This is a genomic window from Pseudonocardia sp. ICBG1142 (assembly GCF_020496255.1).
In the GTDB taxonomy this organism is placed as follows: domain Bacteria; phylum Actinomycetota; class Actinomycetes; order Mycobacteriales; family Pseudonocardiaceae; genus Pseudonocardia.
On the sequence record NZ_JAHLJC010000003.1, the window covers coordinates 340986 to 398656 of the forward strand.

At 74.8% G+C, this 57671-nt stretch carries 45 protein-coding genes and 3 pseudogenes (2 of these 48 cut by a window edge); 24 read left to right on the forward strand and 24 right to left on the reverse strand.

The genetic code is table 11. The features are described 5' to 3' along the window. The 4 genes and pseudogenes from KPL59_RS01805 to KPL59_RS01820 all read right to left on the reverse strand — a co-directional run. On the reverse strand, positions 1-211 hold the 5' portion of the coding sequence (locus KPL59_RS01805) for an IclR family transcriptional regulator (RefSeq protein WP_226351669.1). Its footprint begins 542 nt before the window's first position; only the first 211 of its 753 coding nucleotides appear in the window; the start codon lies at positions 209-211; its stop codon lies off the left edge, out of view. Positions 212-226: 15 nt separating this feature from the next. Beyond that, positions 227-1432, reverse strand: a complete 1206-nt coding sequence (locus tag KPL59_RS01810) for a cytochrome P450 (RefSeq protein WP_226359697.1) — start codon at positions 1430-1432, stop codon at positions 227-229. Between the two features lie 46 nt (positions 1433-1478). Beyond that, positions 1479-2459 carry a 2Fe-2S iron-sulfur cluster-binding protein gene (locus KPL59_RS01815; protein ID WP_374111581.1) on the reverse strand — a complete coding sequence of 327 codons (981 nt, stop codon included), beginning with the start codon at positions 2457-2459 and terminating at the stop codon, positions 1479-1481. A 54-nt stretch (positions 2460-2513) separates the two neighbouring features. Beyond that, positions 2514-4183: pseudogene (locus tag KPL59_RS01820) on the reverse strand (FAD-binding dehydrogenase). A 215-nt stretch (positions 4184-4398) separates the two neighbouring features. Here KPL59_RS01820 and KPL59_RS36655 point away from each other — a divergent pair. Together KPL59_RS36655 and KPL59_RS01830 are read left to right on the forward strand one after the other, a co-directional pair. Next, entirely contained in the window at positions 4399-5364 is a 966-nt protein-coding gene (locus KPL59_RS36655; protein ID WP_226359699.1) for a serine protease, read from the forward strand. A gap of 71 nt (positions 5365-5435) precedes the next feature. Continuing rightward, positions 5436-6329 (forward strand): arsenic resistance protein, encoded by an 894-nt coding sequence (locus tag KPL59_RS01830; protein WP_308187818.1) that lies wholly within the window; start codon positions 5436-5438, stop codon positions 6327-6329. A gap of 13 nt (positions 6330-6342) precedes the next feature. Here the strand turns inward: KPL59_RS01830 and KPL59_RS01835 are convergent, their stop codons facing one another. The 4 genes from KPL59_RS01835 to KPL59_RS36660 all read right to left on the reverse strand — a co-directional run bounded on the left by KPL59_RS01835 (position 6343) and on the right by KPL59_RS36660 (position 11890). Next, on the reverse strand, positions 6343-7542 hold the full coding sequence (locus tag KPL59_RS01835) for a homogentisate 1,2-dioxygenase (protein WP_226351671.1): 1200 nt from the start codon (positions 7540-7542) through the stop codon (positions 6343-6345). Next, positions 7517-9421, reverse strand: coding sequence for an FAD-dependent monooxygenase (locus KPL59_RS01840; protein ID WP_226359700.1), 1905 nt, complete (start codon positions 9419-9421; stop codon positions 7517-7519). Before KPL59_RS01840 ends, KPL59_RS01835 begins: the two co-directional genes overlap by 26 nt. Before the next feature lie 24 nt (positions 9422-9445). Beyond that, positions 9446-10405 (reverse strand): MBL fold metallo-hydrolase, encoded by a 960-nt coding sequence (locus tag KPL59_RS01845; RefSeq protein ID WP_226359701.1) that lies wholly within the window; start codon positions 10403-10405, stop codon positions 9446-9448. 174 nt (positions 10406-10579) lie between these two features. Further along, positions 10580-11890: a MarR family transcriptional regulator gene (locus KPL59_RS36660; RefSeq protein WP_226359702.1), complete on the reverse strand. Its 1311-nt coding sequence runs from the start codon at positions 11888-11890 to the stop codon at positions 10580-10582. Positions 11891-12103: 213 nt separating this feature from the next. Here KPL59_RS36660 and KPL59_RS01855 point away from each other — a divergent pair, with 213 nt between their 5' ends. Beyond that, complete coding sequence (locus KPL59_RS01855) at positions 12104-14617, forward strand: hypothetical protein (protein WP_226359703.1); 2514 nt, start codon at positions 12104-12106, stop codon at positions 14615-14617. Between the two features lie 114 nt (positions 14618-14731). On the opposite strand, the gene KPL59_RS01860 is transcribed toward KPL59_RS01855, so the two are convergent. Further along, the gene (locus KPL59_RS01860; RefSeq protein ID WP_020628462.1) at positions 14732-15448 is read right to left on the reverse strand and encodes an alpha/beta fold hydrolase; all 717 of its coding nucleotides are present in this window, start codon (positions 15446-15448) and stop codon (positions 14732-14734) included. Positions 15449-15615: 167 nt separating this feature from the next. Here KPL59_RS01860 and KPL59_RS01865 point away from each other — a divergent pair, with 167 nt between their 5' ends. From KPL59_RS01865 to KPL59_RS01885, 6 genes and pseudogenes are all read left to right on the forward strand, one after another. Beyond that, positions 15616-16806 carry an FAD-dependent monooxygenase gene (locus KPL59_RS01865; protein ID WP_226359704.1) on the forward strand — a complete coding sequence of 397 codons (1191 nt, stop codon included), beginning with the start codon at positions 15616-15618 and terminating at the stop codon, positions 16804-16806. Positions 16807-16914: 108 nt separating this feature from the next. Then, positions 16915-17487: pseudogene (locus KPL59_RS35365) on the forward strand (LysR family transcriptional regulator); the annotation flags it as partial. A 112-nt stretch (positions 17488-17599) separates the two neighbouring features. After that, on the forward strand, positions 17600-17836 hold the full coding sequence (locus KPL59_RS35370) for a LysR substrate-binding domain-containing protein (protein ID WP_255676235.1): 237 nt from the start codon (positions 17600-17602) through the stop codon (positions 17834-17836). After that, entirely contained in the window at positions 17833-18936 is a 1104-nt protein-coding gene (locus KPL59_RS01875) for a mandelate racemase/muconate lactonizing enzyme family protein (RefSeq protein ID WP_226359705.1), read from the forward strand. Before KPL59_RS35370 ends, KPL59_RS01875 begins: the two co-directional genes overlap by 4 nt. A 50-nt stretch (positions 18937-18986) precedes the next feature. Next, positions 18987-19826: a catechol 1,2-dioxygenase gene (gene catA / locus KPL59_RS01880; RefSeq protein ID WP_226359706.1), complete on the forward strand. Its 840-nt coding sequence runs from the start codon at positions 18987-18989 to the stop codon at positions 19824-19826. Continuing rightward, entirely contained in the window at positions 19826-20110 is a 285-nt protein-coding gene (locus KPL59_RS01885) for a muconolactone Delta-isomerase family protein (protein WP_020628467.1), read from the forward strand. The genes catA and KPL59_RS01885 overlap by 1 nt, the downstream gene beginning before the upstream one ends. A gap of 45 nt (positions 20111-20155) precedes the next feature. On the opposite strand, the gene KPL59_RS35375 is transcribed toward KPL59_RS01885, so the two are convergent. Continuing rightward, complete coding sequence (locus KPL59_RS35375) at positions 20156-20449, reverse strand: alpha/beta fold hydrolase (RefSeq protein ID WP_308187813.1); 294 nt, start codon at positions 20447-20449, stop codon at positions 20156-20158. 325 nt (positions 20450-20774) lie between these two features. After that, positions 20775-21815 carry an NAD(P)-dependent alcohol dehydrogenase gene (locus tag KPL59_RS01895; protein WP_226359708.1) on the reverse strand — a complete coding sequence of 347 codons (1041 nt, stop codon included), beginning with the start codon at positions 21813-21815 and terminating at the stop codon, positions 20775-20777. Between the two features lie 92 nt (positions 21816-21907). On the opposite strand from KPL59_RS01895, the gene KPL59_RS01900 reads away from it, so the two are divergent. From KPL59_RS01900 to KPL59_RS01910, 3 genes and pseudogenes are all read left to right on the forward strand, one after another. Then, on the forward strand, positions 21908-22486 hold the full coding sequence (locus KPL59_RS01900; RefSeq protein ID WP_226359709.1) for a TetR family transcriptional regulator: 579 nt from the start codon (positions 21908-21910) through the stop codon (positions 22484-22486). 195 nt (positions 22487-22681) lie between these two features. Further along, positions 22682-23029 carry a hypothetical protein gene (locus KPL59_RS01905; RefSeq protein ID WP_226359800.1) on the forward strand — a complete coding sequence of 116 codons (348 nt, stop codon included), beginning with the start codon at positions 22682-22684 and terminating at the stop codon, positions 23027-23029. Continuing rightward, positions 22966-23169 (forward strand): annotated as a pseudogene (locus KPL59_RS01910) (hypothetical protein); the annotation flags it as partial. The gene KPL59_RS01905 and the pseudogene KPL59_RS01910, both read left to right, overlap by 64 nt. A 7-nt stretch (positions 23170-23176) precedes the next feature. Here the strand turns inward: KPL59_RS01910 and KPL59_RS01915 are convergent. Beyond that, the gene (locus KPL59_RS01915) at positions 23177-23455 is read right to left on the reverse strand and encodes a hypothetical protein (RefSeq protein WP_172718253.1); all 279 of its coding nucleotides are present in this window, start codon (positions 23453-23455) and stop codon (positions 23177-23179) included. A gap of 48 nt (positions 23456-23503) precedes the next feature. On the opposite strand from KPL59_RS01915, the gene KPL59_RS01920 reads away from it, so the two are divergent. Then, on the forward strand, positions 23504-27580 hold the full coding sequence (locus tag KPL59_RS01920; protein ID WP_226359710.1) for a Pls/PosA family non-ribosomal peptide synthetase: 4077 nt from the start codon (positions 23504-23506) through the stop codon (positions 27578-27580). Positions 27581-27590: 10 nt separating this feature from the next. Here KPL59_RS01920 and KPL59_RS01925 read toward each other — a convergent pair whose 3' ends face one another. After that, complete coding sequence (locus KPL59_RS01925) at positions 27591-28364, reverse strand: IclR family transcriptional regulator (RefSeq protein ID WP_020626006.1); 774 nt, start codon at positions 28362-28364, stop codon at positions 27591-27593. A 136-nt stretch (positions 28365-28500) separates the two neighbouring features. On the opposite strand from KPL59_RS01925, the gene KPL59_RS01930 reads away from it, so the two are divergent. Genes KPL59_RS01930 through KPL59_RS01945 form a run of 4 tightly spaced genes read left to right on the forward strand, consistent with a single transcriptional unit; the run spans position 28501 to position 32551 of the window. Next, complete coding sequence (locus tag KPL59_RS01930; RefSeq protein ID WP_226359711.1) at positions 28501-29850, forward strand: NAD(P)-binding domain-containing protein; 1350 nt, start codon at positions 28501-28503, stop codon at positions 29848-29850. Beyond that, a complete protein-coding gene (locus KPL59_RS01935; protein ID WP_226359712.1) occupies positions 29847-31268 on the forward strand; it encodes a TRAP transporter large permease subunit in 1422 nt (473 codons plus the stop codon). The genes KPL59_RS01930 and KPL59_RS01935 overlap by 4 nt, the downstream gene beginning before the upstream one ends. A gap of 22 nt (positions 31269-31290) precedes the next feature. After that, positions 31291-31575, forward strand: a complete 285-nt coding sequence (locus KPL59_RS01940; RefSeq protein ID WP_020626009.1) for a hypothetical protein — start codon at positions 31291-31293, stop codon at positions 31573-31575. Further along, positions 31568-32551 (forward strand): cyclase family protein, encoded by a 984-nt coding sequence (locus KPL59_RS01945; RefSeq protein ID WP_226359713.1) that lies wholly within the window; start codon positions 31568-31570, stop codon positions 32549-32551. The genes KPL59_RS01940 and KPL59_RS01945 overlap by 8 nt, the downstream gene beginning before the upstream one ends. A 52-nt stretch (positions 32552-32603) precedes the next feature. Here the strand turns inward: KPL59_RS01945 and KPL59_RS01950 are convergent, their stop codons facing one another. Then, on the reverse strand, positions 32604-32807 hold the full coding sequence (locus KPL59_RS01950; RefSeq protein ID WP_060712618.1) for a hypothetical protein: 204 nt from the start codon (positions 32805-32807) through the stop codon (positions 32604-32606). Between the two features lie 39 nt (positions 32808-32846). Beyond that, the gene (locus KPL59_RS01955; RefSeq protein WP_226359714.1) at positions 32847-33761 is read right to left on the reverse strand and encodes an SDR family NAD(P)-dependent oxidoreductase; all 915 of its coding nucleotides are present in this window, start codon (positions 33759-33761) and stop codon (positions 32847-32849) included. Positions 33762-33858: 97 nt separating this feature from the next. On the opposite strand from KPL59_RS01955, the gene KPL59_RS01960 reads away from it, so the two are divergent. Next, positions 33859-34524 carry a TetR/AcrR family transcriptional regulator gene (locus KPL59_RS01960; protein WP_226359715.1) on the forward strand — a complete coding sequence of 222 codons (666 nt, stop codon included), beginning with the start codon at positions 33859-33861 and terminating at the stop codon, positions 34522-34524. Between the two features lie 42 nt (positions 34525-34566). Here the strand turns inward: KPL59_RS01960 and KPL59_RS01965 are convergent, their stop codons facing one another. From KPL59_RS01965 to KPL59_RS01975, 3 genes are all read right to left on the reverse strand, one after another. Continuing rightward, a complete protein-coding gene (locus KPL59_RS01965; RefSeq protein WP_226359716.1) occupies positions 34567-34947 on the reverse strand; it encodes a MarR family winged helix-turn-helix transcriptional regulator in 381 nt (126 codons plus the stop codon). A 118-nt stretch (positions 34948-35065) separates the two neighbouring features. Continuing rightward, positions 35066-35860 (reverse strand): MBL fold metallo-hydrolase, encoded by a 795-nt coding sequence (locus KPL59_RS01970; RefSeq protein WP_226359717.1) that lies wholly within the window; start codon positions 35858-35860, stop codon positions 35066-35068. A 140-nt stretch (positions 35861-36000) separates the two neighbouring features. Then, positions 36001-36567, reverse strand: coding sequence for a TetR/AcrR family transcriptional regulator (locus KPL59_RS01975; protein ID WP_226359718.1), 567 nt, complete (start codon positions 36565-36567; stop codon positions 36001-36003). A 90-nt stretch (positions 36568-36657) separates the two neighbouring features. Here KPL59_RS01975 and KPL59_RS01980 point away from each other — a divergent pair, with 90 nt between their 5' ends. From KPL59_RS01980 to KPL59_RS02005, 6 genes are all read left to right on the forward strand, one after another. After that, a complete protein-coding gene (locus KPL59_RS01980) occupies positions 36658-37551 on the forward strand; it encodes an alpha/beta hydrolase (protein ID WP_226359719.1) in 894 nt (297 codons plus the stop codon). Beyond that, positions 37548-38543 (forward strand): amidohydrolase family protein, encoded by a 996-nt coding sequence (locus KPL59_RS01985; RefSeq protein WP_226359720.1) that lies wholly within the window; start codon positions 37548-37550, stop codon positions 38541-38543. Before KPL59_RS01980 ends, KPL59_RS01985 begins: the two co-directional genes overlap by 4 nt. A gap of 95 nt (positions 38544-38638) precedes the next feature. Beyond that, positions 38639-43729 carry a SpoIIE family protein phosphatase gene (locus KPL59_RS01990; protein WP_226359721.1) on the forward strand — a complete coding sequence of 1697 codons (5091 nt, stop codon included), beginning with the start codon at positions 38639-38641 and terminating at the stop codon, positions 43727-43729. 202 nt (positions 43730-43931) lie between these two features. Next, on the forward strand, positions 43932-47429 hold the full coding sequence (gene car, locus KPL59_RS01995) for a carboxylic acid reductase (RefSeq protein ID WP_226359722.1): 3498 nt from the start codon (positions 43932-43934) through the stop codon (positions 47427-47429). A 221-nt stretch (positions 47430-47650) separates the two neighbouring features. Continuing rightward, complete coding sequence (locus KPL59_RS02000) at positions 47651-48709, forward strand: acyl-CoA desaturase (protein WP_226359723.1); 1059 nt, start codon at positions 47651-47653, stop codon at positions 48707-48709. 47 nt (positions 48710-48756) lie between these two features. Beyond that, a complete protein-coding gene (locus tag KPL59_RS02005) occupies positions 48757-48921 on the forward strand; it encodes an RGCVC family protein (RefSeq protein ID WP_226359724.1) in 165 nt (54 codons plus the stop codon). Positions 48922-48951: 30 nt separating this feature from the next. On the opposite strand, the gene KPL59_RS02010 is transcribed toward KPL59_RS02005, so the two are convergent. The 6 genes from KPL59_RS02010 to KPL59_RS02035 form a co-directional block, all read right to left on the reverse strand. Continuing rightward, positions 48952-50961 carry a methyltransferase gene (locus KPL59_RS02010; protein ID WP_226359796.1) on the reverse strand — a complete coding sequence of 670 codons (2010 nt, stop codon included), beginning with the start codon at positions 50959-50961 and terminating at the stop codon, positions 48952-48954. 16 nt (positions 50962-50977) lie between these two features. Beyond that, positions 50978-52201, reverse strand: coding sequence for an ISAs1 family transposase (locus KPL59_RS02015; protein WP_226351754.1), 1224 nt, complete (start codon positions 52199-52201; stop codon positions 50978-50980). Between the two features lie 318 nt (positions 52202-52519). Beyond that, positions 52520-54724, reverse strand: coding sequence for an ATP-binding cassette domain-containing protein (locus KPL59_RS02020; RefSeq protein WP_226359725.1), 2205 nt, complete (start codon positions 54722-54724; stop codon positions 52520-52522). Then, a complete protein-coding gene (locus tag KPL59_RS02025; protein WP_226359726.1) occupies positions 54721-55725 on the reverse strand; it encodes an ABC transporter permease subunit in 1005 nt (334 codons plus the stop codon). Before KPL59_RS02025 ends, KPL59_RS02020 begins: the two co-directional genes overlap by 4 nt. Next, entirely contained in the window at positions 55722-57224 is a 1503-nt protein-coding gene (locus KPL59_RS02030) for an ABC transporter substrate-binding protein (RefSeq protein ID WP_226359727.1), read from the reverse strand. The genes KPL59_RS02025 and KPL59_RS02030 overlap by 4 nt, the downstream gene beginning before the upstream one ends. After that, a protein-coding gene (locus tag KPL59_RS02035; protein ID WP_226359728.1) for a type I polyketide synthase crosses the window boundary here: on the reverse strand, positions 57221-57671 show its final stretch. 6071 nt of this gene lie beyond the right edge of the window; only the last 451 of its 6522 coding nucleotides appear in the window; the start codon falls outside the window, past its right edge — the gene reads right to left on this strand; its stop codon occupies positions 57221-57223. Before KPL59_RS02035 ends, KPL59_RS02030 begins: the two co-directional genes overlap by 4 nt.

The following is a 57671-nucleotide window of genomic DNA, read 5'->3' on the forward strand; positions in this document are numbered from 1 at the left end:
GCTCCCACAGCCGCATCCCGATCCGCAGCCGACCGGAGCCGGTCCGCGTGAGCAGGCCCAGCTCGACCAGCTGCCCGACCAGCCGCGACGCGGTGGCGACGTGCAGCCCCGATGCCCGGGCGATCTCGGCGACGCCCAGCTCGGGCCGCCCCGGCTCGAACACCGACAGGATCCGCACCGCCCGGGCCAGTACCGGTTCGCCCGCGACCACGGGTGGAGTGTGCACCTAGGCGGGGGTGACCCGCAGCGGCATCGACGCCCAGGCCCGCATGGTGTTGTTGGGCCGCCGGCGCGGCGGACCGGCGGGCTCGATGGTCGCGACCCGCGCGGCGAGCGCCCGCAGCACCGACTCGGCCTCCAGCCGGGCGACGTGCTGGCCGACGCACTGGTGCAGGCCCATCCCGAACCCGACGTGCCCGGACGGGTCGCGGCCCAGGTCGAAGGTGCCCGCGTCGGGTCCCCAGAACCGCGGGTCCCGGTTCGCCGACCCCAGGAACATCAGCACCTTGCGTCCGGCCGGGACACCCACGCCGGCGATCTCGGTGTCGGTCGCCGTCGTCCGGAAGAAGGTCTGCACCGGCGACTCCCAGCGCACGGCCTCGTCGAACGCGACGCGGGCGAGCCCGGGGTCGGCGCGCAGCCGCGCCCACTGCTCCGGATGCGTGGCGACGGCGTGCAGCACCGCCGCGAGCCCGGTGACGGTGGTGTCGACCCCGGCCGACAGCAGCGACCGCACGACCAGCGGGGCCTGCTCCGGGGTCAGGTCGCCGCGGTCCGCGGCGGCCCAGATGTCGGCGCCGAAGCCGTCGGCGGCCAGCGCCTCCCTGGCGCACTGCGCGTTCACCCACGCCGAGAGCTCCCCGAGCCGCGGCAGCTTCTCCTCCAGCAGCGCGTTGCGCGGCCCGAACGCGTTGAACAGCAGGTCGCCGTAGGGCAGCAGGTTCTCCCGGCCCGCCTCGGGCAGCCCGACGGCGTCGGGGAACACCCGCAGCGGGAACGCCTCGGCGATCGCCGGGACGGCGTCGAACTCGTTCCCGCCGGCCAGCACCTCGTCGACGAGCGCCGCGGCGTCGGCGGCCCAGCGGTCCCGCAGCACGCGCAGCGCCCGGGGGCCGAGGACCTTCCCCAGCACCCGACGCGGCGCGTCGTGGTGCGGCGGGTCGGCCTCCAGCAGCAGCGACGGCGGCCGCCACGGCGCCTCGGTGTGGAAGTTCGCCAGCCCCACCCCGGCCCCGGACCGGAAGGACTGCCAGTCGACGAGCGCGGCCCGGACGGCGGCGTGGCGGCCGAGGGCGAGCACGTCGTAGCGGGTGAGCCGGACCAGCGGGCCGGCCGCGCGCAGCTGCTCGTGGAACGGGAGCGGGTCGGTGAGGACCTCGGGGGCGAACGGGTCGACGTCGGTGGTGGGCAGGTGGTCGAGCGCGGCCGTCATGGGCGCTGCCTTCCGTTCGGGGCGGGTACGGCTCAGACACGACCCGTTAGAGGTCGAGGACCAGACGTGGGCCGACCGAGCGCGAGACGCAGACGAGCATGCAGTCGGCGGCGGCGCGCTCGTCGTCGTCGAGGACGGAGTCGCGGTGGTCCGGGACACCGGCCAGGACGGTCGTCTCGCAGGTCCCGCAGGTGCCCTGCCGGCAGGAGGACAACACGTCGACGCCGGCGTCGGCGACCGCGTCGAGGACGCTCCGCCCGGGTGGCACGGTCACGTCGGTCCCGCGCCGGGCGAGGTGGACCTCGAACGCGGTGTCGCGGACGGCGCCGGTCGCCCGCGGGACGAAACGCTCGGTCCGCACGGTGTGCGACGGCCATCCGGCCGTCGCCCGTGCCAGCGCCGCGAGCAGCGGGGCGGGTCCGCAGCCGTAGACCCGGGTGTCCGGGGCGGGCGCACCCAGGAAGCCGGGCAGGTCGAGCAGCCCCTGTTCGTCCTGGGGGACGATCCGGACCCGGTCCCCGTGCGCCGCGAGCTCCGCGGTGAACGCCATCGACCCGCGGGTGCGGCCGCCGTAGAGCAGCGCCCAATCGGCGCCGAGCAGGTCCGCCGTGGCGATCATCGGGAGGATCGGGGTGATCCCGATGCCGCCCGCGACGAACAGGTAGCGCGGGGCCGGGACCAGCCCGAAGTTGTTGCGCGGCCCGCCGAGCCCGATCTCGTCGCCGACGGCGAGCCGGTCGTGGACCCAGGCCGAGCCGCCGCGCCCGGCGGCCTCGCGCAGCACGGCGACGCGGTAGCGGTGGGCGTCCCACCGGTCCCCGCACAGCGAGTACTGGCGGGTGTGCCCGCCGGGGAGGACGAGGTCGACGTGCGCGCCGGGGGTCCAGTCCGGCAGCCGCCCGCCGTCGGCGGCGACCAGCTCCAGCGACACCACGCCGTCGGACTCGCGCCGGCGGCCCGCCACCCGGACCGTGCGGTTCTCGGCACCGGTCACCGTTTCTCCCCTCGTCGTCGAGGAGCCGAGCATCCGTCGCGCGACCGCCCGCCGGGAAGGCGGGTCTCGCTCAGTGAGAGACGGGGTTCAGAGGGCCCCGGCGAGCCTGCGCCCGGCGGCGCGGCCGGAGAAGATGCAGCCGCCGAGGAACGTGCCCTCCAGCGCGTTGTACCCGTGCACCCCGCCCCCGCCGAACCCGGCGGCCTCCCCCACCGCGTAGAGCCCGGGGATCGGCTCGCCGCGGGTGTCGAGGGCTCGGGACTGCAGGTCGGTCTGGATCCCGCCGAGGGTCTTGCGAGTCAGCACGTGCAGCTTCACCCCGATCAGCGGCCCGGCGGCAGGGTCGAGGATCCGGTGCGGCACAGCGACCCGCCCGATCCGGTCGCCGAGCGAGCGGCGGGCGTTGTGGATGCCCTGGACCTGGGCGTCCTTGCTGTAGGGGTTCGCCAGCTGCCGGTCGCGGGCCTCGATCTGGCCGCGGATCAGGGCCGGGTCGAGCGGCGGGGCGTCGGTGCGGGCGTTCATCCCCGCGACGAGCTCGCCGAGGGTGTCGGCGACGACGAAGTCCTCCCCGTGGGTCGTGAACGCCTGGACCGGGCCGGGCGCGCCCTTGCTGAGCAGACGTTCGCGGAGGAAGGCCGCGCGGCGCCCGGAGGTGATGTCGGGGTTCTGCTCGGAGCCCGACAACGCGAACTCCTTCTCGATGATCTTTCGGGTGAGCACGAACCAGGAGTGGTCGTAGGGCGCGATGTCCGGGGTGGTGCGCAGGTGGCGCAGGGTGCCGAGGGTGTCGTAGCCGGGCAGGTACGGCGCGGGCAGCCGCCTGCCCAGCGCGTCGAACCACATCGACGACGGACCGGGCAGGATCCGGATGGCGTGGCCGGGCCAGACCGGGTCCCAGTTCACGACGCCCTCGGTGTAGTGCCACATGCGGTCGCGGTTGACCAGCCGCACGCCCGCGTCGGCGGCGATGTCGAGCATCCGCCCGTCCACGTAGGCCGGCACCCCGGTGATCATCGACGACGGCGGCGTGCCCATCCGCTCCGGCCAGTACCGGCGGACCATCTCGTGGTTCGCGCCGATCCGCCGGTGGCCAGCACCACCGCGGGCGCGGAGAGCGTGAACTCCCCCGTCACGTCGCGGTTGCTGGGCGCCCCGCGCGGCGAGTCGTCCGGGGCGAGGAGGGCACCGCGGACGCCGGTGACGACGCCGTCGGTGCGGACCAGCTCGTCGACGCGGTGCCGGTGGTGGAAGGTCACGAGGCCGGCCTCGGCGGCCCGCAGCGCGGAGTCGACGAACGGTCCGACGACGCCGGTGCCGGTCCCCCAGCTCACGTGGAAGCGGGGCACGGAGTTCCCGTGGCCGGTCGCGGTGAGGTCGCCGCGCTCGGCCCAGCCGACCGTGGGGAGGAAGGAGATGCCCAGCTCGGTGAGGTAGGAGCGCTTCTCCCCGGCGGCGAACTCGACGTAGGCGCGGGCCCAGCGCGCGGCGTGGGTGTCCTCGTCGTCGAGGCGGTCGAACCCGGCGCTGCCCTGCCAGTCGCTCCAGGCCAGCTCGACCGAGTCGTGCACCCGCATGCGGCGCTGCTCGGGGCTGTCGACGAGGAAGATGCCGCCGAAGGACCACCACGCCTGCCCGCCGAGGTCGACGGGTCCCTCCTGGTCGACGACGGCGACCCGGCGGCCCCGCCGGGTCAGCTCGTGCGTGGCGACCAGTCCGGCCAGCCCGGCCCCGACGACGATCACGTCCGCGTCCATGCCACTCCGTTCGTCGCCGGCCCACCGCACCCCGCCGGGGCGGCCGGTGGACACAGACGTATCAGATCCGCTCAGATCCGCGCAGGACGACGGGAGACGGGCGCGCCGCCGACCGGACCGGATTCACAGCACGTCCACAGCGGTCCGCCCGACGGAGCACAGGGGTGCCCTCTACCGTTGATCGGGTCAGCGGAGGTGAGTCGAGGGAGGTGGACGTGCGGACCGACACCCGGCCCCGCGACGGCCGGTCCCGCCCGCGGTGGCGCCTGCCGGGGCTGCTGGCCGCCGCGCTCGCGGCGTCCGCCGCCGTCGTGCTCACGGTTCCGTCGTGGACACCCGGGCCGCCGCCCCAGGTCGCGACCGCGGCGTCGGCCACGGCGGCCGGTCCCGCCGCCACCCCGGCTCCCCCGACCTCCGCGCCGGCCCCGGCCGGTGCCCCGGTCCCCGCGGGCCCGGCGACGGCCACGCCGGCCGGGCCCGCCGTGCCCGGACCGTCCCTCCCGGTCGTCACCGGTGCCGACGGCACGCCGGTGGCGCGGCCTGCGACCGGCGCCCTGTTCGACGGCCCGGCCGACGCCCCCGGCGACCACTTCTGCTCCGGCTCGGTGGTCGAGTCCGCCACGGGTGACCTGGTCGTGACCGCCGCGCACTGCGTCGCCGACGGCGACGGCACGCCCGCCAGGACGGGCATGAGCTTCGCCCCCGGCTACGACGACGGCACCGCCCCCTTCGGCTACTGGACCGTCACCGCCGCCGCGGTCCCCCCGTGCTGGCTGGAGAGCGGCGATCCCGACTCCGACGTCGCGTTCCTGACCGTCTCACGGCCGGACGGACCGCCGATCCAGCAGGTCACCGGGGCCTACCGGATCGCCTTCGGTACGCCCGGCACCGACGGCGACGACACCCCAGTGACCGCGGTCGGCTACAACGACGGCGACGACGACGCGACGACCGTGTCGGGCACCGCCGGGACGCTCGACGAGGACCAGTGGCAGCTCGACCAGCCCGGCCTGGACCAGGGCGCCAGCGGCGGCCCGTGGCTGACCGGCCCGGACGACTCGGAGATCCTGGCCGTCACCGGCGGCTACCAGCAGGGCGGGGACTCCCCCGACGTCTCCTACGGCGCCGACCTCGGCCCCGCCGCGCAGGCGGCGTACCGCTCGGCCGGGGGGACCGACTGAGCCGGCTCGTCGCGTGGTGGGACCGTCACCAGGTCCCGCTGTACCTGGCCGCGATCCTCGCCGGGGCACTCCTGGGTCTCGCCGTCCCGTGGGCCGCGCCCGCGCTCGGGGCCTCGGTCACCCCGGTACTCGCGCTGCTGCTGTTCGCGACGTTCCTCGCGGTCCCGCTGGTCGACCTGGCGCGGGCGTTCACCGGTGCCCGTTTCCTGGTCACCGTGCTCGTGGCGAACTTCGTGCTGCTCCCGCCGGTCGCGTTCGGGCTGTCCTCGTTCGTCGCCGACGACCGCGGCCTGCTCCTGGGGGTCCTGCTCGTCCTGCTCACCCCGTGCGTCGACTACGTCGTCGTGTTCACCGGGCTCGCCGGTGGCGCGCGGGCGCAGCTGCTCGCGGCGACACCGCTGCTCATGGTGGCCCAGCTCCTGCTGCTGCCCGGCTACCTGTGGCTGGCCGCCGGGCCGGAGGCGCTCGCCGTGGTCGAGGTCGGGCCGTTCGCCGAGGCGTTCGTGGTGCTGGTCCTGCTGCCGCTGGCCGCGGCGGCGCTGGTGCAGGTGCTGCACCGGCGACGGCCGGACGGGCGGGTCGCCCGGGTCGAGGGCGCCGCCGCCGGGGCGATGGTGCCGCTCATGGTGGCGACCCTGGCCCTGGTCGTCGCGTCCCAGATCGCCGACGTCGGCGCGCAGGCCCTCACCCTGCTGCGGCTGGTCCCGCTCTACACCGCGTTCGCCGTCGCGGCGGTCGTCGTCGGCCTGCTCGCCGCCCGGGTGGCGCGCCTGGACGTCCCCGCCACCCGCGCGACGGTGTTCTCGGCGACGACCCGCAACTCGCTGGTCGTGCTGCCGCTCGCCCTCGCCCTGCCCGGCCCGCTCGCCCTCGCCCCGCTGGCCGTCGTCACCCAGACCCTGGTCGAGCTCGTCGCCCTGGTGGTGCTGGTGCGGCTGGTGCCGGTGCTCGTCCCCGCCCGGTGAGCCGGCGGCCCCGTCAGCTGTCGGGGCCGCGACCCGCCCAGCTCCACGCGTAGGACGGGTCCTCACAGGCCCGTCCGCCCTCGCCGAGGGCCAGCGGCCGGAACGTGTCGACCATGACCGCGAGCTCGTCGAAGGACTCCGCCCCGAGTGCCCGCTCGACCGCGCCGGGCTGCGGGCCGTGGCTGTGCCCGCCCGGGTGCAGCGAGATCGAGCCCTGCCCGATCCCGGAGCCCTTGCGGGCCTCGTAGTCGCCGCCGCAGTAGAACATGACCTCGTCGGAGTCCACATTGGCGTGGTAGTAGGGCACCGGCACGGCCAGCGGGTGGTAGTCGACCTTGCGCGGCACGAAGTTGCAGATCACGAAGTTCTGGCCCTCGAAGACCTGGTGCACCGGCGGCGGCTGGTGCACCCGCCCGGTGATCGGCTCGAAGTCGGCGACGTCGAACGTGTACGGGTACAGGCAGCCGTCCCAGCCGACGACGTCGAACGGGTGGGTGGGCACCACGTAGCGGGTGCCGGTGATCCCGTGCGGCCCCCCGCGGTGCTTCACCAGCACTTCGACGTCGGTGTCCTCGACGAGCAGCGGCTCGGTGGGACCGTGCAGGTCGCGCTCGCAGTACGGGGCGTGCTCGAGCAGCTGGCCGTGACGCGACAGGTACCGCGCCGGCGGGGTGATGTGCGACGACGCCTCGATCGCGTAGGCGCGCAGCGGCTCGGACCCCGTCGGGACCCACCGGTGGGTCGTGCCCCGCGGGAGCACCACGTAGTCGCCCTGGTCTGCCTCCAGGGCTCCGAACACCGTCTCGACGGTCGCCGAGCCCGACTCCAGGTAGACGACCTCGTCGCCGACGGCGTTGCGGTAGAGCGGGCTGACCTCCCCCGCGACGACGTAGGAGATCCGCACGTCGGCGTTGCCGAGCACCAGCCGGCGTCCGGTGACGACGTCGACCGACTTCCAGTCCGGCGATTCGAGGTCGTGCAGCATCAGGTGCCGCGGCACGAGGGGCCGGTTCTCGGTCAGCGACTGGTCGCCCGGGTCCCAGGGGGTGGCGTCGACGATCGCCGACGGGACGCCCACGTGGTAGAGCAGCGAGGAGTCCGAGGAGAAGCCCTCCTCCCCCATCAGCTCCTCGCGGTAGAGCCCGCCGTCGGGGCGTCGGTGCTGGGTGTGCCGCTTCGGCGGGACGTCACCGGCTCGCCTGTAGTACGCCATCGTGGCCCTCCTCCGGTCCGGTCGATGTCGGTCTCCGCCCCGGTGCCCGCCTCGGCGCCCGCCCCGGCGCCGGCGGCGAGGACGACGGCCCCGTCGGTGGCCCGGGCGGTGGCCCGGGCGGCATCGGAGGCGGGGTCGGTCGCGCGGTCGTGCCGCGGGCGGTCGCGCGGGCGAGGGCGGCCGCGACGTCGTCGCGGGTCGGGGCGGGGAGCACGGCGGCGACGTGGGCGTCCGGGCGGAGCAGCCACACCTCGTCGGGCCGGGCGGCCAGGGCCGCGGACACCGTCGGGCCGGCTCCGTCCCCCGCGGGGGCACCGGCTCCCGCTCCGGCCGGGTCGGCAGCGGATCCAGGGCCGGCTCCCGCTCCGACACCGGCGGCTCCACCGGCGGCGGGGTCGGGGTCGGGGTGGCCGTCCAGCTCGGCGAGGGCGAGCACGCGGACCGGGCCGGGCGCCGCGGACGCCGCCGCGGTGACCGCGTCCGCGTCGGCCAGCGGGCCGGTGAGCAGCAGGAACCCGTCGCGGGCGAGCGCGCGCAGCCGTCCCGGGCCGGCCGGGGTGCGGACCGGGGCGTCGGGGACGAGCACGCCGGGCCCCGCGGGCGGGACCTCGCCGCGGGCGGGCCGCCCGGCGAAGGGACGACGGGCGTCGGCGGTGGTCAGCGGGGAGTCGACGTACCAGAACGGCTCGGACAGCCGGCCGGAGTCGACCCGCGCCCTGGCCCCGGGGTCGGTCGCCGCCGCGGCGAGGACCTCGGAGCGGGCCCGCACCTGCTCGGCGCTGCGCGGGACCAGGAAGTCCATCGTCGCGGTGGTCACGGCGACGTTCTCCCGTGCCGCCGCGTGCCGCTCGGCGTGGTAGCTCTCCAGGAACTCCTCCGGTGCCCAGCCGTGACCGACCCAGGCGATCTTCCAGGCGGCGTTCTCCGCGTCGGCGACGCCGGAGTTCAGGCCGCGGGCACCGAACGGGGACACCAGGTGCGCGGCGTCGCCCGCCAGCAGGACCCGGCCGCACCGCATCCGGTCCACCACCCGCGAGTGGAACCGGTAGACCGAGGACCAGACCACCTCGTGGTCGACGTCGCCGATGACCGCCCGGATCCGGGCGTCCAGCGCGCCGGACGCGGTCTCGGCGTCGAGGTCGTACCCGGCCGGGACCTGCCAGTCGATCCGGTACGTCGAGTCCGGGCACGGGTGGACCAGCACCTGGCGGCCCGGGTTCGCGGCCGGGTCGAAGTGGAAGCGGCGCTCGGCCGCCCATCCCGGGAGGTCGGCGCGGACGTCGCAGATCAGGAAGCGGTCGTCGAAGCTGGTGCCCTCGAAGGTGACCCCGAGCAGCTCCCGCAGCGCATCACCGCGGGCGCCGGCACAGACGACCAGGAAGCTCCCCGCGACCCGGCCACCGCCGTCGACGGTGACCGTGACGCCGTCGGCGGTCTGCTCGACACCGACAACGTCGTGCCCCCAGCGCAGGTCCACCAGTGCCTCGTCGGCGATCCGCTCGTCGAGGATCTCCTCGGTGCGGGCCTGGGAGAGGTTCACGAAGGGTGGGAAAGCGGGCCGTCCCGGCTCGGCGACGGTGTAGGCGAACAGCTCGGTGTCGCGGTGGAAGGTGCGCGCGGTGGTCCAGGTGACGCCCTCGTCGGCGATCCGGCGGCCGGCGCCGACGGACTCCCACACGTCGAGGACGTCGCGCTGCTGGCAGATCGCCTTCGACCCGACCCGGTCCCGCTCCGGGCGGCGGTCCAGCACGACCGTCGGGACGCCGTGGCGGGCCAGCAGCAGCGCGGTGGTCTGCCCGACCGGCCCGGCACCGAGCACCAGGACCGGCGACGACGGCCAGGTCGGCGCGGCGGACCTCGACACGACGGACCTCGACACGGCTCCCCTCCCCTCTCCGGCTCCTCAGCCCTGCAACCTCGCCCAGACCTCCTGGTCGCGCTCCGCGGTCCAGATCACCGGACGCTCCACACCGGACAGCTCGTCCCACAGCCGGGAGACGTCGAACGGGAGGCAGTGCTCGAAGATCGGCCAGTGCCCGTAGTCGTCGACGAGTGCGGCGTGGGTGGCCTCGAACGCCTCCTTCAGCGTGCCGCCGCGCCCCTGCACCGCGCCGACCTCCCGGATCATGACCTGCAGGAACCCACGGGTCTGGGCGATCGCGGCGTCGACCTCGGCGCGCCCGCGGCTGACCGCGCCGCGCCCGCCGACGAGCTGCTCGGCGCCGAGCGCGGCGAGCCGGTCGAGGGTGTCTCCCGCCCAGTCGCGGTGGAACGCGTCCCCGGTGTAGAGCGCGGCCCGGGCCTCGACGAGGTCACCGGCGAACAGGATGCGGTGCCGCGGCAGCCAGGCGGTGATGTCGCCCTCGGTGTGGCCGCGGCCGTGGAACTGCAGCACCAGCTCGCCGCGGTCCCCGCCCAGGTCGATGGTGAGCCGGTCGGCGAAGGTCAGCGTCGGCCAGGTCAGTCCGGGCACGGAGTCGGCGGCCTCGGCGAGCCGCGGCATCCGCGCGAACTCCGAGGCCCAGTCCTCCGTGCCGCGTTCGGCGATCAGGGCCGCGGTCGCCTCGTGCGCGACGACGGTCTGCGCGTCGAACGCGCTCGCGCCCAGCACCCGGACCGCGTGGTAGTGCGACAGCACGAGGTGGCGGACCGGCTTGTCGGTGTGCTCGCGCAGCATCGCGAGCCACCTCCGCGCGGCGACCGGGGTGGCGAGGGCCTCGAAGCAGACGAGGAAGTCCTCCCCCTCGATCGCGCCGATGTTCGGGTCGCCCTCGGCGGTGAGGGCGTAGACGCCGTCCGCGAGCACCTCGAGGGTCTGCTCCTTGGCGGCGGTGTCGGCGGAGGAGGCGAAGGGCTTGGCCACGGCGGGTGTCCTCTCGGCAGCCGGGAGACACCGGCGGCGACCGTGGCGTCCCCTCATCGGGACCTGTGACCGGCCGGACCTGCCCGACGATCAAAGGTTGAAGCACTTGTCCGGAACCGTAGAGGGCCGCGGGGCCCGGCGCCAGGGCCGATCCGGCGGCACGCGCCGAGCGGTTCAGGTCCGCCGGTTGATCCAGTCCGCCCGGTGCGCGGCCCGGGAGAGGCGGACCAGCAGGGTGTTGAGCGTCGCGAGGTCGGCGGCGCCGAGCAGCGCCGCCCACTCCGACTCGCGACGGTTGTGGGTCCCGAACGCGGCGACCAGCCGCTCGACACCGGCGTCGGTCAGGGACAGGTGCACGGTCCGCCGGTCCCCCGCGGCGGGCGTGCGCCGGACGAGCTCCCCGGCGGCGAGGGTGTTGGCCAGGCTGGACACCGCGGCCCGGCTCATCCCGCACAGCTCCGCCGCCCGGCCCGCCTCCTGCCCGCCCGCGACCCAGAGCGTGAACAGCAGCCGGAACGCCGACCAGCTCCATCCCGCGGGGCGGTGGACGGTCGACTCGAGGTCGTAGACCAGGGAGCTCGTGAGCCGGTGCAGGTTCAGCACCAGCGCCATGGCCGCGCGGTCGGTGCCGGGGAGGCGCTCGCCGGTGCGGGCGAGGGCGACGTCGGTGAAGGCGAGGAACCCGTCCCCGCCGCCGTCCCCGCTGTCGTTCCCGCTGCTGTTCCCGCTGCCGTCGGCTCGGTCCTGCGCGACCGGCGACCGGTCCGACGACCGCACCCCGGCTCCCGGCGGGTCCCCGCCCGGCCCGGCGGTCCCGATCCGGGCCGGGCCGTCGCCGAGCCCCGCGAGGAACGCCGCGACCACCTCGCGCGGCGCCGACCCCGCTCCACCCGACCCCGCGCCACCCGGCCCCGGCGACGTCCCCCTTGCACCGGTCCCCGGCGTCGCCGCCTCCCCGTCCGGCCCGAGCGCCGACCCCGGCCCGCCGGGCCCCGGCGCGGCCAGCGCCTGCACCCCGTGGAGCAGCGCCAGCAGCTGCTCCACGAGCACCCCGTCCGGCGCCGGGGCGACGATCTCGCCCGCCCGCCGCGCCTCGTCGATCCGGGCCGCCAGCCGGACCCGCCACCGCGCGGTCACCTCGGCGAGGACCGCGGCCGGCCCTGCCCCGGACGCCGCGACCCGGGCGAACGGCGTCCCGGTGTGCGCGGTGACCTCGTCGCAGAACACCCGCAGTGCCGGGAGCCCGGCCTGCCCGGCCGCGCGCTGCGCCACCCGGGCGTCGGGGCCGTCGAGCGCCCGCCGGAAGGCGTACTCCACGATCGCGGCGCGGCCGGCGAAGTAGTGCCCGGGGGCCCCGTGCGCGACCCCCAGCGCCGCGCTGACGTCCCGCAGCGTGACCGCGGCCGGGCCGTGCTCGGCGATCAGCCGCCAGGCGGCGTCGGCGATCTCGCCCCGGCGCTGCTCGTGGTCCACCCGCTTCGGCACGGCCGCTCCTCGTGGTAGCTCACCGTTTTTCTACACGAGGAGAAACATAGGTGCGCATCCAGATCCCGACGGTCCTAGTCCATTCGGGCTAACGATAAGTGGTCGTCGCACGTCACCGGGGTCGTAGTGGATCAGTTGAGGTGGGCAACGGGGCCGCTCGAACCCCGTTGCGCAGCGAGGCGCGACCGGGCGGCACCGGTGGAAGGCTCCCCGATGAAGAAGACGAAGCGAGCCGCCGTCGCGCTCGTCGTCGCCGGCCTGCTCGCCGGTGCGGCGGTCGGTGCCGGGTCGGCGCTCGCGGCGCCGGACGCGCGGGCGGACACGGCGGGTCCCGACCTGCTGCGCGCCCCCGCCGTCGACGCGCCCCAGCTGCAGAACACCGGCATCTGGTCCGCCGACCCGATCGGCATCTGCATGACCAGCGCCTACCGCCACGGCGAGTACGTGCACCAGGGCTGCGTCTACGACGACGAGGGCGGCGGCAACCAGTACCGCTGGCCCAACGACACCCTGCTGCGCAACTACACCTACCCCGAGAACGCCGCCTACCGGCGCAACGCCGCGGACATCCTCGAGGTCCGCGCGAAGCCGCAGGACGACGCGACCGCGTTCCGGGTCACGATGAACACGATGACCGACCCCGGGCTGCTCGGCCTGACCCTCGCCCTCGGCGGCTCGGACACCCCGCGCGAGGCCCCGCACGGCGCGAACACCGTCATGCCGGCCCAGCTGTTCGTGACGGTGCACGGCAACGAGGGCGACATCGTCGACGCGGCCACCGGGCGGACCCTGCCGGACGCGCCCGAGGTGCACGTCGACCTCGAGCGACGCCAGGTCGAGATCCGGGTGCCGCACTCCGCGTGGGACCCCGCCGACGGGACGCAGCGCCTCGCCGCCGCGGCCGGGCTGTGGGACCGCGACGCCGACGCCTACCTCGTCCCGCAGGTCACCGCGGACGAGTCCCACCCCGGCGGCGCGGTCCTCGGCGACCCGACGCCGTCGGCGTTCTTCGACGCGGCGTTCCGCTTCCACGAGCCCTTCGAGGCGCCCTACCGCAACAACGACCAGAAGCGCGCGATCGCGAACGGCGACCTGTCGGAGTTCTTCGCCGACGTCGACTTCGGGAAGCTCCGCGCCGGTACCGACGACGAGTCCGGCGTCCCCACCTCCGGCTACGTGACCCGCGTGTTCGCCTCGCACTCGGAGAAGGAGCAGGGCCGACGGCTGCCCTCGGACCCGGGCGGGCCCGCACCGGGCACCGGCCTGCAGCAGGGCGGCATCGCCACCGGCTCCGGCGAGGGCTCCGGCGACCAGCGGCCGAGCGCGTCGTTCGGCTACCCCTGCCGCGACGACTGCGTCCCCGACCTGCCGGGCCGCATGCAGCGCTACACGGTCTACGTCCCCGAGGCCCCCGCGCCGTCGCACGGCTACGCCTCGCTGCTCTGGACCCAGGGCTACGCGCTGCGCCCCGGCGACGACGTCGCCGGCGACCGTGACCTCTACCGGCAGTTCGCCGACCGGCCGGGCGACCCCACGATGGTGATCGACGTCGACTTCCGCGGCGCCGACAACTGGGGCTACGGCGAGGGCGGCGCGATCGTCTTCGAGGCGCTGGCCGACGCCCGTCGCCACTACGACCTCGACCGCGAGCGCACCGCGATGGGCGGCTTCTCCTCCGGCGCCTACACCGCGAACAAGCTGTCGCTGACCTTCCCCGACGTGTTCAACAAGGCCTTCATCTGCGACGGGCTGAACGTGGCCCCGTCGCTGCCGGGGGTCAACGGGGTGGCCGACGAGCTGGCCGAGGCCGGCGTCGACACCGTCACCAAGCACGAGCCCGGGTCGAAGATCTCCGAGCTGCTGCCCAGCCGGCGCAACCAGCCGGTGATGGAGTGGGCCGGGGTCAACGACGACTTCATCCCCTACCCCATCACCCGCGAGCGGGCCGACCTCTACAAGGCCGGGGACTACGACTACGAGTTCATCAGCCACGTCGGCCTCGCCGCCGAGCACCTCGTGATGTGCAAGAACGGCATGTGGGACCTGGCCGCCCGCTGGATGGGCGACGAGCCCCGCGCGGTCGACCCGCCGCACGTCACCTACGTGCGCAACCCGCTCATGGACGACCCGGAGGCCGGCCTCGTCGGGGACCACGCCTACTGGCTGTCGGGCATCCAGAGCCGCGACCCGCACGAGCTGGGCGCGATCGACGTGGTCACCCGGGGGCAGGGCCGTGCCGAGGCGCCGGTCCCGGCGGCCGGTCAGGAGGTCGGGCAGGTCGAGGGGACCTTCTCGCCGGTCAACCCGTACCTGCGGGAGTTCCGCCACCTCGACGCGCCGGTGGACGCCGACGCCGAGAACGTGCTGGAGATCCGCTCGGCCGGGGTCGGCACCGTGACCGTCGACCCGGAGCGCGCCGGGGTGGACTGCGACGCCCGCCTCGACGTGCACACCGACGGCCCGTTGACCGTCATGCTCGACGGCTGCGGCAGGACCGAGTCCTTCGACGGCAACGACTCCGGCGGGCTGGCGAAGCCCGCGACGTTCGCGCCGGTCGACCCGCTCGAGCCGGTGGGCAACCCGCTGCAGGGCACCCCGCTCACACCGGAGGTGGGCAACGTCCCGCAGGCCCCGCTGCAGGGGCTCCCGCCGCTGCGGTTCCCGCCGAACCAGCTCGGCCAGGACCCCGCGCCCGGTGACGGCGCGCAGGAGTCCCCGACCGGCTGACCCCGGCCGCGCGCGAACGGCCCCTCGTACGAACGTCTCGTACGAGGGGCCGTTCGTGCGCACGCCTCGTGTGGGCGCCCGCGTGGGGCGCCGTGCGCGAGGCGCCGCGGGGGGTCAGGCCTTCAGCAGTGCCTCGGCGAGCCCCTCGGCGGCGGTGAAGCAGCCCTCGTGGCTGCCGGGTGCGCTCACCGGCGTGACGCCGAGCCGGGCCGCGAAGCGGTCCCAGCCGTACTCGCCGGGCGGGAGCGCGACGTCGTCGGTGGACAGCACGTAGGACACCGGCACCCCCAGGGCCGCCGGGTCGAGCGGTTCCACGGTCTCGGTGAAGTACTGCATCGGGTGCGGCACGAGCAGCTCGTGCACCAGCTTCTGCGCCTCCTCACCCGCGTCGTTCATGAAGGCCTCCTGCCACACCGGCAACGGGAGCGCGACCGTGTTGTTGCCCGACGCGGCGGCCTGGGCGTCGAACAGCTCCCGGTAGGCCGGCGGGACCTCGTCGTAGAGCGAGCGGCCCGCGGCCGGGACGAACGCGCTCCAGTAGACGAGCTTCCGCAGCCGCGACGCGACCCGGTGCGCCGCACCGGTGATCACGTAGCCGCCCCAGCTGTGCCCGACCAGCGTCACGTCGGACAGGTCGGCGGACTCGATCAGGTCCACCACGGCGTCGACGGTGTCGGACAGGTGCAGGGCGGTGGGGTCGTCGCCGTCGGCGAGCCCGGGGAGGGTGGGGGTCAGCACGCGGTGTCCCGCCGCACGCAGTCGCTCGGCGACCGGGCGCCAGGCCCAGCCGCCGTGCCACGCGCCGGTCACCAGCACGAACGTCTCGGACATCGATCACTCCTCGTCGAGTTCGGAACGGGGTCGGGTCCCCTCGGCGAGTGATCGTGGCCGACCCCGGACCCCCGGTGAAGGGGCCGAGGGGGTCGTGCCGAAAGCGGTCCCGACTCAGACGATCCGTAGAGGAATCAGGGCCCGGTATCCGTGTCAGGATCACAGTCATGGACGAATCAGTGGTGATCGTCGGTGCCGGGATCGGGGGCCTGTCGCTGGCCCTCTCGCTGCACGCCCGCGGCGTCCGGGTCACCGTGCTCGAACGCGCGGCCGAGCTGCGCGAGGTCGGTGCGGCCGTGGCGCTGTCGGCGAACGGGCTGCGCCCGCTGGACGAGCTGGGTCTGCTGGGCGAGCTGGAGAAGGTCGCGGCGCAGCCGACCGAGCTCATCCACCGCGGCTGGCGCGACGACGAGCGGGTGTCCGCCTTCCCGGTCGGGATCGACGGCAGCTACCGGCGCCGCTTCGGCGCCCCCTACCTGGGCATCCACCGCGCGGAGTTCCAGCGTGTCCTGGCCGGTGCCTGCCCGGAGGGCATGGTCCGCCTCGACTGCGAGGTCACCGCGGTCGACCCGGACGGCACCGTCACCCTCGCCTCCGGTGAGCAGCTGCGCGCCGCGGTCGTGGTCGGCGCCGACGGCGTGCACTCCCGTGTCCGGTCGGTCGTCGACCCCGATGCCCGGCCGCGCTACACCGGGACCTCGGCCTTCCGCGGGATCGTCGACGTCGCCGACGCGCCGCTGCTGCCCGATCCCGGCGCGATCCAGTTCTGGATGGGCCCGGACGCACACGTGCTGCACTACGCGATCGGCGCGCACACCGAGCAGATCAACTTCTTCGCCGTGCTGGAGGGACCGGAGCCGTGGACCGGCGGTGCCGGCCCGACCGAGACCGACCCGGGGACCCTGGAACGGGCCTTCGCCGGCTGGGCACCGGGCGTGGTGCAGATGCTGACCGCGGTGCCGCAGTCCCCGCACTGGCCGCTCTACACGCTGCCCCCGATGACGCGCTGGTCCCGCGGCCGCGTCGTCCTCCTCGGCGACGCCGTGCACACGATGCTGCCGCACCACGGCCAGGGGGCGAACCAGTCCATCGAGGACGCCGCGGTGCTCGCCGACCTGCTCGCCGCCCCCGGCGCACTCGACGGCGACCACGCCGAGGCGTTCGACCGCTACCAGCGGCTGCGCCGGGCACGGACCAGGTCGATCCAGCGCAGCTCCCTGGTCACCAGCGGGCTGCTGCACCTGCCCGACGGCCCCGAGACCGACGCCCGCAACGCGGGACTGGCCGGGCTGGACCCGTGGCTCACCTGGATCCACGGCGTCGACGCGCGGGCCGACACCCGACCCGTCCCGGCCTGACCATCATTCAGCTGTCGAAGCTCTCAATCGGGCGCTGTCCGGTCTTTGTGTCTACAGAGTCGCACGCCTACCGTGAGGCGACGCGCCGGGCCGAGGGAGGTGACGGGCATGGATCTGCGGCAGCTCCGCTACTTCGTGGCGGTCGCGGAGACGCGGCACTTCGGCCGCGCCGCCGAGCGGCTGCACATGGCCCAGTCCCCGCTCTCCCAGGCCATCCGCCAGCTCGAGAGCCAGGTCGGCGCCACCCTGTTCGAGCGCACCACCCGCCGGGTCGACCTGACGCCGGCGGGGGCGTCGCTGCTGGAGGACGCGCGGCGGATCCTGGCCGGCGTCGAGGACGCGCGGCGCCGCGTCGAGCAGGTCGCCGCCGGCACCGAGGGCGTGGTGACGGTCGGTGCCACCGACCTCGCCGCCTACCGGCTGCTGCCCCGGCTGGCGCGGGTCGCCGCCCGCCGGATGCCGGGCGTCTCGCTGCGGTTCCTGCCCGGGCTGCTCACCGCGGCCCAGGAGGACGCGCTCGACGAGCGTCGCATCGACCTCGCCGTACTGCGTCCGCCGGTGGTGCGCCCGGAGATGTCGGTCCGCCCGATCGCCCAGGAGCGGCTGATCGCGGCGCTGCCCGCCACCCACCGGCTCGCCGGGGCGGGGACGGTCACCCTGGCCGAGCTCCGGGGCGACGACTTCGTCGCCTACGGCGCCCCCGGCTCGGTGGTCGACTCGGTCGCCACCCAGGGATGCCTGGACTCCCGGCTTCCTCCCGCGGCGCCGCACCGAGGCCCGCGACACCCCGATCCTGCTCACCCACGTCGCCGCCGGTGCCGGGGTCGCGCTGCTGCCCGAGTCGGTGCGCGCCCTGGGCACCGAAGGCGTCGTCTACGCCGACCTGGACCGCGAGCTGCGCGTCGACCTGGCCCTGGCCTGGCGCACCGACGACGACTCCCCCGCCCTCGTCCGGCTGCTCGACGTGCTCGCCGAGCGCGCGCACGAGCTGGACCCCCGCCCTGCCACCGTCCCCGGAGGACCGCAGTGAAGATCGTGGCCGTCGAGGCGATCCCGTTCGCCGTGCCCTACCGCAAACCGCTGCGGTTCGCCTCCGGTGAGGTGCACACCGCCGACCACGTGCTGGTCCGGGTGCACGCCGAGGACGGCGTCGTCGGCGTCGCCGAGGCCCCACCCCGCCCCTACACCTACGGAGAGACCCAGGCCTCCATCCGCGCGGTGGTCGACACCGTGTTCGCCCCGGAGATCGTGGGCCTGAGCGTCTTCGAGCGGGAGCGGATCCACGCCGTCCTCGACCGCACGATCGGCAACCCGACCGCGAAGGCCGCGATCGACATGGCCGTCTGGGACGTCATCGGCCGCCGGCTCGGTGTCGGCGTCTCCGAGCTGCTGGGGGGGTACACCGACCGGATGCGGGTCTCGCACATGGTCGGCTTCGCACCCGACGACGTGATGGTCGCCGAGGCCCTGCGGATGCGCGACGAGCACGGCGTCACCACCTTCAAGGTCAAGGTCGGCCGCCGCCCCGTCACCCTCGACACCGGCGCCTGCCGTGCGCTGCGCGAGGCACTGGGGCCCGACCTCGAGCTCTACGTCGACGGCAACCGCGGCTGGACCGCGTCCGAGGCCGCCCGGGCCCTGGACGAGATGGCCGACCTCGGCCTGACCCTGTCCGAGGAGCTCATGCCCGCCGACCAGGTGCTCGGACGCCGCTGGCTCACCGCCCGCACCGCGGTCCCGACCGTCGCCGACGAGTCCGCGACCCGGCCCGGCGAGGTGACCCGCGAGCTGCTCGACGGCGCCGCCACCATGATCAGCATCAAGACCGCGCGGACCGGGTTCACCGGCTCGCAACGGGTGCTGCACCTGTGCGAGGGACTCGGCACCGAGGTGGTCATGGGCAACCAGATCGACGGGCAGCTCGGCACGGCCTGCACGGTCGTCTTCGGCGCGGCGCACCGGCAGACCAGCGCCCGCGCTGGTGAGCTGTCGAACTTCCTCGACATGACCGACGACCTGCTCACCGAGCCGCTGCGGATCAGCGGCGGCGAGCTGCGCGTCCCCGGCGGGCCCGGGATCGGCGTGGACGTCGACCCCGACAAGCTCGCCCACTACCGCACCGACACCTGAACACCCGCACGCCGAGACCGAACGACCCCGCCCCACCACAGGAGTAGGACATGACCGAGACCGCCACCGCCGCCGGCTCCGGCGCGAACGCCACCGCCACCTTCGCGAAGAAGGAGCGCGCCGGCGCCGCCGCCGATCCGGCCCGGGTGTCCGCCATCGCCACCGACACGCTGCAGGCCCTGCACGAGGTCATCCGCAAGCACCAGGTGACCTACGCCGAGTACGACGCGCTCAAGGCCTGGCTGATCCAGGTCGGCGCCGACGGCGAGTGGCCGCTGTTCCTCGACGTGTTCGTCGAGCACGTCGTGGAGGAGGTCGCCAACGCCGACCGCCGCGGCGCCGTCGGCACCATCGAGGGCCCCTACTACGTCCCGGGTGCCCCGGTCATCGAGTCCGGGACCGCGATGCCGATGCGGCCCGACGAGAAGGGCACCCCGCTGCTGTTCCAGGGCACCGTCACCGACCTCGACGGCGCCCCGATCGCCGGCGCGACGGTCGACCTGTGGCACGCCGACGACGAGGGCTACTACTCCCAGTTCGCCCCCGGCATCCCCGAGTGGAACCTGCGCGCGGTCATCCACACCGGCGACGACGGGCACTTCGCGTTCCGCACCATGCAGCCCGCGCCGTACCAGATCCCGACCGACGGCTCGACCGGCGCGTTCATCTCCGCGGCCGGCTGGCACCCGTGGCGCCCCGCGCACCTGCACCTCAAGGTGTCCGCGCCCGGCAAGCAGCTCGTCACCACCCAGCTGTACTTCGACGGCGGCGACTACGTCGCCGACGACGTCGCCCAGGCCGTGAAGCCGGAGCTGATCCTGCGCCCCGGCCCGGCCGCCGACGGCACCGGCAACGAGGTCACCTACGACTTCGCGCTGGACCCCGCCTGATGGCCCGCTTCGCCGTGCGGATGGAGGTCGACCTCCCCGCCGACATGGACGCCGAGGCGAAGGCCGACCTGCTCGCGCGGGAGAAGGCCTGGTCGCAGCAGTGGCAGCGCTCGGGTGAGTGGGTGAGCATCTGGCGCTGCGTCGGCGAGTACGCCAACCTGTCGATCTTCGAGGTGCGCGACAACGAGCAGCTCCACGAGATCCTCTGGGGGCTGCCGCTGTTCCCCTACATGACCATGCAGGTGACCCCGCTGGCCACGCACCCGTCGGATATCCACGCCTGAGACCCCGCGGGGGCGCCCGGGCCGGCTGCCGGGCGCCCCGGCGGGCTAGGAGAAGCCCAGGAAGCTCGCCCGCTCCTCGCCGAGCGCGGCCCGGATGCGGTCCATGTCCCGGGCGACGTTGGCCGTGGTGACGTGGCGCAGGTGCCCGTTGCGGTCGTTCGCCGCGCAGCGCTGGGCCACCTCCCGCGCGACCTCGGCCGTCCGCAGGACCGCCGCGTCGTCGACGGCGTAGGGGGATGTTGCCGATGTAGTCCTGGTCGGTGGTGAACCGCAGCTCGCCGGGTCGGAGTGGCCGACGCCGCGGGTGTCGAACCCGATGATGTCGTAGCTCTCCTGCACGCTCGCCGGCAGACCGCGCTTGACCAGGTCGTCCGCGAACGCCAGCCCGGACCACCCGGGGTCAGGATCCCGCGGCGCTTGTCCGGTCTCGGGCTCGCCGGCCGGGACACGGTGATCGTGATCTGCTCGCCGTCGGGTCTGCTGTAGTCCAGCCGTCGCCCTCGCATCGTCGTCCGTCCCCTCGTCTCGGTCGGGACGGACGCTGGGAACGCCACCCGGCGCCCGGCATCGGTCGGACGGCCACGTCCTCCGACCGAAGTCGTAGTGGCGGTCCGCCACGGCCCACCGCCGGGCCGTCCGGGTGACCGGCCGCGGACCGGGCCGCTCAGAGCCCGGTGACGTCGACGACGAAGCGGAACCGCACGTCACCGCGGGCGAGACGGTCCAGTGCCTCGGTGAACCGGTCCGGGCCGACCACCTCGACGTCGGCGACGATGCCGTGCGCGGCGGAGAAGTCGAGCATCTCCCGGGTGACCGGGACGCCGCCCGACCCGGTGCCGGCGATCCGCTTCTCCCCCACCACCAGGCTCAGCGGGTCGACCCGCAGCGGCTCCGGCGGGATGCCGGCCAGGACGTAGGTCCCGTCGACGACCAGCGTCCGCAGGTAGGGGTCCAGGTCGAGGGCGACGCCGGTGGTGTCGAGCAGCAGGTCGACGGTGCGGAACGCCGCCGCCATCGCATCGGGGTCGCGGGTCAGCACGACCTCGTCGGCGCCGAGGTCCAGGGCGGCCTCGCGCTTGGCAGCGTTGGTGGTGAAGGCGACGACCCGCGCGCCGAGCGCCCGGGCGTACTTCACCGCCAGGTGACCGAGCCCGCCGATGCCGATGATCCCGACCGTCACCCCGGGACCGGCACCGAAGCGGCGCAGTGGCGCGAAGGTGGTGACCCCCGCGCACAGCAGCGGCGCGGCGGCGGCCGGGTCGAGCCCGTCGGGCAGGGCGTAGGTGAAGCGCCGGTCGACGACGATGTGCGAGGAGAACCCGCCCCGGTTGGCGCCGCCGAGGTGCGGGTCGGGTCCGCCGTAGGTGAGCGTCGGGTACTCCGCACAGCCGTTCTCCCGCCCGGCACGACAGGCGGGACACCGTCCGCAGGATCCGACGATGTTGCCGACGGCGCCCCGCTCCCCCGGCACCAAGTCGGTCACCTCCGACCCGACCGTGTCGACGACGCCGGTCATCTCGTGCCCGGCGACCAGCGGGAACACGGCCGGGTCGGTGCCCCGCAGGGCGTGCAGGTCGGTGGCGCAGAGCCCGCAGTGGGTCACCCGCACCACCACGTCACCGGGCAGCGGGTCGCGCCGGTCGAATGTCCAACGCTGGGGCGCGGCCCCGGGCCGGGGCACCGCGAGGCCGGTGGTCTCGATCATGGCGACACCTTTCGTGACAAACCAGTTGGTTATGAACGACGCTACGTCGGCACCGAATGGAAGGCAACTGAACGGTTGGTTATGATGGCGACATGCCCCGGGACGGATCCGCCACCCGCCGCCGCCTGCTCGACGCCTCGGCCGCCGAGTTCTCCCGCTACGGCATCGCCGGGGCCCGGGTCGACCGGATCGCCGCGTCCGCCGAGGCGAACAAGGCCCAGATCTACGCGTGGTTCTCCTCGAAGGACGGCCTGTTCGACGCGGTCTTCTCCGAGCACCTCGCACTGATCCTGGAGATGGTCCCGTTCGACCCCCGGGACCTGCCCGGCTACGTCGCCCGTCTGTACGACGCCTACGTCCGGCGACCCGCGGTCGTCCGGCTGGCGATCTGGGCACGTCTGGAACGCACTCCCACCGGTGACCTCATGACCGTCGTCGCCGACGACGTCAACGCCAAGATCGAGGCGGTCCGCGCCGCCCAGTCCGATGGCCTGATCGACCCCGAGATCGATGCCCGGGACGTCTATCCGCTGGTCATCGGCCTGTCGCTGGCCTGGTCCCCCGCCTCCCCGACGGTCACCGCCGATCCGGCCGACGCCGCCGCGGTGCACGAACGCCGCAAGGCGGCCCTGTCGGCCGCGGCACACCGCGCCTTCCGCCCCGGGGCCTGAGCCGCTCGGCGTCGTTTGCCGGGCCCGGCACCGTGTGTCACGGCACGGAGGCGTGACCACGCCGTCCGTGGGCGGCTCGCGTCTCCCCGGACCGGCGATGTCCCGTGGTCGCCCCTGGTACCAGCGGCTCGTTCCGACCGCGTCGGCCGTCACCACCGTCCGCCGCGTGCCTCGAGGGTCGACCGGAGGATGCGCATGACGACGTCCCCACCTGCCGGCGCGTCCGCCCGTGACGCCCGCCCACCGACGACGGGCGGGTTCGGCGAGCTCGCCGCCCTCGTCTCCGACGCGGGCCTGCCGGGAGCAGGCCCGCCGTCCCTACCTGCTGCTGATCGCGGCGAACGCCGTCCTGCTCGCCGGGAGGGGCTGGTCGTGTTCGTCCGGCTCGGGCCGTCGTGGTGGCAGCTGCTGACCGCCGTGTTCCTCGCCGTCGTCACCACCCAGCGGCCTTCATCGGCCACGACGCGGGCCACCGGCAGATGTTCGCCGGACGGCGCGGGAACGACGTCGTGGGCTACCTGCACGGCGGGCTGGTCGGGCTGAGCTACGGCGCCCGGGTGTCCCAGCACACCACCCACCACGCGAACCCCAACCACGCCGACGACGCCCCGGACATCGACATCCCGGTCCTCGCCTTCAGCCCCGAGCAGGCCACCCCCGCGCATTCCCGGTCGATTCCTGACCATTCCTTTACCGGAACCGGGAGACGCTTTTCACGGTCGCGCCGAACGGTCGTCCGACGCCCGCCGCACCGGACGACGCGTTCACCGGACGACGGCCGGCGAACCGCAGGAAAGGCTCTCCGAACTGCTGCCGGACAACGGCGCCGGCCGGCTGGAACTCCTCCAAGAGCAGATAACCAACACGTAAAGCAACCGGACTTCTCGCCCGGTGGACAACGGGCGAAGAATGCGTGACGCGCCGTGCGTCGTCGAACGGGAAAGGCACACCCGGATCGGGGGTGTTCATTCCACGGGTTACTCTCCGGCCGTTCGACGACGTTTCTGGAGGGCTTCGGTGTCGCAGTTCGGTCCCGGCACGATTCCCCTGCGGCCGGGCTCCCCGCCGCGGGACCCGTTCGGCGGGGTCACCGTCCGCCTGCCCGCGGCGCCGGGACGGCACACGACCCACGGGAGCGTCCTGACCGGCGCACCCCCCGCGCCGCCCCGCACGCTGTGGGACGTCTTCACCCGCACCGTCGCCGACCACCCGCACGCCCCGGCCCTGGACACCGGCGGGGTCCGGCTCGACTACGCCGGGCTGCGGGCGGCCGTCGAGCGGACCGCCGCCCGGCTCGCCGCCTGCGGGGTCGGCCGCGGCGACCGGGTCGGGATCCGGGTGCCGTCGGGCACCCCGGACCTGTACGTGGCGATCCTCGCGGTCCTGCGCCGCGGCGCCGCCTACGTCCCGGTCGACGCCGACGACCCGCACGAGCGCGCACGCACCGTGTTCACCGAGGCCGCGGTGTGTGCCGTGGTCGAGGCCGGCGGGCGGATCGTGCCCGGGCCGGTGCACCCGCGCCGCGTCCCCTCGCGCGGCCCGGACGTCCGCGACGACGCCTGGGTCATCTTCACCTCCGGCTCCACCGGCACGCCCAAGGGCGTCGCGGTCACCCACCGCAGCGCCGCCGCGTTCGTCGACGCCGAGGCCCGCCTGTTCGCCCGGGACCGTCCGCTCGGCCCCGGCGACCGGGTCCTCGCCGGGCTGTCGGTCGCCTTCGACGCCTCCTGCGAGGAGATGTGGCTGGCCTGGCGGCACGGTGCCTGTCTGGTCCCGGTGCCGCGCGCGCTCGTACGCTCCGGCGCCGAGTTCGGGGACCGGCTCGTCGAGCTGGGGATCACCGTCGTCTCGACCGTGCCGACGCTGGCGGCGCTGTGGACCGCCGAGCAGCTCCGCGCGGTCCGGCTGCTGATCCTGGGTGGCGAGGCGTGCTCCGAGCCGCTGGCGCACCGGCTGGCCCGGGCCTGCCCGGAGGTCTGGAACACCTACGGCCCCACCGAGGCCACCGTCGTCTCCTGCGCCGCCCGGCTGACCGAGGACGGCCCCGTCCGCATCGGGCTGCCGCTCGCGGGGTGGCGGCTCGCGGTCCTCGACCCGGCGACGGGCGCGCCGGTCGGGTCCGGTGAGGTCGGTGAGCTGGTGATCGCCGGTGTCGGCACCGCCCGCTACCTGGACCGCGACAAGGACCGCGACCGCTTCTCCCCGGTCCCCGCGCTCGGCCCGCAGCGGGCCTACCGCAGCGGCGACCTCGTGCGGGCCGACCCGGAGGGACTGAGCTTCGTCGGCCGGGCCGACGGTCAGGTCAAGATCCGCGGGTTCCGCGTCGAGCTCTCCGAGATCGAGTCGGTGCTCGCCGACCTGCCCGGCATCGCCGCCGCCGCGGTGACCGTGCACGAGGTGCGGCCCTCGGTGCCGGAGCTGGTCGCCTACTACTGCACCGGTCCCGGCCTGCGCATCGACGACCACGAGGTCGCCGCCGGGCTGCGGGCGCGACTGCCCGCGCACATGGTCCCCGCCTGCTACGAGCACCTGCCCGCCCTGCCGACCACGACCAGCGGCAAGGTCGACCGGGCGGCGCTGCCCGCGCCGAGCGGGCGGGGCACGGCGTCGTCGGCACCGGTCGTGGCACCGGCGACGGCGACCGAGGCCGAGCTCGCGGCGCTGCTCGGGGAGTCCCTGGGGCTCACCGAGGTGTCCGTGCAGAGCCACCTGGTCGACGACCTGCGTGCGGACTCCCTCGCGCTCGCCCAGTTCGCGGCGCTCGTCCGCGACCGGCGCGGGCCGTCCTGCCCGGTCGGGATGCGGGTGCTCTACCAGCACCCCACGGTGCGCTCGCTCGCCGCGCTGCTCGACCGGACCGGGCCCGGCACCGTCGGCACGACACCGGCCGTCGCCCCCGCCGCTCCCCCGCCGGTGGGCCGAGCGCGGCACCTCGTGTGCGGGACGGTGCAGGTGCTCGTGCTGCTGCTCGGTCTGGCCGCCGGCGCCGTGGTCGCCTGGGCCGACATCGAGTGGATGGACCTCGCGACCGGCCTGCTCGACCTGTTCGAGCGGTCCGGCACCGCGCTCGTCGCGACGTTCCTGCTGCTCACGCTCGTGCCGGTGCTGGCGAAGTGGCTGCTCGTCGGGCGCTGGCGGGCCGGGGAGATCCCACTGTGGAGCGCGGCGCACCTGCGGTTCTGGGTCGTCGCCACGCTGGTGCGGACCAGCCCGATGGTGCTGTTCGCCGGCTCCCCGCTCTACCTGCTGCACCTGCGCGCGCTCGGGGCCCGGGTGGGGCGCGGGGCCGTCGTGTTCTCCCGCACCGTCCCGGTCTGCACCGACCTGATCTCCATCGGCGACGGCGCGGTCGTCCGGTCGCGCAGCTCGTTCACCGGCTACCGGGTGGAGCGCGGCCGGATCGTCACCGGGCCGGTCACGATCGGCCGCGGCGCGGTCGTGTCCGACGCGACCGTCCTCGACATCGACAGCGTCGTCGGCGACGACGCCCAGCTGGGGCACGCGTCGTCGCTGCCGCGGGGCGCCCGGATCCCCGACGGCACCCGTGCGCACGGCTCACCGGCCGTCCCGACGACGTCGGACTTCCGCGGCCCGGATCCGGCCCGCTGCTCGACCGCCCGCCGGGCGGTGTTCGCGACCGTCCAGCTGCTCACCCTGTTCCTGGCCGGGCCCGCGACGGTGACCCTCGCCGTCGCCGTGCTGGACGACGGGCCGCGGGTCACCGCGCTGGTCGACGGGCGCGACCCCGGCGACCTGCTCGCCCTGGCGGTGAGCCCGCTCGGGCTCGGACTGTCGCTGGCCGCGGGTGCCGCCGCGCTGGTGGCCGGGCTGCTGGTGGTCACCCTGGTGCCGCGGCTGCTCTGGCCGCTGCTGCGACCCGGCCGGGTGCACCGGCTCTACGGCGCCGCGTACTGGTGCCACCGCACGGTCGCGCGGCTGAGCAACGTGCCGCTGTTCGTCCAGCTGTTCGGGGACAGCTCCTTCGTCGTCGGCTACCTGCGGCGGATCGGCTACCGGATCGCCCGCGGCGGCCAGACCGGCTCGAACGTCGGTGCCGACATCGCCCACGAGGTGCCGAACCTGGTGACGATCGGGCCGAACACGATGCTCTCCGACGGGGTGTTCCTGCGGACCGCGGAGTTCACCAGCACCTCGTTCCGGACCGTGCCGGTCGGCCTCGGCGCGGACTGCTTCCTCGGCAACGTCCTGACCGTCCCGGCCGGCGACCGGATCGGCGACGGCTGCCTGGTCGGCACCAAGACCATGATCCCCACCGACGGGCCGCGCCGGCGCGACGTCGGCCTGCTCGGCTCGCCCGCGTTCGAGATCCCCCGGGCCCGCCCCGAGGACCCGCGGCTCGCCGTCACCGGGGAGCGGCTGCGCCGCAGGCTCGCCGCGAAGGACCGGCACAACCTGGCCACGATGGCGCTGTTCCTGCTGGTCACCTGGGTACGGCTGCACGTGCTGCTGACCGTCGGGCTGGTGGCGGCGGGTTTCCTGGCGACCGCGGGCCCGCTCGCGATCGCCGGCGGCGCCCTGGCCGGTGGGCTCACCGACCTGGCCGTCGGCGTGCTCGTCGAACGGGCGGCGACCGGGTTCCGGCGGTTGCAGCCGCAGCACTGCTCGATCTACGACCGCTACTTCTGGTGGCACGAGCGGTTCTGGAAGCTGAGCATCCAGCCGTCGCTGCTCAACGGCACCCCGCTCAAGCCGCTCGTCTGGCGGCTGCTCGGGGTCCGAGTGGGCCGTCGGGTGTTCGACGACGGCGCCGCGATCAGCGAGAAGACCCTGGTCGCGATCGGCGACGACACCGTGCTCGGTGCCGGGGTGATCCTGCAGGCGCACTCGATGGAGGACGGCGTCTTCAAGGCCGACCACATCCGGATCGGCGACGGCTGTGTGCTCGGTGCCGGGGTGTTCGTCCACTACGACACGGTCGTCGGCGACGGTGCGGTGCTGGCCCCGGACTCGTTCCTGATGAAGGGCGAGCGCGTCGGCGCGGGCGGTGTCTGGGGCGGGAACCCGGCGGCGCCGGTCACCACGGTCCCGAGCGCCACGGTCCGGGGCACGGCGGAGCCGGCCCCGGCGGGCTGATCACGGCCGCTCAGGGCTCGGGCAGCGACCGCCCGATCGCCAGGGCGGCCCGCCGGACCTCCGTGCCCAGCGCCGCGGTGCGGTCCTCCGGGATGTCGTCGATGTACCCGGCGACCTGCACCGCGGCGCGCACCTCCCCGCCCAGGGGCACCGCCGCCGCGACGCTGGCGACGCCGGGCTCCCGCTCGCCGCGCGCCACCGAGTAGCCACGCTCGCGGATGCCGTCGAGGTCGGCGGCCAGGGCCACCTCGTCGACCTGCTCCCCCGCCTCGGCCGCCCGGGCCAGCACCGCCGTCACGTCCTCGGGGCGGCGCTGGGCGAGAAGCACCTTCCCGGCACCGACGTGCAGCGGCAGCCGGGCCCCGATCGGGAGCTCGTAGCGCAGCCGGCGGATCCCGTGTGCCCGGGTGAGCACCACCCGGGTGTCCCGGTACTCGCGGAACAGCGACGCCGTCAGCCCCGTCTCGGCCGCCAGGTCGAGCAGCACCGGGCTCGCCGCGCGCAGCAACGGGTTCGTCGCCAGGTAGGCGTGCGCCCCGAAGGTCAGGGCGACGCCGGGCCGGTAGCCGGTGCTGTCGCGCTCGACCCGGTCGCGTGCCTCCAGCACGGTGAGGATCCGCTGGGCGGTCGCCACGGGCAGCCCGGCCCGCCGGGCGATCTCGGTGAGGCGCAGCGGCTGACGGGCGTCGTCGAGGACCTCCAACACGTCGATCGCGCGCTCCAGCGACCGCATGGTCGAGGTGGAGCGCTCCCCCCGGGCCTGCTCACTGCTCTCCGCCACCACACCCGCGATTCTCACACAGTGGTAGGCCGCGCTCAGCATCCGACACATCGCCCGTTGACAGATTACCGCTCCGTGCACACACTCTCCATAGTGCGAGAGTGCTTATCACTCTGCGGTAACCCTGCAAGGAGGCAGCGTGCGTACGACAGTGCTGGGACTCGGCGAGGCCGGAGCGCTCTACGCGGCGGGGCTCGTGGCCCGCGGCTGGGACGTGACCGGGTACGACCCCGCGAACACCGCGACCCCCGACGGCGCTCGGCGGGCCGACTCCCCCGCCGAGGCCGTGCAGGACGCCGAGCTCGTCCTGAGCCTGGTCGGCGGGAAGGTCGCCCGGTCCGCGGCCGAGTCGGTCGCCGCGCACCTGCCCCCCGGAGCGGTGTTCGTCGACATGAACTCGATGGCCCCCGACGCCAAGCGGGCGACGGCCGAGCTCGTCGGCCCGCACCGCTTCGCCGACGTGGCGGTCGTCGGCTCGGTGCCCGAGCACGGTGCCGCGACCGGTGTCGTGGTCAGCGGCGTGGCGTCGGCGCGGGCCGCGGAGGTCTTCCGTGCCCTGGGCGCGCCGGTCGAGGACATCGGCGGCGAGCCGGGGGCGGCCTCGGTGCGCAAGCTGCTGCGCAGCAGCTTCATGAAGGGCCTCGGCGCGCTGATCGTCGAGTCGGTGGCCGCCGGCGCGGCCGCGGACGCCGAGGACTGGGTGCGTGGCCAGATCGCGGACGCCCTCGCCGGCGGCCACGAGACCACCGAGCGCCTGCACGACGGCACCCTCAAGCACGCCGACCGCCGGGCCGCCGAGTCCGTGGCGTCGGCCGAGCTGCTGGACTCCCTCGGCGTGCGGCCGGTCATGATCTCGGCGGCGGCCGAGCTGCACCGCGACCGCGCCGACGCCGCCCTCGCCCCCGGCGACGACCTGCTGGCGGCCTACGCCGGGCTGGCGGTGGCCAACATCGGCGACGCCCGCGAGCGTATGGGCATGATGGACGGCGGCATCCACGCGCTCTGGCGCGGTGTCCGCGCGGTGGGCCGCGCCCGCACCGTGTGGGTCCGCGCCGGGGACAACCTGGCCCTGCACCGGGCGCTCGACCGCTGCCGGGCCGGGGACGTCCTCGTCGTGAACGGGCACGGCGACACCACCCGGGCGCTGCTCGGCGAACTCATGGCCGAGCGGGCGAAGAAGCGTGGGGTGGCCGGGATCGTCGTCGACGGCGCCCTGCGCGACGTCGTCGAGCTGGAGAAGATCGGCTTCTCCGCCTGGGCCCGTGCGGTCACCCCGGCCGGCCCCTACAAGAACGGCCCCGGCCAGGTCGACGTGCCGGTGGCCGTCGGCGGCGTCGTGGTGCACCCCGGTGACCTGGTCGTCGGCGACGACGACGGCGTCATCGTCGTCCCGGCCGCCGAGGCCGCGGCGAGCCTGCTGGGCGGCCGCGCGGTCGAGGCCGACGAGGCCGGCCGCCGTGCCGCGATCCTCGCGGAGCCGGTCCGATGACAGCCGTGTGGGCGCTGGTCGCGTTCGTCGGCGTGATCATCGTCTGGAACGCGGTGTTCAAGCGCAACATCGGCGAGGCCATGATCCTCGGGTTCGTGGCCGTCTGTGCGTTCGTCCTGTTCGGCGGCACCGTCGACGGCGGATCGGCCTGGTCGGCCATCTCCGGGGCGGTGCTGGACGCGTTGCAGGAGGAGGTCACCTTCGCCGGTCTGGCGTTCGTGTTCATGTCCTACCTGCTGACCCGCACCCCGGTCCTGGACAAGCTGATCGACCTGCTCAACTCGGTGCTCGGGCGGCTGCGCGGAGGGCCGGTCTACACCGCCACCGCGGCCGGCGGCATCTTCGGTGCCATCGCCCACGTCGGCGCCGCGGTCACCGCGGCGGTCGGCTCGGTCACGGTGCCGTGGATGAAGCGCTCGGGGGTGCGGCCCGAGCTGGCCGCGACCGTCGTCGCCGGTGGTGCCGGCATGGGCGTCACCTTCCCCTTCTCGGCCACCATGTTCATCCTGGTCGGCGGGCTGGCCGCGCAGGGCGTCATGCAGCCCGACGAGATCGTGAAGCCGCTCGCGATCGCCGGACTCTGGTGCCTGGGCTACCGGTTCGTCCTCTCGTGGTTCCTCGTGCGCCGCAACGGCATCCAGCCGATCGCCGCCGAGGACCGGATCCCGTTCGGGCGCAGCCTGCGCTCCGGGTGGACCTCGCTGCTGCTGTTCGGGCCGATCCTCGTGCCCTTGCTGCTCACCCGGGGTCCGGTCGCCGACGCGCTCGGCTCCTACTCCGGTGTCTCCGACGCGATGAAGAAGCCGGTCGAGCTGGCCGACGGCACCACCCTGGCCGCCCAGCCGTACACGATGCCCGACGTGATCAGCCTGATCACCTGGATCCCGGTGCTCATGATCGTGCTGGTCCTCGTGCTCGGCCGGAAGCACCTGCCCCGCACAACCTCGGGCTGGTGGACCGCGATCGGCAAGGCCGCGCCGTCCTTCGGCGTCATCGGCATCACCATCGTCGCGGCGTTCTCCGCGGCGAACCTGCTGGGCGAGCTCGGACTCGCCGAGCAGCTCGAGTCGGTGCTCGCCGGGCTGGACGCACCCGGCTGGATCATGGCCATCGCGATCGGCGTCATCATCGTCGCCATCGCGATCCCGCTGACCGCCAGCGCCACCATGGCCGCGGTCGGACCGGTCGCGGTGATCGCGCTCGCCGGGGCGGGCATCCCCGCCCCGGTCGCCGCCGCCGCGGTGCTCGTGTTCGCCTCCACCGAGGGTGCCTCACCGCCGTCCGGAGCACCGATCTACGTCGCCGCCGGCATCGCCCGCGTCGACCCGGTGAAGACGTTCGTCCCGCTGCTCACGTACTACTGCCTGCCGATCCTCGGGATCGGCGTCCTGATCGCGACCGGCCTGCTCCCGGTCTGACCCGCCCGTATCGGAGACACCCATGAGTTCGACGACGATCTCTTCCGACCCCGCCACCGGTACCGCGGCGAAGGTCACGACGTTCCTGTTCGCCCTGACGGTGGTGTTCTTCCTGCTCGCCGGCCTGGTGATCGTGGTGGGCCAGACCGCACTGCTCGGCCTCGGCGACGCGACCGCCGCCCGGGCCTGGGCGGGGACGATGGCGCCCTACGCCTTCGGCGGCGCCTCCGCGGCGGGCCTGCTGTCGTTCGTCCTGTCCTACTGGCAGGGCCCCGGCCACGGCGACGACGTGGCCGACGATGACTGAGCCGCCCCGGTGGGAGGTGCCCACCCACGCCGAGCTGGCCGGGCGCCGTCCGCCCGGGTCGAGCTGGGGCGTCTTCACCACCGATCCCGAGCGCGGCACCGCCAACTTCGCCGGCGCCGACGAGGTCCGGGCCGGCGCCGCGGTGGTCACCCGCGGCGCCGTGTTCGGCCTCGACCACGCCCTCGACGCGTTCGACCCGCCGATGGCGCGGGCCCGGTCCGCGCCCCGACACGAGATCCTCTCCGCCCACGCGCAGGCCCGCGACGACGTGCTGCACGGGTTCTACCTGCAGGCCACGTCGCAGGTCGACGGTCTGCGGCACCGGCGGGCGTCCGGGTACGGCTTCTACGACGGCGTCCCCGACGCGGCGATCGTCGCGGGCGGCCCCGCCCTGGGCGTGCAGCGCTGGGCGGAGAAGCCGATCGTCGGGCGCGGGCTGCTGATCGACGTGGCGGGGCTGCTCGCCGAGGAGGGCACCCCGCTGGACCACCGGGCCGGGCCCGCGCTCGACGCCGACGTCCTGGACCGCGCGCTGGCGCGCCAGGGCGAGCAGGTCCGGCCGGGCGATCTCGTCCTGGTCCACACCGGCTGGGCCCGCTGGTTCCTCGACGCCGACGACGAGCTGCGCGCCGAGGTCCGGTCCGCGCGCCGTGCCACGGGGTTCCGCCAGTCGCACGAGCTGCCGCGCTGGATCTGGGACCACCGGGTCGCGGTGTTCGCGACCGACACCTTCGCCGTCGAGGTGCTGCCGGTGGACCCGGGCAGCCCGTTCACCGGGACCGCCCCCGAGGACGCCGGGATGATGCACCAGGAGCTCATCGCCAAGCTCGGCGTGGTCCTGGGCGAGCTGTGGAACCTCGACGCGCTGGTCGCCGACAGTCGCGCCGGGGGCGGCTGGACGTCGTTGACGGTGGTCAAGCCGCTGCACCTCGTCGGCGGCGTCGGCTCGCCACCGAACGCGACCGCGATCCGCTGACCGGAGCGGGACGTACCGGGGCGGTCGGATCGCCCCGGTCGGATCGCGCCGGTCAGATCGCGCCGGTCAGCTCCCCGGTGACCACGCGGCGCTCGTTCTCCGTCCGCCAGGCGCGGTAGTCGGCGTCGTCGGCGGCGGTGCCGATCCTGGCGATGCAGTCGGCGCAGAGGTCCGCGACCTGCAGCAGGCAGTCCCGGCCGCAGTCCCGGCACGCGACGAGCTCGGCGATGGGGTCGTTCACGGTCGCTCCGGACATGACCGCGAGCCTACCGAGGGCGGCCCGGTGTGGTCGGGTTCAGCGACCTGCCGCCGCCACGGGGAAGCTCACCCCGGTGAGTTCCTCCGACACGGTCCACAGCCGCTGCTGTACCGCATGGTCGTGCGAGGCATCGCTGGAGGAGACGAGCGTCGGGTATCCGCGGATCTCGCCTCGGCCGCCGGGGCCGTAGTACTGCCCGCCGAGTACGCCGGGATCCGTTGCGGCGCGGACGGTGGGGAGCGCGCCCATCTCGGGTGTCTGCGTGAGCAGTGGTGCCAGCCATCCCATGGGCACGCGCAGTGCCGCGGGTGTGTTCCGGGCGAGTTCGGTGTCGGACACGCCGGGGTGGGCGGCGACGGCGAGCGTCGTGCCGTGGGGGGCGAGTCGTCGTTGCAGCTCGTAGGTGAACATCAGGTTCGCGAGCTTGGACTGGCCGTACGCGGCGGAGCGGCTGTACGAGCGTTCCCACTGCAGATCATCGAAGTGGATCGCTGCGCGGATGCGGTGGCCGGCACTGCTGACGGTGACCACGCGGGAGCCGGGCACGGGCAGGAGCCGCTCCAGGAGGAGGTTGGTGAGGGCGAAGTGTCCGAGATGGTTCGTTCCGAACTGCAGCTCGAAGCCGTCGGCGGTGGTCTGCTTCGGTGTGTACATGACGCCGGCGTTGTTGATCAGAAGGTCGATCCGAGGGTAGGTCGCGCGCAGCTCGGCGGCGGCGGTGGAGACGGACTCCAGCGACGTCAGATCGAGGGCCTGCACGCCGACGTCCCCGCCCATGCGTGCCGCGGCCTGCCGGCCCTTCTCGATGTCGCGTACGGCGAGGACGACCCGTGCTCCGTGTTCGGCGAGCATGCGTGCCGTCTCGAAGCCGAGGCCCACGTTGGCTCCGGTGACCACGGCGACCCGGCCGTGCTGGTCGGGGATGTGCTGTTCGGTCCAGGGCTGGTTCATGACGCTCCCTAAGAGACTGCCGGTCTGTTGTTCCGGAGACGCTAGGAGACCGCCGGTCCCTTGTCAAGAGACTGGCGGTCTTTAGTAGAGTGCCGGAGTGGAGTTCCAACGAGCGCGCAGCGAGGAACAGCGAGAGATCCGGCGGACGGCGATCCTGGACACCGCTGCGGCGATGCTCCGGGAGATGCCCGTCTCGGACCTCGCGCTGAACGAGCTCAGCCGGCGCGTGGGCCTGGCGAAGTCGAACGTGCTGCGCTACTTCGAGTCCCGCGAGGCGGTGCTCCTCGAGCTGCTGGACAGGTTCTTCGGGGCATGGCTGTCCGAACTCGAGGAGCAGCTGGCGACCGGCGCCGACGACCGGGAGGAGATGACGACTCGAGCGCATCGGCTCGCCGATGTGCTCAGTCGGTCCCTGGCGGAGCAGAGCGTGCTCTGCGACCTCATCGCCGCCCAGGGCGGCGTTCTGGAGCACAACGTGTCCACGGAGGTCGTTCGACGGCACAAGCGGTCCTCGCTGGCCCGGTTGGCGACCATGCGCATGCTGGTGACCCGTCTCCTCCCCGAGCTCGACGACGGCGCACAGGGGTTCTGCTTCATGACCCTCGTGTCGGCCGGAGCACTGTCGGCCTACGTTCCTCCACCAGCCGCCGTTCTCGCCGCCTACGCGGACGAACCGGAACTCGCCGTCGTGGATCTCGACCTGAGAGCGACACTGCGAAGCGTGGTGCTGGCGACGCTCCTGGGGGCGCTGCCCCGCACGTGAGCCTCGGAGGAACTGCCGCGGACATCGATCGATCGTCGCGGCTCAGATGCACGATCCCGGGTCGTCGGCGGTGGTGATGATGATGGCGTGGAGGACGGTGCGCAGGGAGGCGAGCGAGGCCGGGTCGATGTTCTGCACGGCGGCCTCCTCCGCGGCGGCGGCGTCGACGGCGATCTTCTCGCGACGGCGATCGCCGGCATCGGTGAGTGCGGGGATGCGAGCGCGCCGGTCGCGCGGGTCGACCTCTCGCCTGATCAGGCCCGCCTTCTCCAGCCGGTCGAGCTCCGCGACCATGGTCGTCTTGTCCACGCCCAGGGCCTGCCCGAGCTCGATCTGGGTGAGCCCCTGCGTCTTGTGGAGCGCACTGAGGACGATGTGGTCACGGAGGGTGAGTCCGTGCCGCGCGGCGGCGGCCCCCACCACGGTGTGCAGTCGTTGCGCCGCTCGGTGGAGGAGCCAGGTCAGCTCGGAATCGGGCCCCGGCCCGAGGGTGGGGCGCGAGTGGAGCGCTGAGTCGGAAGGCGGCTGCACCACTGCAGTCTCACGCATCGGCGGGCGCGACGGGGCCGGTCAGCCGAGGGAGAGAGTCGTAGGCGCCGACGTCGTGGGAGGGGACGATCCGCATCAGCCTGCTCAGCGCGATGCTGCGCTGCAGACCGAGCCTGACGGTGTCCGCGTCGACGTCGGCCATCCGCCGCAGCGGCCAGGGACGTTCGGCCCCGCGGGTGATGCCGTCGATCTGCCAGGTCAGATCGCCGATGAACGCGTACCGGTCGCCGTCGGGAAGGGTCACGAACACGACGACGGAGCCGTGGGTGTGCCCGGCGGCGAGGGCAACGACGACCGAACCGTCTCCGTGGACGTCGAAGCTCGCGGGGAAGCCGAGATGGGCGGGCCCGTCGAGGTCGTACTCACGGATCTCCAGGCCCGCGGACACGGCGCGGAAGACTGCTCCGTGAGGGTCGCTCCGCGCGTAGCGCAACTCCTCCCGGTTGATCCAGACCGGCACCCGGAGCGAGTCGAGACCGCTGACGTGGTCCCAGTGCACGTGGGTCACCAGGACACCCGCGAGGCGGGAGCGGTCGTAGCCGGCGTCGTCGAGCTGCTGCGCGACCGTCCTACCGAGTTCGAGGGGTGCCCGCTCCACTCGGGCGAGCATTCTCACGTGCTCACCGACGTGCGCACCGAAGCCGGCGTCGATCAGGAGATCGCCGTGCGGGTGGCTGACGAGGACGGCGGTCGCGGCGAACGCGCGCACGTCCCGGAAGGACCCACCGGTGACCGCGAGCGCGGCCCGGGTGCGGTAGGTCCCCGTCGGCAGCTGGTACAGCCTCATCGAGGCAGGGGGGTTCGCGACAGGGAGGGGATCGGTCCAGAACGCCGGCATCGTGACCATGGCCCCAGATAGTACCGACTCAGATCATCCTGACTCGGATTAATTTCCTCGGCGCCTGTTCCCGGGCAGGCTCGGATCGCTCAGCCGTCCTCCAGCCCGGACAGGAACAGCTCCGCAGCCCGCTCGATCCGCCGCCGGTCACCCCCCGCGAGCAGGTCCAGCAGCAGACCACGGATCGTCGCGACCACCAGCGTGGCCCGGGACTCCGCCTCGTCCGGCTCGACGCCGGACCCCTGCGCCGCACGCAGCGACAGCGTCCACTCGGCGCCGATCCGGTCCAGGAAGTCCGCGAACGCCTCCGGCGACTGCACGGCCCGCCCGTAGACGGCGAAGAAGAGCCGGAACGTGGCCTCCCGGCGCGGGTCGGTGCTCCACTCCCACACCGCGCGCGCCGCCGTCGCGAGGTCCGCGCCCGGGCCGGCCAGTGTCGCCGTGCCCACGACCACGCGCTCGCGCAACCGCTCCAGGATCGCCTCCAGCATCCGCTCCTTGGTTCCGAAGTGGTGCACCAACGTCGTCGTCGACACGCCGAGCGCGGCCGCGACCGACCGGAACGACAGCTCCGTGAACACCTGCTCGGCCGCGTGGTCCACCGCCGCGTCCAGCAGCTCCGCGCGGCGCCGGTGGTCGACCGGTCGTCCCACCATCTCGCCCTCCCCTCGTCGGCTTGACTTTCTATCACGATCGTTCTACGAATAATTCCTAGCACAGTCGTTCTAGAAAGTTGGGTGACCTCGATGAGTCCCGTCCTGTCCGTCGCACCGGTGACGCTGCCCGCCCCGGACCGCGGTCCCGACCTGCAGCTGCGCGTGTCGGTCCCGGTCGGCGACGACCCCGTCCCGGTCCTACTGTTCGCGCACGGCTTCGGGTCGTCGCTGCGCGCCTACGGCCCGCTCACCGACCACTGGGCGGCGAACGGGTTCGCGGTGATCCAGCCGACGTTCCTCGACTCGCGCACCCTCGGGCTCGCCCCGGACGACCCGCGCCGGCCACAGCTGTGGCGCCACCGGGTCCGGGACATGACCCGGATCCTCGACGGGCTCGACACCGTCGAGGCCGCGGCCCCGGCCCTGCACGGACGCCTCGACCGCGACCGCGTCGTCGCCGCCGGGCACTCCTTCGGCGGGCAGACCGCGGGCATGCTGCTCGGCCTGCAGGTCCGCGACCCCGCCACCGGCGACGTCACCGATCTCTCCGACGACCGTGTGCGGGCCGCCGTCCTGCTGGCGACGGCGGGCCGGGGCGGAGACTCGCTCGCCCCCGGCGTGATCGAGCAGCTCCCGTGGCTGGACGCCGAGTTCTCCGCCATGGCCGGGCCCGCGCTCGTCGTCATGGGCGACGCCGACGCGAACCCGCTGACCACCCGCGGCCCGCAGTGGAGCGCGGACCCGTACCGGCTCAGCCCGCCCGGGAAGTCCCTGCTCACGCTGTACGGCGCCGAGCACTCGCTCGGCGGGATCCCCGGTTACGAGGCCGCCGAGACCACCGACGAGAACCCCAAGCGGGTCGCCGCCCTGCAGCAGCTGAGCACCGCCTACCTGCGCACCGCGCTCGATCCCGCCGATCCCGCGTGGTCCGAGGCATCCGCCGCGTTCGCGGGCAGCCCCCTCGGCCGGATCGAGTCCCGGTGAACGCGCCCCCGACCACCCCGCGGATCGTCGCGCTGGAGGAGCACATGGCGACCGCCGACGTGCTCGCCGCCTGGCGCCGCCACGATCCCGACCTGACCGACCCGGTGCTGCGCTGGACCGTCGCCGGGACCGTGACGGCGCCGCTGCTCGACCTCGGCGAGGACCGGCTGCACGCGATGGACGTCGCGGGCGTCGACACCGCGGTGCTCTCGTTGACCACCCCCGGGCTGCAGAGCCTGCCCAGGGCCGAGGCCGTCGCGCTGCAGGGCCCGACGAACGACGTCATCGCCGACGCCGTACGCCGCCGTCCCGATCGTCTCCAGGGCTTCGCCACGCTCGCCACACCCGACCCCGAGTCCGCCGCGCGTGAGCTCGGACGGGCCGTCACCGAGCTCGGGCTCGACGGCGCGATGCTGCACTCGCTCACCGACGGGGTGTTCCACGACGACCAGAAGTACTGGTCGATCTTCGAGGCCGCCGAGCACCTGCGCGCGCCGATCCACCTCCATCCCGCGGTCCCGCCGCCCGCGGTGACCGACGCCTACTACGACGGATTCGGCCTCCTGCGCACCGGCGGGCTCGGCTGGCACCACCAGACCGGTGTCGCGCTGCTGCGGCTCGTCCTGGCCGGAGTGTTCGACCGGTTCCCGGACCTGCAGGTCGTCCTGGGCCACTGGGGTGAGACCGTCCTGTTCTTCCTCGACCGCAGTGCCCTGCTGGACCGGGCCTCCGGGCTCGACCGCCCGCTGGCCGACTACGTCCGGGACAACGTGTTCGTGACTCCGGGCGGCATCGCCAGCCACCGCTACCTGCGGTGGAGCGCCGAGGTCGTCGGCATCGACCGGATCATGCACGCGACCGACTACCCGTTCAACGGACCCCACGACTTCGACGCCCGCGCCTTCCTCACCGAGGCCCCGCTCTCCGCGTCCGACCGTGCCCTCGTCGCGTCCGGCACCTGGGACCGGCTCCGCGCCGGCATCCGGCGGTAGGCCGACGACGCGTTCGGGTGGGCGCACGGTCCGGGCGCTCCCGCCCGTCGTCGGCTAGATTTCGTCGAGCTCCGACGGGGCGGGGAAAGAGGCACATGCGAGGCGACGACGACGCGGACGATCCGGGCCCGCGTCCGGCGGGGACCGACGGCCCACCCGGCCCGAACCGCGCTCCCGCACGCCCGGGTCCGCCGCCGGACCTGGTCAACGCCGCCATGGCAGCACACGACTGGTCCGCCCACCCGCTCGGCCCGCCCGAGCGGTGGTCGCCCGAGCTGCGCAGCGTCGTCCGGATGCTGCTCGACTCCAGGTTCTCGATGTGGATGGCGTGGGGCCCTGACCTCACGATATTCTACAACGACGCCTACCGGCGCGACACGCTGCGCGACAAGCACCCGTGGGCGCTCGGCCGCTCCGCCCGCGAGGTGTGGGCCGAGGTCTGGGACGACGTCGGCCCGATGATCGCGTCGGTGCTCGCCGGCGGAGGGGCCACCTGGAGCGAGGACCTCCTGCTGTTCCTCGAACGCAGCGGCTACCTCGAGGAGACCTACCACACCTTCTCCTACAGCCCGCTGCACGAGGACGGCGCCGTCGCGGGGATGCTCTGCGTGGTCACCGAGAACACCGACCGCGTGCTCAGCGAACGCCGCATGCAGACGCTGCGCGACCTCGCCGCCGACCTGGGGCCGACCCGGACCCGGGCGCAGGTGTACTCCGCGGCCGGGCGGGCGCTGGCCCGCAACCCGCAGGACCTGCCGTTCGCCCTGGTCTACGAGTTCACCGAGGACGGCGGGACCGGGCTGGTCGGCTCCACGGGCGTCGCGCCGGACGCGCCCGTGGCCGACCCGGCGGGCTGGCCGCTCGCCGCGGTGCGCGAGGGCGGCACGGCCGTCGTCGACGACCTCGCCGCCCACCTGCCGGAGCTGCCCCGCGGCGCCTGGGACCGGCCGCCGTCGCACGCCGTGCTGGTCCCGCTCGCCGGGGCGCAGGGCGAGACCCTGATCCGGGGCGCACTGGTCGTCGGACTGAACCCGTTCCGGCTGTTCGACGAGCGCTACCGAGCCTTCGTCGACCTCCTGGCGGGCCAGGTCGAGGCCGCGCTGGTCGCCGCGGGCGCCTACGAGGCCGAGCGTGAGCGTGCGGAGGCGCTCGCCGAGCTCGACCGCGCCAAGACCGACTTCTTCTCGAACGTCAGCCACGAGTTCCGCACGCCCCTGACACTGATCATGGGACCGGTCGAGCAGCTGCGCGACGCCCCGCCGGAGCCGGACCGGCTCGCCGCGGAGCTCGACGTCGTGCACCGCAACGCGTTGCGCCTCGGACGGCTCGTCACCACGCTGCTCGACTTCTCCCGACTGCAGGCCGGACGGCTGCGCGCGACGTTCGAGCCCACCGACCTCGCCGCCTTCACCACTGAGCTGAGCAGCCTGTTCCGGTCGGCGATGGAGCGCGCCGGGCTGGACTACACGGTGGACTGTCCGCCGCTGCCCTGCCCGGTCCACGTCGACCGGGAGTCCTGGGAGAAGGTCGTCCTTAACCTGCTGTCCAACGCGCTGAAGTTCACCCTGGACGGCCACGTCGCGGTCGCCCTGCGCGCCGACGGCGACAGCGCGGTCGAGCTGACCGTCGCCGACACCGGGGCCGGGATCCCCGCCGAGGAGCTGCCCCGGCTGTTCGAGCGGTTCCACCGCATCGCCGGCACCCGCGCCCGCTCGACCGAGGGGTCGGGCATCGGGCTCGCCATGACCCGCGAGCTGGTCACCCTGCACGGCGGGACGATCACCGCGGCGAGCACACCGGGCACCGGCACCACCTTCACCGTCCGGATCCCGACCGGCACCGCGCACCTCGATCCGGACCGCGTCGCCGACATCGGGTCCGGGAGCGCACCCACCGCGACGTCGGAGGCGTTCGTCGGCGAGGCGCTGCGCTGGCTGCCCGGCCCGGCACCGGCCCCGGCACCCGTCCCGGCGGACGTCGCGGGTCCGGACGCGCCGGCCTCCGCGGGCCGGATCCTCGTCGCCGACGACAACGCCGACATGCGCGAGTACCTGCAGCGGCTGCTGGCCGACCGGTACGAGGTCCAGCTCGTCGAGGACGGGAAGTCCGCGCTGACCGCGGCCCGGGAACGCCCGCCGGACCTCGTCGTCACCGACATCATGATGCCCGTCCTCGACGGCATGGAGCTGCTCGCAGCGCTGCGCGGGGACCGTCGGACGGCCGGGGTGCCGGTCCTGCTGCTCTCCGCCCGCGCCGGTGAGGAGGCCGCGATCGAGGGCCTGGGCGCCGGTGCGGACGACTACCTGGTCAAGCCGTTCTCCGCGGCCGAGCTCGTGGCCCGGGTCAACGCCCACCTGAAGCTGGGGCGGGTCCGCCGCGAGGCCGAGGCCCGGTTCACCGCGATGGCCGACCTGGCACCGGCCCTGATCTGGGTCGCCGACCCGGACGGCGCGCGGACCTACGTCAACTCCGGCTGGCAGGAGTTCACCGGCCGGGAGGCCTCCGCCGACCTCGACGACGGCTGGACCGACGGGCTGCACCCGCACGACCGGCAGCGCTACCGCAACCGGTTCTCCCGCGCGGTCGCGTCCGGGACGGGCTGGCAGATCGAGTACCGGCTCCGCCGCGCCGACGGCGCCTTCCGCTGGATCCTCGAGCACGCCGTCCCGCTGCACACCGACGCCGACGGGGCCGTGACCGGCTGGGTGGGCAGCGGCACCGACATCACCGTGCGCTACCGCGAGTCCGAACGCCAGGCGCTGCTCGCCCGGCTCAGCCGGGAGCTGGACACCGCCGAGGACGTCGACCACCGGCTGCGGCGCCTGACCGCGCTGCTCGTCGAGACCCGGCTGGCCGACGTGTGCACGGTCCGCCGCGTCGACGAGGCCGGGCAGCTCGTCCGCGCCGCCGGGGCCGCTCCGGACACCACGACCGAGGCGCTGCTCGACGAGCGCCCCGACGAGACCTCGTTCGGCCGGCAGGTGCTCGACGCCGGTGCCGCGGTCCTGTGGGACGACACCGCCCCCGGCGCGACGGTCCCGGGCTCGGTGATCCCGGCACGCTCCGCGGTCGGGGTCCCGCTGACCGCGCGCGGCCGGACGCTGGCCGTCCTGGTCCTGGTGCGGGGCCCGCAGACCACGCCGTACGCCCCCGACGACATCGAGCTCGTCACCGACCTCGCCGACCGCGCCGCGCTCGCACTCGACAACACGCTGCTGCTCGCGGACGAGCGGGCCAACGCCGACCGGCTGGCGCTGCTGCAGCAGGCCACCGCCGAGCTGTCGGCGGCCGCCGACCCGACCGAGGTGGCCCGGACCGTCGTCACCCACCTGCGGGCGCTGCTCGGCCCCTGCCGCATCGCGGTCTACGAGCTCGACCCGACCGCCCAGCACCTGCGGGCGCTGGCCCTGCACGACGTCGCCGACCCGCAGGCGTGGCAGGAGGTGCCGCTGAGCTCGCCGATCCCGGCCGCGGTGACCGCCCGCGAGGCCCGCGCGCTGTGGCTGGAACCGGGCACCGACTGGCGCGAGCGCCACCCGCAGACGGCCGAGCTGCTCGACCGCCTCGGCCACCTGACCGTCTTCACCCTCCCGCTGGTCACCGCCGCCCGCACCGTCGGCGTCATCGCGACCGCGTTCATGACGCCGCGGCCGCTGCCCCCCAGCGAGCGCGCCACCCTGCTCGCCCTGACCGACCCGGCCGCGCAGGCCCTCGAACGCGCCCGGCTCTACCGCGCCGAGCGGGAGGTGGCGCACACCCTGCAGCGCACGCTGCTGCCCATCCGGCTGCCCGACCTCGACACCGTGGAGATCGCGGTGCGCTACCAGGCGGGCACCGCGGGCACCGAGGCCGGCGGCGACTGGTACGACGTCGTCGACCTCGGCGACGGGCGGATCGGGCTGTCGGTCGGCGACGTCGTCGGGCAGGGCGTCGCCGCGGCCGCGGTGATGGCCCAGCTGCGCACCGTCCTCTCCGGCGCCGTCCGCCAGGGTCGCGACCCCGCGTCCGCGCTGGAGCTGCTCGACGAGTTCGCGACCTGGATCCCCGGCGCCCGCTACTCGACGGCGGCCTGCGTGGTCGTCGACCCCGGCCGTGGGGAGCTGCGCTGGGCACGGGCCGGGCACCTGCCCGTGCTGGTCGTCGACGAGGACGGCGGCGGCTACCTCGCGGGCGGGCACAACCCCGTCCTGGGGATCCGCGGCCGACCGGCCTTCCGCGAGGGGATCGCCCCCATCGCCGCCGGGCAGACGCTGGTGCTCTACACCGACGGGCTCGTCGAGCGCCGCGGCGAGGTCGTCGACGACGGGCTGGACCGGCTGGCCGGGATCGCCACCGAGGTGGCCGGGCTGCCGCCGGAGCAGTTCGCCGGGCAGATCATCGACCGGGCCCTGGCCGGCGCCGCGCACACCGACGACGCGGCGCTGGTCTGCGTCCGCGTCCTGCCGGCCGACATCGACCTCACCGTCCCCGGGTCCGCCCGGGAGCTGAGGGGCATGCGCCGCCGGGTCCGGCGCTGGACCGACCAGGTGGGTCTGGGCGAGGACCTCGGCGACGACCTGGTCCGCGCGATCGACGAGGCCGCCGCCAACAGCGTCGAGCACGGCTACGCCGGGTTCGACCCGCCCGGTGACGTCCGGCTCCACCTGGGCTACACGCCGTCGGGCGGGGTGAGCGCGTGTGTCTCCGACGACGGCCGATGGCGGCCGCCGCCGAGCGACCCCGGCCACCGCGGGCTCGGTCTGGCGATGATCAGGGCGATCGCGACCAGCAGCGAGATCGAGCACACCGACGGCGGGACGGCGGTGCACATGCGGATCGCCCCGACGGCCCGTCCCACCGCGCCGCACTCCGCGGCGGTCCACCGGCCGCGGGCGTCGGAGGACCGGCGGACCACCGTGCTGCGCGAACACGGACGCCGCGACGGGGTCGTGCGGGTGCTGCTCGACGGTGACCTCGACCTCGCCGGTGCCGGGGACGTGCGGGACCGGCTGCTGGAGCTCGCCGCGTCCGGGTCGGTCGACCTGGTCGTGGACGGCGCCGCCTACGTCGCGAGCAACGGCGCCGCGCTGCTCGCCGAGGCGGGCGACCGCGCGGCCGCCGGTGGGCACCGCCTGCGGATCACGGTGTCGCCCGGACCCGCCCGGCGGGCCCTGGAGCTCGTCGGTCTGGGTCCGCTCCAGCCCTGATCACGGCTGTCGACAAGCGCTCTACGAAAAGCGCACGACGCGTGCTCAAACCACGAATGCTTGTGTCGCGCAAGCACATCGCGACGACAATCACATGGTCCAAGGTCGTTTCGCGGAGTAATATTTAGGAAAGCTAACCCCTGGTGGCCGTCCCTCCCGGACGGGCCGGAGGACGCGAACGGACGAGGAAGTGGGTGCCTGAGTGAACGTCACCGATCCGGAGGCCCGGGCCGAGCGCCTGGCGGCGGACCTCGACGAGAACGATCCGCAGTACCGGGCCGCGAGGCCCGACGAGACCGTCCGCGCGGCCGCACTCGAGGCGGGACCCGGTCTCGCCGCCGCGGTCGACCGCATCATGACCGGCTACGGCGACCGGCCTGCCCTCGCCCAGCGCGACACCGAGCCCTACACCGATCCCGCGACCGGCCGGACGTCCCTGCGGCTGCTGCCCAGCTTCTCCACCCTCAGCTACGCCCACGCCTGGGAGCGGGCCCGCCGACTCGCCACCGCCTGGGCGGCCGCCGGTGTCCGGCCGGGCGAGTTCGTCGCGACGATCGGGTTCACCAGCACCGAGTACGCGACGGTGGACCTCGCCGTCGTCGCCCTCGGCGCTGTCGCGGTGCCCCTGCAGCCCAGCTCGGCGCTGCCGCAGCTGCAGGCGATCGTCGACGAGACCGCACCGGTCGTGCTCGCCACGAGCCAGGAGTACCTGGGCAAGGCCGTCGAGCTGGCCCGCGCCGCCGAGCGGACCCCACGCCTGGTCGTGTTCGACCACCACCCCGAGATCGACGACGAGCGCGAGGCCCTCGCCGAGGCCGCCGTCGCGCTGCCCACGGTGCAGACCCTCGACGAGGTCCTGGACGGCGCCGCGCAGCTCCCGCTCGCCCCGCTGCACTCCCCCGACGGCGACGACGACCCCCTCGCGGTCCTGATCTACACCTCCGGCAGCACCGGCGCCCCGAAGGGGGCGATGTACCCGCAGCGGGCCCAGTGGCGCGCCTGGAGCGGCCACGCGATGAGCCTGCCCGCCACCCGCCCGACGATCAGCCTGAACTTCATGCCGCTCAGCCACATGATGGGCCGGACGGTGCTGCTGAGCACGCTCGGCTCCGGCGGCACCGCGTACTTCGTCGCCCGGTCGGACCTGTCGACCCTGTTCGAGGATCTCGCGCTCGCCCGGCCGACCGAGTTCCACGTGGTGCCGCGGATCTTCGACATGCTGTTCCAGCTCTTCCAGTCCGAGCTCCACGCGCGTTCCGGTGACGGCGGGGACCCGGCCGCCGCCGAACGGGCCGTCCTCGACGACCTGCGCGAGCGGGTGCTCGGCGGCCGGATCCTGCGTGCACTCGTCGGCAGCGCCCCCATCTCCCCGGAGATGAAGGAGTTCGCCCAGGCCGTGCTCGGCGTGCCGCTGCACGAGGGCTACGGCTCCACCGAGTGCGGGGTCGTGCTCATCGACGGCGTCGTCCAGTCCCCGCCGGTGACCGCCTGGAAGCTGGTCGACGTCCCCGAGCTCGGCTACCACACCGACGACCACCCGCACCCGCGCGGTGAGCTGCTGGTGCGGACCGACGACATCTTCCCCGGCTACTACCACCGCCCCGAGGTCACGTCCTCGGTCTTCGACGACGACGGCTACTACCGCACCGGCGACATCATGGCCCAGGTCGGGCCGGACCGGCTCGTCTACGTCGACCGCCGCAACAACGTGCAGAAGCTCTCCCAGGGCGAGTTCGTCGCCCTGTCCAAGGTGGAGGCAGCCCTCACCCACGACCCGGCGATCCGGCAGGTCTTCGTCCACGGCAACAGCGACCGGCCCTACCTGCTCGCCGTCGTCGTCCCGTCCCAGGACCTGCTCGACCGCGTCTCCGACCCGCAGGAGCTGCACGGCGAGCTGACCGCGGCGGTGCAGCGCACCGCGCGCCGTGCCGGCCTCGAACCGTACGAGATCCCGCGCGACCTGATCGTCGAGCCGGAACCGTTCAGCATGGCCAACGGCCTGCTCTCCGACATCCGCAAGCTGCTGCGCCCGCGGCTGCGCGAGCGCTACGGCGAGCGGCTCGACCAGCTCTACGCCGAGCTGGCGCGCGCCGAGAACGACGAGCTGGCCGCGCTGCGGGCGAGTGGTGCCGACCAGCCGGTGCAGGAGACGGTGATCCGCGACGCCCGGGCGCTGCTCGGCGCCTCCAGCACCGAGGTCACGCCGGACGCGACGTTCCTCGACCTGGGCGGCGACTCGCTGTCGGCGCTGAGCTTCTCGAACCTGCTGCACGACGTGTTCGGCGTCGAGGTCCCGGTCGGCGTCGTCATCAACCCGGCCGGTGACCTGCGGTCGGTCGCCGCGCACATCGAGCGGCTGCGCGACGGCGACGCCGTCCCGACCCCGGCGAGCGTGCACGGACCCGACGCCGTCGAGATCCGGGCGGAGCACCTGCGCCTCGACGCCTTCCTCGACCCCGCCACCCTCGCCGCCGCCCCCGGGCTGCCCGCGCCGGCCGCGGGCGAGCCGCGGACCGTGCTGCTCACCGGGGCCACCGGCTTCCTCGGCCGCTTCATGTGCCTGGACCGGCTCGAACAGGCCGCGCGCACCGGCGGCACCGTGGTCTGCGTGGTCCGCGGTTCCGACGACGCCGCCGCCCGCCGCCGGCTCGACGAGACCTTCGACTCCGGCGACCCGGAGCTGCTGCGTCACTACCGCGCGCTCGCCGAGGAGCACCTGGAGGTCCTCGCGGGCGACCTCGGCTCGCCGCGGCTCGGACTCGACGAGCCGACCTGGGAGCGGCTCGCCTCCGAGGTCGACGTCGTGCTGCACCCCGGTGCGCTGGTCAACCACGTGCTGCCCTACGGCCAACTGTTCGGCCCGAACGTCGTCGGCACCGCGGAGGTCGTGCGCCTCGCGCTCACCACCCGGCTCAAGCCGGTGGTGTACCTGTCGACGATCGGCGTCGCCGACCAGATCCCGGCGGGCTCGTTCGCCGAGGAGACCGACATCCGCGAGATGAGCGCGGTCCGCCACGTCCACGACGGCTACGCCAACGGCTACGCCATGAGCAAGTGGGCCGGCGAGGTGCTGCTCCGCGAGGCGCACGACCTGTGCGGGCTGCCGGTCACGGTGTTCCGGTCGGACATGATCCTGGCCCACACCCGCTGGGCCGGGCAGCTCAACGTGCCGGACGTGTTCACCCGGCTGATCGTCACCCTGCTCGCGACCGGGCTGGCCCCGGCGTCGTTCTACGAGCCGGGCCCCGACGGGGGCCGGGCCCGCGCGCACTACGACGGGCTGCCGGTCGACTTCAGCGCCGCCGCCGTGGACGGGATCGGCACCGACGGCTCGGCCGGGTTCCGCACCTTCCACCTGTTCAACCCGCACGACGACGGCATCTCGCTCGACACCTTCGTCGACTGGCTGGTGGAGGCGGGCCACACCATCACCCGTCTCGACGACTACGTGGAGTGGCGCGACCGGGTCGAGACCGCACTGCGCGGGCTGCCCGAGCAGCAGCGCAAGCACTCCCTGCTGCCGGTGCTGCGCTCCTACGACAAGCCGGCCGACGCCGTGCCCGGCAGCGCGGCGCCGACGGCGGCGTTCCGGGCCGCGGTGCAGGCGGCCCGGCCGGGCGGCTGGACCGACATCCCGCACCTGGACCGGGCGCTGATCGAGAAGTACGCCGCCGACGTGCGGCTGCTCGGCCTGGTCTGACCGGGACCGTGACACACGGTGCGGCCCCACCGATTGCCGGGGCCCGCACCGTGTGTCACGGTACGGGGACGTGACCGTGCCGTCCCGTGGCGCGGCTCCTCCCGTGGCGCGACCGGCCGGGTCCCGTGGTCGCCCCGCCCCGGCGGCTCGGTCCGACGCGTCGGCCGCGCGGTCGTCAGGACCGCCCGCCACGTGTCCCGAGGGCCGACCGGAGCACACGCATGACGACGTCCCCACCCGCGGGCACGCCCGCCCACCCCACCCCTGCGACGACGGCGGGCGGGTTCGGTGAGCTCGCCGCCCTGGTCTCCGACGCCGGCCTGCTGCGCGAGGCCCGCCGCCCCTACCTGCTGCTGTTCGCGGCGAACGCGGTCCTGCTCGCCGGTGGCGTCATCGCGTTCGTGTGGATCGGGCCGTCGTGGTGGCAGCTGCTGCTCGCGGTGTTCTTCGCGGTCGTGACCACGCAGCTGGCCTTCATCGGCCACGACGCGGGCCACCGCCAGATCTTCGCCGGCCGGCGCGCCAACGACGTCGTCGGCCACCTCCACGGCGGGCTGGTCGGGCTGAGCTACGGCGCCTGGGTCACCCAGCACACCGCCCACCACGCCCACCCCAACCACGCCGACGACGACCCGGACATCGACATCCCGTTCCTCGCCTTCAGCCCCGAGCAGGACGCCGCCGCACGCGGGCCGGTCCGGTGGATGATCGGCCACCAGGCCTACCTGTTCCTCCCGCTGCTGTTCCTGGAGGGCTGGAGCCTGCACGTCACCGCCGTCCGGGCGGTCGTCCGTCGTCAGGTCCCCCGCCCGCGGCTGGAGGCGGCGCTGCTCGTCGCGCACGCGGTCGGCTACCTGGGCGCGGTGTTCTGGGTGCTCGACCCGCTGCAGGCGGTCGCCTTCGTCGTCGTCCACCAGGGGCTGTGGGGCGTGTACATGGGACTGGCGTTCGCGCCGAACCACAAGGGCATGCCGGTCGTCCCGGCGGGCCTGCGGCTGGACCACCTGCACAAGCAGGTGTCGACCTCGCGCAACGTGCTCGGCGGCCGGGTGCTCGACCTCGCGATGGGCGGCCTGAACTACCAGATCGAGCACCACCTGTTCCCGCGGATGCCGCGCCCGCACCTGCGTCGCGCCCAGCCGGTCGTGCAGGCGTTCTGCGCCGCCCACGGCCTGCCCTACACCCGCACCGGGCCCCTGCGCTCCTACGCCGAGGTCCTGCGTCACCTGCACGCCGTCGGTGCCCCGCTGCGCCGCCCCGCCGGTCCACCGGCCACCTGACCCGTCCCCGGGTCCGCTCGGGCAACCTCCGGAGGAGCACCACCAGCATGGACGACCGGCACCCCGCCCCCGACACCGACGACACCCGCCCCGGCGACCTCTGCCCCGTCTGCCCGCACCCCTGGGAGGACCACGACGCGATCGACCGGAGGTTCTGCTCGGCGAAGATCGCGGGCGGGTCCTCGCAGGGGTGCGTCTGCCGGAAGGGGTGACCGGGCCGCGCCGTCCGGCCGTCGGGGCGGCTACGTCGCCACCAGCAGCTGCTGCCCCAGCACCCGGAGCGGGTCGGTGGCACCGGGCAGCGCGGCGACCGGCCGCAGACCGGCGGCGGCGAGCTCGGCCCACCACTGCCGCTCGGTGAGGAAGATCCGGTCGGTGCCGGCGCGCAGGTCCCCGCTGCCGGCGGCGGCCGTCCCCGGGCGTGCGGACATGAGGAACTGCATCGACACCAGCGCCGGCCGGTGCTCCCGGGTCGACTCGACCAGGGCCAGCACCCCGCCGGGGGCCAGCACCCCGCGGACGGCGGCGAGCGTCGTGCGGACGTCGACGGCGTTGTGCAGGACGTTCGCCGCGACGACGAGGTCGTGGCGGCCGTCGTGGGCGGCCAGGTCGGTCGTGACGTCGAGCAGCGCGGTCCGCACCCCGGGGAACCGGGTCGCGGCCAGGTCGAGGAAGAACCGCGAGACGTCGGTGAACAGGTAGTCGACCGGCGCCTCCCCCAGCCCGTCGAGGACGGCGCGGGTGCTGCCGCCGACGCCGCCGCCCAGCTCCAGCACACGCAACGGCTCCGCCCGGGTCCGTGCGACGGTCGCGGCGAGGTGGGCCAGCGCCCCGTTGAGGTAGGTGTTGATCGTGTTGTCCTGGTAGCTCGCCAGGGCGGTCGCGATCTCGCCGTCGGGGAACAGCAGCGCCTGCAGCGGCACCTCGTCGCGCAGCAGCTCGGGCAGGTGGGCCATGGCCGCGGCGAAGAACTCGACCATCGCGGGCGGGTAGCCCAGGTCGGTGCAGGCCGCGTGCAGCGCGCCGTCCGGCTGCGGCCCGGGGTCGCCGTGCGCGGCGAGCTCGGCCCGCCACCGCCGCACCAGCCACGCGTGCCGCGGGGCGACCTCCGGGTCCCCCGCGTCGAGCACCCGGGCCATGGCGTGCAGCGCGACGGCGTCGAGCCGGGCGACCGCGTCGGTGGGCCCCGCGGTCCCCGCCGGGGCACCGTCGGGCAGCGCGGCCCGGCCCGCGGCGTCGGCCGCCGCGACGTCGTCGGGCCCGACGAGGGGCAGCACGACCGTGGCGTCGGCGCCGGCGAGACGCCGCGCGAGCGGCCCGACCCGGCTCCGCACGAACGCGGGGAGCGGCTCGTGGGCCCGGCCGGGGCCGGCGAGCGCCTCGCCGGGGCGGACGCCGGCGGAGGCGGGCCGGGCGACCGCCAGCAGCTCGGGGTCGTCCGGGTCGAGCAGCACGGCGGCGTCGTGACCGGCGAGGTCGGCGCGCAGCCGGGCCGCGGTGACCGCGTGCGGGCCGGGCCGCAGCAGCGCGTTGGGGATGCCGCGCAGCAGGACCGGCTCCGGTCCTGCCAGCGGGTCGCCGGTCCAGTCCAGGACCCGCGGGACCGGGCCGGGGGCCGCGTCGACGTGCAGGACGACGTCGAACCGGTGGCGCGACAGCTCGGTGTCGTCGGTGAGGGTCTTGGCGTGCACGGCGGCGGCGATCCGGCGCCCGCCCGCCAGCGCGGCGGTGACGAGGGCGACGGGGTCGACCAGCAGCTCGCGGTCCGCGGCGGCCCGTTCGGCGACGGTGCGTGCCAGGGCGTCGTCGTCGAGGGCCGGTTCGGTGGCGGCGACGGTCTCCCGCCAGTGCCGCAGGTGCAGACCCGCGTGCCGCACGTCGCCGACGACGACCGTCCCCCCGGCCGCGACGACCGCGGTCGCGGTGCGGAGCACCTCGGTCAGGTAGGGCAGGTCGGGGAAGCACTGGGTCACGGAGTTGATCACCACGCAGTCCGGTGCGCGCCCGCCGAGGGCGTCCGCCACGGCGGCGGACCGGGCCTCGTGCGCGGCGGCCCGCACGACCGTCACCCCGGGCCGGGCGGCGGCGCGGTGCCGGTCGACGACGTCGCCCGCGATGTCGGTGCCCACGTAGGCGTCGACGTGCGGGGCGATCCGTTCCAGCAGCATCCCGGTGCCGCAGCCCAGCTCCAGCACCCGGCGCGGACGGGCGGCGAGCACGAGCTCGGCCGTGCGGTCGGCCCACTCCCCCAGGGCCCCGGCAAAGTCGCTAGATGATCTTGTAGGTGGTCAGTGGTCGATGGGGGTCGCGGGCGTGGTGGCGGAGTGCTGCGGCGATGTTGCTGACGCCGTGCAGGCGTAGCGCGGTGATCGCGAGGTTCCGCAACGCCGACATGACCTGCGGGGCGTGACCGGTGTGGGCGGTGGCGCGGTCTTCGTCGAAGCAGACATCACGGACCCAGTGCAGGCGATTCTCGATCGACCAGTGCCCACGGATCCAGCGGGCGAGCAGTCCTGGATCGGCGTCGGTGCTGGTCAGGCTGGTGATCGCGTAGGCGGTCTCGGTTCTCCACTTCCCGCCAGGCCGCAGTGGGCGACGCCGGCGCACCAGCTTGATCGCCTGGGATGCGTGGGGGAAGAACTCTGCGCCCAGGTCGGGACAGGGGTGCAGGCTGACCACGCTGATCGTGCGGGTCTCGACGCGGCCGTGCCCACGCCCGCGTTGACGATCAGCGACGCCGATCTGGGTCCAGGGCAGCGCCCGTACCCGTGCCAGCAGCGTGGGCTGGTTCGCTTTGATCGTCATCAGGTAGTGCCCGCCGCGGCGGTGTAGGTAGTCGGCGTGGGCTCGCTGGGTGTGCAGAGCGTCCGCGGTGACCAGTACATCGTCGAGGTCGAGGGGGTCGAGCAGCGCGGTGAACGCGGTGATCTCGCTGCCCTTCTCTGCGACCTGAACCTGGCCGAGCACGCCACCGCTGGTCTGGTCGAGCACCGACACCAGATGCGGGAGCCAGACCCTGCCGTCGGCGGCACGGACGCGGGCGCCGCGCAGGGTCTTGCCGTCCAAGGCCAGCACGCGACGCTGTTCTCGCCGGGGTGTGCCCTCCGCCGCCGGCTGGGCGCTGAGCTGGGGCAACACCCAGGACTGCAACGCCGCCTCCAGCGCCGAGGCGTCGACCCGTTGCAGGACCCGGCGGATGGTCGACTCGTGCGGAGCGACCGCGCCCACCCCGAGCACGTCCAGCACGGCGCGGCCGACGTCATGGGCGTACTCGGCGATCGCGGTGAACGACCGGGCCCCCGCCAACACCGCGCACGCCCCCAGTAGCAACACCGCGAGGACACCGTGGCGGACACCGCGTGGTTTCCGCGGGTCCGGCACTCGCGACAGGGCCTCCACCAGCGACAACCCCGCCGCCTCACCGACCGGCGCGGCTCTCCCCGCGTCAGGACCGACCTCCAGGCCTTCCAGAGCAGCAACGATCGGAGACACTGACACTGCGGACACAGGCTTCCTGACGTGAGCAAGGATTCGACACCCTCATGATCACGCCAAGCCTGTGTCCGCACCCACCCCCACCCCCCACATCACCGCAGCTCAGGACCCACCCATCACGACTTTGCCGGGGCCCTGCCCACTCCCCCATGTGCGCGGCGGACAGCGGCACGCCGGTCCCCGAGGCCCGCCACCCGGCCAGCGGGGACGGGTCGGAGTAGGTCCAGTCGTAGACCTCGGTCCAGTGCTCGCGGTGCTCGACGACGAGGGCGCCGTCCGGCGGGACGAGCGCGGCCGGGTCGACGACGACCCGGGTCAGGTCCTCGTCCCGGGTGATGCGCGCGATCCAGGGGTGGGTCGGGTCGGCGGTGGGTTCGGTGCGCACCGGGCGGTTCCTCTCGGTCCTGTGACGGGGTCGGGGTCGGTGGGCGTGAGGTCGACGACGTGGTCGGCGCGCTCGGCGAGCGCGCGGTCGTGGGTGGTGGCGAGCACGGCGGTGCCGTCGGCGCGGGCGGCGTCGAGCAGGTCGAGGACGGCGCCGGCGGTCGCCGCGTCCAGCGCGGAGGTGGGCTCGTCGGCGAGCAGTACCGTGGGGCGCACGGCCAGCGCCCTGGCCAGTGCGACCCGTTGCCGCTGCCCGCCCGACAGTGCCGACGGCCGCCGTCGGGCGACCTCGGGCGGCAGGCCGACCGTGCCCAGCAGCCGGACCGCCTCGGCGCGGGCGTCGGCGGCGGACAGCCCGTGCAGCCGGCGCAGCGGGCGGGCGACGGCGGCCCCGGCCGTACGGGCCGGGTTGAGCTCGTGGGCGGGGTGCTGGCCGACCAGCGCGACGACGCCCGGGGTGCGGCCGCGTACCGGCCACGGCGTGGCGGCACCGGCCAGCACCAGGGTGCCCGCGGTGACCGGCCGCAGACCCGCCAGTGCCCGGAGCAGGGTGGTCTTGCCGCAGCCGGACGGCCCGGTGACCACTGTCAGCCCGCCGCGCCGCACGTCCACGTCCACCTCCGCGGCGGCGCCGGGGACCGCCGTACTGACCCGTCGCGCCTGCAGGACCGGTGCCGCGGCCGGCGACGGCGACGACCCGGCCGGGGCCGGCCGCGGCACGGGCACCCCCACCCGCACGACCCGGTCGGCGACCGCGACGACGGCCGGGTCGTGGGTGACGACGAGGGTGACGCCACCGCGGGCCCGCAGCACGGCGGTGACGACGGCGGTCGCCGCCGGGTCGAGCCCCGCGGTGGGCTCGTCGAGCACGAGCAGGGCGGGGTCGCCGGCCAGCGCCCTGGCGAGCGCGACCCGGCGGGCCTGGCCCCCGGAGAGCCGGTCGGGCCGCAACCCCCCGACGGCCGACGGGTCGAGGCCGACCGCGCGCAGCGCCGCGTCCGGATCGGCGACGGGCACCTGCGCCCGGGCGTCGCGCAGCGGGTGCAGCGCCGGGTCCTGCCCGAGCAGCCCGAGTGTGCGTCGTCGCCAGCGGCGCCCCCGGGGCAGCGGGGCACCGTCCCAGCCGACCCCGCCGGAGACGGCACGCAGGCCCCCCGGCAGAGTGCCCAGGACCGCGTGCAGCAGCGTGGTCTTGCCGCTCCCCGAGGAGCCGACGACGGCGACGACCTCACCGGGGCACGCGTCGAGGTCCGGGCCGTCGAGCACGACGCGCCCGTCGGCGTCGAGGACGCGCAGCCCGCGCACCGTGAGTCCGGGGCCGGGCGGCACCGGTCCGCCGGGAACCCGGGTCGTGCCGGTCCGGGCGGGCACGAGCCACAGCGACACGACGGCCGGCACGATCGCGGCCGCACCGAGCGCGACGGCCGGGGCGAGCACCGCGGCCGGGTTCACCGTCAGCCCTGGCAGGTTCTCCCGCAGCATCACCGCCCAGTCCGGCGCCGGGGGCGGCGGGCCGAACCCGAGCACCGAGGTGGCCGCGGCCAGCTGCAACGCGAGCACGGCGCGACCGGCGAGGTCGGCGGCGACCAGGGGCGCGTGCGCGGGCAGCACCTCGCGCAGCAGCACCGCGACCGGGCGTTCGCCGTGGACCAGTGCCGCCTCGACGTGGCCCGCGGTGCGGGCCCGGGCGGTGGCGTCGGCGACGATCCGGACGGTGAGCGGCGCGCCGCCGACGACGGTGCCGAGGACCACCGCGGCCGGCCCGGGCAGCGTCACCGCGGCGACCAGGACGAGCAGCAGCAAGGGCACCGCGACCAGCACGTCGCTCAGCGCGGTGACGACCCGCGCGCGGCGCCCGCCGGTCCACCCCACCCACAGCCCCCCTGCGGTGCCGATCGCCGTGGCGAGCAGCGCGGCGACGAGCGCCGTCGTGACCGGTCCGGTGCCGCCGGCGAGCACCCGGGCGAGCACGTCGCGGCCCAGGACGTCGGCGCCCCACGGCAGGCCGGGGCGCGGTGGGGACCACGGAGCGGCGACGACGCGCAGCGGGTCGCGGCCGGCCCACGGACCCGCGAGCGGCAGTGCGACCAGCAGGCCGAGCAGCAGCCCGCCGGGCAGGAGCACGGCGCGCCTCACCGGCGGTCCACCGCGGCGGCGACGAGATCGGCGACCAGCATCCCCGCGACCACCACGGCCGCGGCGAGCAGCGCCACCGCCGAGACGACCGGCAGGTCGCGGGTGGCGACGGCGCCCACGAGCAGCTCGCCGAGCCCGGCGACCCCGAACAGCGTCTCGACGACGGTGCTGCCCGCGACCAGCGAGCCCGCGGTCACCGCGAGCACGCGCAGCGCGGGGGCGGCGACGAACGGACCGGCGTAGCGCAGTGCCACGACGGGACCGGGGACCCCGCGCAGCACGGCGTCGCGCACGAACGGCCGGGCCACGACGTCCTCGACGACCCCGCGCAGCTGGCCCGCGGCGAACGCGGCCGACGGCAGGGCCAGTGCGAGGACGGGCAGGACGAGCAGGTCGGGCCGGGTCCACGCGGGCTCGCCGGGCGGCAGCAACGACACCGGCGGGACCCAGCGCAGGACTCCGGACAGCAGCGCCGCGAGTCCGACGGCGACCACGACCGGGGGCACCGCGGAGCCGACGGCGGCGACGACGGCGCCGCGCCGGCGGGCGAGCAGCGCGGCGAGCGGCACGGCCACGACCAGGGCCGCGACCACCAGCACGGCGGTGGTCCCGGCCCGTACGGCGACGAGGTCGGCGACCGGACGGCCGCTGACCAGCGACCGTCCAGGGTCCCCGGTGAGCAGGCCGCCGGCCCAGCTCAGGAACCGGACGGGCCACGGCCGGTCCAGCCCGGCCGCGGCCCGCATCTGGGCGAGCGCGGCCGGGTCGGCCCGGCCACCCGCCCGGACCGCGACGGCGTCGGCCGGCAGGAGCGCGGTGGCGGCGGAGACGACCACCGCGGACCCGGCGAGCAGCCCGGCGGCCCGCAGGACGGCGCGGACCGCCGCACGGGCCACGGCCGGCCCGCGGCCCGGCGCCCTGCCGGTTCGAAGCTCGCCGGGTCGGACGCCGCCGGGGCCAACGCCGCCGGGCCGGACATCGCCGGGTCGGACCTCGGTCATCGGTCGCGGTGCACCCGGTCGAGGAAGCCGGCGCCGAACCCGATCGCCGGGGACACCCCGGTCACCCCGGGCGCGGCGAGGTCGAGGCGGTCGCCGACGCCCCACACGACGTAGCCGCCCTCGTCGCGCAGACGGGTCTGCAGGGCACCGAGCCCGGCGCGGCGCTTCGCGGTGTCCGGCTCGGCCAGCGCCGCCGCGAGCTGGGCGTTCCACGACGGGTCGGCCCAGGCGGTCTCGTTGGTCGGTGAGCCGGGGGTCAGCGCCACCCGCACGACGTCGAGGAAGGGGATGCCGCCGAGGAAGCTGACGTAGAACGGCTCGGTGCCGTAGACCGAGCTGAAGTAGGTGTCCGGCGGGCCGACCTCGATGCGCGCCCGCACACCGATCTCGGCGAGCTGCTGGGACAGCAGGGTCGCCGCGGTGTCCATGCCCGGGTAGGCGGTCGTGGTGTGCAGCGTGACGTCGACACCGCCGGCCAGGCCGGCCTGTGCCATCAGCGCGCGGGCGCGGGGCACGTCGCGCTCGGTCTGCGGGAGGTCGCGGGGGCTGCTCGGGTCGGTGGGGGTGATCAGGTCGTTGCCGAGCACGCCCTTGCCGCCGAACACGGCGTCGAGCAGCTGGGGCCGGTCGACGCCGAGCCGGACCGCCTCGCGGACCCGGGGGTCGGAGAAGGGCGCGGTGTCGGTGCGCATGACCAGCGGGTACATCGTCGCCCCCGGCTTGCGGACGACGGTGAGCCCGGCGGCGGCACCCTGGTCGGCGGCCGTGGGCGGGACGCTGCCGGCGAGGTCGGCCTCGCCGGAGAGCACGGCCTGGGCCCGGGCCTGCGGGTCCGCCAGTGCGCGGACCTCGATCACCCGGCTCGGCGGGCGCGGTCCCCACCAGGAGTCGTTGCGTTCGAACACGGTGGTCTGGGCGTCGGAGCGCACCGGCCGGAACGGCCCGGAGCCCGGGACGAGGCCCGCGGTGAAGTCGCTGCTGCCCTCGGGCACCACGAAGGTCGCGCCCATCAGGGCGGTCCCGACCTCGGCGTAGGGCGCGCGGGTGACCAGGGTGAGGGTGGTGTCGTCGGTGGCGCGCGAGGCGGCGAGGTCGAACATCGCCATCCGGCCGAAGTTCTCCGCCGACTTCGACGCCATCCGGCGCAGCGAGAACAACGCGTCCGCGGCGCGGACCTTCGCACCGGTGCTGAACACGGCGTCGTCGCGCAGCCGGACGGTCCAGCGGGTCAGGGTGGGGTCCGGGGTCCACGACGTCGCCAGCCGGGGCTGCGGGGAGCCGTCGTCGCCCGGGACGGTGAGCACGTCGTAGGTCAGTGCCATCCGCACGATGTCGCTCTCGGCGGGCAGCATCCCGTGGGGGTCGTCCACGGCCGCTCCGCCGGAACCGGGTGCGACGTAGCGGACCGTGTCGGCCGGACCGGCGGCGGTGGGAGCCGGGGCCGCGCAGCCGGCCAGGACGGCGCAGGCCAGCAGGCCCGCGGTGAGCAGTCGTCTCATGCGATCCGTTCCAGGAGTGCGAGCAGCGCCGCGTCGATCGCGGCGCCGACGTCGGGGAGGGCGGGCCGGTGCAGCACGCCGTAGTGGTGGGCGTCGACACCGACGGTGGCGAGCGGGCCGGCGAGGTGCGCCGACCAGCCGAGGTCGGGGCCGACGCCGGGTGGGGTGTCGTCGACGCCCATGCCGATGCCGGAGTTGCGGGGAGCCCGCCGGTCGGCCCGGACCAGGAGGGTCGTGGTGCCGGTGGCAGTGGCGGTGGCTTCGAGCCGGCGCGCCTCGTGGGCGGCCAGCGCCCGCAGGTGCCGGGCCATCACCGCGAGCCGTCCGAGCACCGCCGTGTCCGGTTCGGCCCGGCCCAGCAGGCCGTGGTCCCGCAGCCGGGCCGCGACCGCCGCGACGAGGTCGGGCGGCGCCCCGGGGCCGGCGAGGCCGTCGGCGTCGAGGTCG

What these genes read in the sequence shown, in the direction of transcription:
- KPL59_RS01810 (WP_226359697.1), bottom strand. Translation starts at nt 1,432, where the DNA reads ATGACGGCCGCGCTCGACCACCTGCCCACCACCGACGTCGACCCGTTC.
- KPL59_RS01815 (WP_374111581.1), bottom strand. Translation starts at nt 2,459, where the DNA reads ATGCTCGGCTCCTCGACGACGAGGGGAGAAACGGTGACCGGTGCCGAG.
- KPL59_RS01835 (WP_226351671.1), bottom strand. Translation starts at nt 7,542, where the DNA reads ATGGCGTACTACAGGCGAGCCGGTGACGTCCCGCCGAAGCGGCACACC.
- KPL59_RS01855 (WP_226359703.1), top strand. Translation starts at nt 12,104, where the DNA reads ATGAAGAAGACGAAGCGAGCCGCCGTCGCGCTCGTCGTCGCCGGCCTG.
- KPL59_RS01860 (WP_020628462.1), bottom strand. Translation starts at nt 15,448, where the DNA reads ATGTCCGAGACGTTCGTGCTGGTGACCGGCGCGTGGCACGGCGGCTGG.
- KPL59_RS01865 (WP_226359704.1), top strand. Translation starts at nt 15,616, where the DNA reads ATGGACGAATCAGTGGTGATCGTCGGTGCCGGGATCGGGGGCCTGTCG.
- catA (WP_226359706.1), top strand. Translation starts at nt 18,987, where the DNA reads ATGACCGAGACCGCCACCGCCGCCGGCTCCGGCGCGAACGCCACCGCC.
- KPL59_RS01885 (WP_020628467.1), top strand. Translation starts at nt 19,826, where the DNA reads ATGGCCCGCTTCGCCGTGCGGATGGAGGTCGACCTCCCCGCCGACATG.
- KPL59_RS01895 (WP_226359708.1), bottom strand. Translation starts at nt 21,815, where the DNA reads ATGATCGAGACCACCGGCCTCGCGGTGCCCCGGCCCGGGGCCGCGCCC.
- KPL59_RS01900 (WP_226359709.1), top strand. Translation starts at nt 21,908, where the DNA reads ATGCCCCGGGACGGATCCGCCACCCGCCGCCGCCTGCTCGACGCCTCG.
- KPL59_RS01905 (WP_226359800.1), top strand. Translation starts at nt 22,682, where the DNA reads ATGACGACGTCCCCACCTGCCGGCGCGTCCGCCCGTGACGCCCGCCCA.
- KPL59_RS01915 (WP_172718253.1), bottom strand. Translation starts at nt 23,455, where the DNA reads ATGAACACCCCCGATCCGGGTGTGCCTTTCCCGTTCGACGACGCACGG.
- KPL59_RS01935 (WP_226359712.1), top strand. Translation starts at nt 29,847, where the DNA reads ATGACAGCCGTGTGGGCGCTGGTCGCGTTCGTCGGCGTGATCATCGTC.
- KPL59_RS01940 (WP_020626009.1), top strand. Translation starts at nt 31,291, where the DNA reads ATGAGTTCGACGACGATCTCTTCCGACCCCGCCACCGGTACCGCGGCG.
- KPL59_RS01945 (WP_226359713.1), top strand. Translation starts at nt 31,568, where the DNA reads ATGACTGAGCCGCCCCGGTGGGAGGTGCCCACCCACGCCGAGCTGGCC.
- KPL59_RS01950 (WP_060712618.1), bottom strand. Translation starts at nt 32,807, where the DNA reads ATGTCCGGAGCGACCGTGAACGACCCCATCGCCGAGCTCGTCGCGTGC.
- KPL59_RS01955 (WP_226359714.1), bottom strand. Translation starts at nt 33,761, where the DNA reads ATGAACCAGCCCTGGACCGAACAGCACATCCCCGACCAGCACGGCCGG.
- KPL59_RS01970 (WP_226359717.1), bottom strand. Translation starts at nt 35,860, where the DNA reads ATGAGGCTGTACCAGCTGCCGACGGGGACCTACCGCACCCGGGCCGCG.
- KPL59_RS01975 (WP_226359718.1), bottom strand. Translation starts at nt 36,567, where the DNA reads ATGGTGGGACGACCGGTCGACCACCGGCGCCGCGCGGAGCTGCTGGAC.
- KPL59_RS01980 (WP_226359719.1), top strand. Translation starts at nt 36,658, where the DNA reads ATGAGTCCCGTCCTGTCCGTCGCACCGGTGACGCTGCCCGCCCCGGAC.
- KPL59_RS01990 (WP_226359721.1), top strand. Translation starts at nt 38,639, where the DNA reads ATGCGAGGCGACGACGACGCGGACGATCCGGGCCCGCGTCCGGCGGGG.
- KPL59_RS02000 (WP_226359723.1), top strand. Translation starts at nt 47,651, where the DNA reads ATGACGACGTCCCCACCCGCGGGCACGCCCGCCCACCCCACCCCTGCG.
- KPL59_RS02005 (WP_226359724.1), top strand. Translation starts at nt 48,757, where the DNA reads ATGGACGACCGGCACCCCGCCCCCGACACCGACGACACCCGCCCCGGC.
- KPL59_RS02025 (WP_226359726.1), bottom strand. Translation starts at nt 55,725, where the DNA reads ATGACCGAGGTCCGACCCGGCGATGTCCGGCCCGGCGGCGTTGGCCCC.
- KPL59_RS02030 (WP_226359727.1), bottom strand. Translation starts at nt 57,224, where the DNA reads ATGAGACGACTGCTCACCGCGGGCCTGCTGGCCTGCGCCGTCCTGGCC.